The following is a 57,671-nucleotide window of genomic DNA, read 5'->3' as shown; positions in this document are numbered from 1 at the left end:
TCGGCTGGTCGCTGGTTGCCTGGGCGGTGATCTCGGTGCTCACGGGCCTCGTGACGAATCAGTATCAGCTGCTGGCGCTGCGCTTCTTACTCGGCGTGGCGGAAGGCGGGATGCTGCCCGTGGTGCTCACCATGATCAGCAACTGGTTCCCGGACGCCGAGCGCGGTCGCGCCAACGCCATTGTGATTATGTTCGTCCCCATCGCCGGGATCGTCACCGCCCCGCTGTCAGGCTGGATTATTACCGCGCTCGACTGGCGCTGGCTATTCATCATTGAAGGCTTGATGTCCGTCGTTGTGCTGGTGCTGTGGGCGTTCACCGTGTACGACCGCCCGCAGGAAGCGCGCTGGATATCAGACGCCGAGAAGAACTACCTGGTACAAACGCTGGCGGCGGAGCAGCAGGCGATTGCCGGTAAAGAGGTGAAAAACGCGTCGCTGACCGCCGTACTTTCTGACAAAACCATGTGGCAGCTGATTGCCCTGAACTTCTTCTACCAGACCGGGATTTACGGTTACACGCTCTGGCTGCCGACCATCCTGAAGGAGCTGACGCACACCAGCATCGGTCAGGTGGGGATGCTTGCCATCCTGCCCTACATCGGGGCCATTGCAGGGATGTTCCTGTTCTCCACGCTCTCTGACCGCACCGGCAAGCGCAAGCTGTTTGTCTCCCTGCCGCTGATTGGCTTTGCGCTCTGCATGTTCCTCTCCGTGGCGCTGAAGGAGAGTACCTGGCTGGCGTATGCCGCGCTGGTGGGCTGCGGGTTCTTCCTGCAATCCGCAGCGGGCGTGTTCTGGACCATTCCGGCGCGTCTGTTTAGCGCAGAGATGGCGGGCGGCGCGCGCGGCGTGATCAACGCCCTGGGCAACCTCGGCGGGTTCTGCGGCCCGTATGCGGTTGGGGTGCTGATCACCCTCTACAGCAAAGACGCGGGCGTTTACTGCCTGGCGGTGTCGCTGGCGCTGGCGTCGCTGCTGGCCCTGCTGCTGCCGGCGAAATGCGATGCCGGCGCAGAGCCTAATCCCACGGTAAATCCGCACAAGCGTGCGGCCTGATGCCCTCACCCCAGCCCTCTCCCACGGGGAGAGGGAGAAAACCGAACCGGGTCCACCCGGCGAATAAGTGAGAAGAAGATGAGTGAAAAAGAGCCCTTCTGGCTGGGTATCGATTGTGGCGGTACTTATCTGAAAGCCGGTTTATACAACAGCCAGGGCAAGGAAGTGTGTATCGAACGCCGCTCGGTTGCCACGCTCAGCCCGCGCGCAGGCTACGCCGAGCGGGATATGACCCAGCTCTGGCAGCACTGCCACGCTACCGTCGCCGCGCTGCTCCACCATTCAGGCGTAGACGGTAAACAGATCAAGGGCGTCGGCATTTCTGCTCAGGGCAAGGGGCTGTTTCTACTCGATAAACAGGACCAGCCGCTGGGCAACGCCATACTCTCCTCTGACCGCCGCGCGCTGGACATTGTGCAGCGCTGGCAGCAGGACGGCATTCCCGAAAAGCTCTATCCGCATACGCGCCAGACGCTGTGGACAGGGCATCCGGCCTCGCTCCTGCGCTGGGTGAAAGAGAACGAACCGCAGCGGTATCAACAGATCGGCTGCGTGATGATGGCGCACGACTATCTGCGCTGGTGTCTGACCGGCGTGAAGGGCTGCGAGGAGAGCAATATCTCCGAGTCCAATCTCTACAACATGAATACCGGGAAATACGACCCACAGCTTACGCGCTGGCTCGGTATCAGCGAAATTGACGGCGCCCTGCCGCCGATTGTCGGCTCAGCAGAAATTTGCGGGGAAATCACCGCTCAGGCAGCCGCACTGACCGGTCTCGCGGCGGGCACGCCCGTCGTTGGTGGACTGTTTGATGTGGTTTCCACCGCGATCTGCGCCGGGCTTCACGACGAACACACGCTGAACGCCGTGATGGGCACCTGGGCCGTCACCAGCGGGATCGCCAGTGCGCTTCGCGATAACGAGCCGTTCCCCTATGTGTATGGCCGTTACGTCCACCCGCAGCAGTACATCGTTCACGAAGCCAGCCCGACCTCATCCGGCAACCTGGAGTGGCTCACCGCACAGTGGGGCGATATGTCATTCGACGAGATCAACCATGCCGTCGCCAGCCTGCCGAAAGCGGAAAGCGAGGTGTTCTTTCTGCCGTTCCTCTACGGCAGCAACGCCGGGCTGGAGATGACCAGTGGTTTTTACGGCATGCAGGCGCTGCATACCCGCGCACATCTTCTGCAGGCCGTTTACGAGGGCGTGGTGTTCAGCCACATGACCCACCTCAACCGCATGCTTGAACGCTTTACCCAGGTGCAGGCGCTGCGCGTCACGGGTGGCCCGACCCATTCGGACGTGTGGATGCAAATGCTCGCCGACGTCAGCGGCCTGGCGATTGAGTTGCCGCAGGTAGAAGAGACCGGCTGCTCCGGCGCGGCGCTGGCGGCGCTGGTGGGCACCGGCGTTTACCCCGATTTCCACGCTGCGCAGCGCGCCCTTAAACACGACATCCGGGTGGTTGAACCCGACATGCGCGCCCATGCGGCTTACCAGCGCAAATATCACCGTTACCAGTTACTGATTTCAGCACTTCAGGACTATCACGCCCGTATTAAGGAGTACAACCTATGAGCCGACCATTACTGCAGCTGGCGCTCGACCATACCTCACTTCAGGCCGCCCAGCGCGACGTCGCGACGCTTTCAGATCACGTTGATATCGTCGAGGCCGGCACCATTTTGTGCCTGACCGAAGGGCTGAACGCCGTGCGCGTCCTGCGCGAGCAGTGTCCGGATAAAATCATCGTGGCGGACTGGAAGGTCGCCGACGCAGGAGAAACGCTGGCACAGCAGGCGTTTGGCGCGGGCGCGAACTGGATGACCATCATCTGCGCCGCCCCGCTGGCAACCGTTGAGCGAGGCCACGAGGTCGCACTGCGCTGCGGGGGAGAAATCCAGATGGAGCTGTTTGGCAACTGGACGCTGGACGACGCGCGCGCGTGGCATCGCGTCGGCGTGAAGCAGGCAATCTACCACCGCGGCCGCGACGCGCAGGCCAGCGGTCAGCAGTGGGGCGAAGCCGATCTCGCGAAAATGAAGGCGCTCTCCGATATCGGCCTGCAGCTCTCGATCACCGGCGGGATCACCCCTGCCGACCTGCCGCTGTTTAAGCAGATCAACGTCAAAGCCTTTATCGCCGGGCGCGCGCTGGCAGGCGCAGAAAATCCGCCGCAGGTGGCACAGGCGTTCCATTCGCAAATCCGCGACATTTGGGGAGCGTAACCATGCGTCAACATCCGTTAGGGATTTACGAAAAAGCGCTGTCGAAAGATCTCTCCTGGCCAGAGCGTCTGGTGCTGGCGAAAAGCTGCGGGTTCGATTTTGTTGAGATGTCCGTCGACGAGACAGACGAGCGTTTGTCACGCCTCGAGTGGAGCACCACGCAGCGCGCTTCGCTGGTTGAAGCGATGCTGGAAACCGGCGTGGCGATCCCGTCGATGTGTCTTTCCGCACATCGCCGCTTTCCGTTTGGCAGCCGGGATGAAACCGTGCGCCAACGCGCCCGCGAGATCATGACCAAAGCCATCAGGCTGGCGCGTGACTTAGGCATTCGCACCATTCAGCTTGCGGGTTATGACGTTTACTACGAAGAGCACGATGAGGGCACGCAGCAGCGCTTTGCCGAAGGGCTGGCGTGGGCCGTCGAGCAGGCCGCCGCCGCGCAGGTGATGCTGGCCGTGGAGATCATGGACACCGCGTTTATGAACTCCATCAGCAAATGGAAAAAGTGGGACGACATGCTCGCCTCGCCGTGGTTCAGCGTTTACCCGGACGTCGGCAACCTCAGCGCGTGGGGCAACGACGTCACCGCCGAGCTGACGCTGGGCATTGACCGCATCGCGGCTATACACCTGAAAGATACCCAACCCGTCACCGCGCAAAGTCCCGGGCAGTTCCGCGACGTGCCGTTTGGCGAAGGCTGCGTCGATTTCGTTGGCGTGTTTAACACGCTGAATAAGCTCAACTATCGCGGCGCGTTTCTGATTGAAATGTGGACCGAAAAGGCAAAAGAGCCGGTGCTGGAAATCATCCAGGCGCGCCGCTGGATTGAAGCCCGAATGCAGGAAGGAGGCATGACATGTTAGAACAACTCAAAGCCGAGGTGCTGGCAGCAAACCTGGCGCTGCCCGCCCACCAGCTGGTGACCTTTACCTGGGGTAACGTCAGCGCGATTGACCGCGAAAGCGGCATGATGGTGATTAAGCCGTCCGGCGTGGAGTATGACGTGATGACGGCAGAGGATATGGTGGTGGTGAATATCGCTACCGGTGAAGTGGTCGAGGGAAGTAAAAAGCCCTCCTCCGACACGCCGACCCACCTTGCGCTATATCGCCGCTACCCGGAGATTGGCGGCATCGTACATACCCATTCCCGCCACGCCACCATCTGGTCGCAGGCGGGCCGGGATCTCCCCGCATGGGGCACAACGCATGCAGACTATTTCTACGGTGCGATCCCCTGCACGCGTCTTATGACCGCGGCCGAGATCGCGGGCGAGTACGAATACCAGACGGGCGAAGTGATTATTAAAACCTTCGAGGAGCGCGACTTAAATCCGATGCAGATCCCGGCGGTGCTGGTGCACTCGCACGGCCCATTTGCCTGGGGCAAAGATGCCGCCGACGCGGTCCACAATGCCGTAGTGCTGGAAGAGTGCGCCTATATGGGCCTGTTCTCACGCCAGCTCGCGCCGCAGCTGCCGGATATGCAGCAGGAATTGCTGGACAAACATTATCTGCGCAAGCACGGCGCGAATGCCTACTACGGGCAGCAATCATCCTGAATTAATGTGCTCCTTACAGTACCGCCGTTTCCAGACGGCGGGCGTTAAGCCGGTGTACTTCGAAAAGATCTGACGAAAATAGCCCACGTCATTAAAACCGCAGCGGGTGGCCACTTCGGTTAATGACGCAGAATCGTTGAGCAGCAGCTTTTCCGCCGCCCTGACGCGCTGGCGATGGATCGCCTCCGTCAGGGTTAAATGAAACGTCCGGCGAAATACGCGCCCCAGATAATCCGCATTGCAGTGCAGCTCTTTTGCCAGCTGCGACGTGGAGAGCGGCAAATGAAACTGCGTGCGAATAAGCTGTTTAGCCTTCCACGCCATTGCCGCACCCGCTTCATCCGCTTTATCTTCGTAACCTGATGAAAGAGATATTTGCTGTAAAATCAGCAATAAGATCATTTCCAGCGCCACGCTGCGCTGCAATTTTTCCTGCTCGGTCAGGAATTGCCGAAACAGAGCGATCGTATATTGCGCATCCCTCACGCAGCAGTGTTGTTCTATTGCCAGGTTAGGTAACCGTGGCGGGTGATGCTCAACCTCAAAATGCAGCCAGTAAAATTTCAGATCCGCCGGAAAGTCTTCTGTCCCCACGTGCCGCCGATCGGGCCAAAGCAGCAAACTTTCCCCCGCTTTTACCTCAAAAACCGTGTTTTCCTCCTGGATCGTTAACGTCCCTTTTTCGACAAAAATAATCTCCCACGACGTTAATTTTCGCGCAGGATGGCGGCCCACGCCCCTGGAGATAAACAAACCGCCGTTTTGTACTTTAATCGGAAGCGCTATGGATAATTCAAGCATGGATATTCACCATTCCGCTTTTTATGTGACCATTATTGAGTTTATCCATTGATTATTAATAAATAATTAAATACCTGCTCGATCGGCATCACAAATTTACCATCAGGTCGGAATCGTCACCTTTTTATACTTTTCCCTTCCCTTGTTGGTCTTTCCGTGGAGTGCAGAATAAAAGGGGTACCTTGCACAAATACGATAATAAATTCGATTACCGAGGAGTTACCCGATGACTTCCACACCGATTACAGAGTCTGACGTTGCACACCGGGCGATAGATGACCGTTTGTCCGTTCGCGAGAAAATTGGCTACGGCCTGGGCGACGCGGGCGGCACGGTGATGACCTGCCTGATCATGAACTTTCTGACCTTTTTCTACACCGATGTATTTGGCCTGACCCCGGCGCTTGTGGGCACGCTGTTTATTGCCCTGCGCGTGTTTGACGCGATTTCCGATCCGGTGATGGGCATCCTTGCCGACCGCACGCAAAGCCGCTGGGGACGCTTCCGCCCCTGGCAGCTATGGGTGGCGCTGCCGATTGGCATTATCGGCGTGCTGACCTTCACCGTACCGGACGCCGGCATGGGGGTGAAAATCGCGTGGGCGTTCGGCACCTATCTGCTGCTGTCCGTAGGCTATACCGCCATCAACGTGCCCTACTGCGCGCTGATCAACACCATGACCACCCGCCACGGCGAGGTTATCTCCTGCCAGTCCTGGCGATTTGTCCTCTGCGGCGTGGCGGGCTTTTTGGTTTCCGTTGGCCTGCCGTGGCTGGTGGCGGAGCTGGGCCAGGGCGATACCGCGAAGGGGTACCAGCTCGGGGTCGGCGTGCTGTGCGCTATCGCCGTGGTGATGTTCCTGTGCTGCTTCTTTTGGGTGCGCGAGCGCGTACCGCTGGCGCTGATGGGCAAATTCACGCTGCGCGAACATCTCGCCGGGCTGCGCAACAACGACCAGCTGCTGCTGATGCTGATGATGTCGTTCCTGCTGATCAACGTCTTTAACATTCGCGGCGGCGGCTACATGTACTTCATCACCTACGTGCTTCAGGGCAGCACGGCGTACACCTCGCTGTTTTTCACTATGGTGACCTTTGCCGCCATTCTGGGCGCGGTGATCGTTAGCCCGCTCACTCGTCGTATCGATACCGTCAAGCTTTACTACTACACCAACCTGGTGCTGGCCGCGCTGGCGGTGGGCATGTGGTTCCTGCCGGGCGGCCCGGCGCACCAGACGCTATGGCTGATTATCATTCTGAGCAACGGCGTTATTCTGGGCTTTACCCTGCCGCTGCACTTCTCGCTGATGGCCTTTGCCGACGACTACGGCGAGTGGAAAACCGGCGTGCGCTCATCAGGCATGAACTTCGCCTTTAACCTGTTTTTCATCAAGCTCGCGTGGGCATCCAGCGCCGGGATCATCAGCCTGGTGTTTATCGCCGTCGCCTACCAGCCGGGCGCGGGCAATCAAACGCCTGCCTCGCTGCAGGGCATCACCGCCATGGAGACGCTGCTCCCCGCGCTTTTCCACCTGCTGCTGGCCGTGTCTATCCGCTGGTGCAGGCTTAACAATCCAATGATGTCGCGCATTGCCACCGACCTGCGCCAGCGTCACGTACAGTCCTGAGGAGAAAGATATGTCAATAATGGAAGCCGACCTGCATCAACTGAAAATTAACGATCCGTTTCTCGGCCAGTACCAACGGCTGGTGCGTGATGTGGTGATCCCCTACCAGTGGGAGGCGCTAAACGACCGGGTAACCGAAGCCGAACCGAGCCACGCCATCACCAACTTCCGCATTGCGGCGGGGCTGGAAAAGGGTGAGTTTTACGGCATGGTATTTCAGGATAGCGACGTGGCGAAATGGCTGGAGGCCGTGGCGTGGTCACTGTGCCAACAGCCTGACGCAGAACTGGAAAAAACCGCTGATGAGGTCATTGAACTGGTTGCAGCGGCGCAGTGTGAAGACGGCTATCTCAACACCTACTTCACGGTGAAGGCGCCCAATGCGCGCTGGACGAATCTGGCCGAGTGCCACGAGCTTTACTGCGCCGGGCATATGATTGAGGCAGGCGTGGCGTATTTCCAGGGGACCGGCAAACGCCGCCTGCTGGAGGTGGTGTGCAGGCTGGCAGACCATATCGACAGCGTGTTTGGCCCCGGCGATAACCAGCTGCACGGCTATCCGGGCCATCCGGAGATCGAACTGGCGCTGATGCGCCTTTACGACGTCACCCGGGAACCGCGTTATCAGAATCTGGTGAAATACTTTATCGAGGAGCGCGGCACCCAGCCTCACTTCTACGATATCGAATACGAGAAGCGCGGTAAAACCTCGCACTGGAACACCTACGGCCCGGCGTGGATGGTTAAGGACAAAGCCTACAGCCAGGCGCATCAGCCTCTTGCCGAACAGCAAACGGCCATCGGTCACGCCGTCCGTTTTGTCTACCTGATGGCAGGCATGGCGCATCTGGCGCGCCTGAGCAATGACGAAGGAAAACGCCAGGACTGCCTGCGGCTGTGGAAAAACATGGCGCAGCGCCAGCTTTACATCACCGGCGGGATCGGCTCCCAGAGCAGCGGCGAAGCCTTCAGCAGCGATTACGATCTGCCCAACGATACGGTTTACGCCGAAAGCTGCGCCTCAATCGGCCTGATGATGTTTGCCCGCCGAATGCTGGAGATGGAGGCGGACGGTCACTATGCCGACGTCATGGAGCGCGCGTTATACAACACGGTGCTGGGCGGAATGGCGCTGGACGGGAAGCATTTCTTCTACGTGAACCCGCTCGAAGTACACCCGAAAACGCTGGCCTTTAACCATATCTACGACCACGTCAAGCCGGTACGCCAGCGCTGGTTTGGCTGCGCCTGCTGTCCGCCAAACATTGCCCGCGTGCTGACCTCGCTGGGTCATTACGTCTATACCGTTCGTCCGGATGCGCTATTTATCAATCTGTACGTGGGCAACGACGTAGCGATCCCGGTTGGCAATCAGTCGCTGCAGCTGCGTATCAGCGGAAACTATCCGTGGCATGAGCAGGTGAAAATCGAGATCGCCTCTCCGGTCGCCGTTACACACACGCTGGCTCTGCGCCTGCCGGACTGGTGCGCGTCGCCTGATGTTTCATTAAATGGCGAAGCGGTAACGGGTGACGTATCCCGCGGATACCTCTACCTCACCCGCAGCTGGCAGGAGGGTGACGTCATTACGCTGACGTTGCCCATGCCGGTACGCCGCGTGTATGGCAACCCGCAGGTGCGCCAGCAGGCCGGAAAAGTTGCGCTGCAGCGCGGCCCGCTGGTCTACTGTCTGGAAGAGGCCGACAACGGTGCGGATCTGCATAACCTCTCCCTGCCCGCTGACGGCGAATTTCGGGTCTTTGAAGGGAAAGGGATTTTCGCGCATAAGATGCTGATCCAGACAGAGGGGATGGGGTGTCACGTGAAGGAGACGGATGCGCTGTGGCAGTACGACCGCTCGCCCGTTCAACGACAGCCCCGGACCCTGACCTTTATTCCGTGGTTTAGCTGGGCGAATCGGGGCGAAGGGGAAATGCGCATCTGGGTGGATGAGGCATAATTAACGGCGCTGCGCTTACCGGGCCTACGATGTGCCCTACGTAGGCCGGGTAAGGCGGAGCCGCCACCCGGCTTTGGGCAATCAGAAACGCCAGGTAATGCCTGTCATCAGCGCGAATCTGTCGTCGCGGTCAATCATCGGGCTGTTCTTCACGTCGTCAGGCAGCGCGGTATACACCGCGCTCGCATTCAGGAACAGGTTCTGCGTCAGCTGATATTTCGCGGCCAGGCCGACGTACGGCGTCCAGCTGTCGCCTGCGGCGTATTCATCAAGACCCGAACGACGCGACTCGCTGCCGGAGACGCCGTAGTAGTAGTCGTTGTAGCTTTCGTCGCTGTAGAAAACGCCCAAGGAAGGGATCAGCGTCAGGCGATCCATGCGGATGGGATGGAAGTAAGAGATCTCACCCACCACGCCGCCGCTTTCGTCCATTGCATCGCCGGAGACGGCAAATTTAAGGCTCCCCCAGCTTTCATGGCGGTAGTACGCGCCGCCGAGGAACGCCGAGGCCTTACGCTCATCAAGATGTTTCATCTGACGGTCGTCGTTGTCGTCGGGATCGAAACTCAGCGGCATCCAGGATGCGGTCAGGCTGATTTCATTCTTGCTGTCTTTCCACAGGATCCATCCCCCGGTGGTCTGACGGACGTAAAAACGATCGCCTTCGTAGCTCACTAAAGGTACGGCGGTGGTATTTTCGTTATACCCCTTATAAGGCGATTCATTAAATATCGCACCCGCCCCAAGTGATAAATCACCCGCCATTGCAGATGACGTTACGAATAACGCGGCAGCAATCAGTAAATTATTTTTAACAGTCATTCTTTGCAATCCATTTAAACGCCCAACTCGCGTGGCGCATAATAATGGTTACAAATTTACCCATGCAACGATACCGTTTATATAATACTATATAAGAAATCATATAGATGGGTGCGCATGATGGCTAACCTGCAATTAAAACCGCGTGAGCTAAAAATTATTTCCGTCATTGCGGCAACGCACAGCATTGGTGATGCCGCCGCACTGTTAGGAATGGCGCAGGCCAACGTGAGCAAGTATCTGTCTGATTTTGAAACGCGCGTTGGGCTCAAGGTTTTCGAACGAACCACCCGCCAGCTGGCGCTCACTCAGTTTGGGGAGGCCTTACTCCCCTTTATTGACGCCACGCTGGATAAAAACACCCAACTCATTAATTTCATTGCTGATTATAAGCATGAAAAGCGTGGGAAAGTGACAATTTATGCGCCGACCGGCATAGTCACATACCTCGCACGCCATGTTATCCATAAAATTAAAGAGATCGGCGATATTCGCCTCTCGCTCAAAACGTACAACCTCGATCGCAATGAATTCTCTGAAGGCGTCTCATTTCCTGAGGACTGCGATATTTTAATTACCTACGCCCAGCCAAAAGATGAAAATTTAGTGGCGAGCGTATTAACACAATATTCCGTCACGGCATTTGCAACCAAAGATTATTTAAATTTACATCCCATCAGTGGCCCTGACGATCTCATCAACCACTCGTGTATATTAATAGACTCGATGCTGGTGGACGATGCCAACATTTGGCGTTTTCGCGCTCACGGCAGCGAGGATATTTGCGATTACAAAGTGACGGGAAATTATATCTGCGACAACACGCAAACGGCGCTGGAGCTGGCAAGAAATAATCTTGGCATTGTATTCGCGCCGAAAGAGAGTCTGAAAAAAGAGTTAACCCACGGCGCACTGGTTCCCTGCTTCCCGCATCAGGAAGAGTGGTGGATCGATCTCACCGCCATATTCCGCAAGCGGGAATATCAACCCTGGCGCGTACAGTATGTGCTGGATGGCATATTAAACCACCTGCGGCATAAGATTGCTCAGGCCGTCCACGGACGACCTGAGCAGGACGATTAAAACAGCCCCAGCGGTTTATCGGAATAGCTTACCAGCAGGCATTTTGTCTGCTGGTAGTGCTCCAGCATCATCTTATGCGTTTCACGCCCAATGCCCGACTGTTTGTAGCCGCCGAACGCAGCATGTGCCGGATAGGCGTGGTAGCAGTTGGTCCATACGCGCCCGGCCTGAATGCCCCGGCCCATCTTATAAGCCAGATTACCGTTACGGCTCCAGACGCCCGCCCCCAGGCCGTACTGCGTGTCGTTGGCAATTTCCAGCGCCTCCTCCATCGTTTTGAAGGTCGTCACGGCCAGCACCGGTCCGAAAATCTCCTCCTGGAAAACGCGCATGTTGTTTTTACCGGACAGGATCGTCGGCTCAAGGTAATACCCTTCCTGCAGATCGCCGCCCAGCATCTTGCGTCTACCGCCGGTCAGGACATCGGCCCCCTCTTTTTTGCCAATATCAATGTAGTTGAGGATGGTTTCCAGCTGTCCATGCGACACCTGCGCGCCCATCTGCGTGACGTTATCGAGTGGGTTACCGCTGCGGATCGACTCCACGCGGCGGATCGCCCGCTCCATGAAGCGCTCATAAATGGACTCCTGCACCAGCGCGCGGCTTGGGCAGGTGCAGACTTCGCCCTGGTTGAACGCAAAAAGCGCAAACCCTTCCAGCGCTTTATCGAAGAAGGCGTCCTCTTCATCCATCACGTCAGCAAAGAAGATGTTCGGGGATTTGCCGCCCAGCTCCAGCGTCACCGGAATGATGTTCTGGGTCGCATACTGCATGATCTGCTGGCCCACTTCCGTCGATCCGGTAAACGCGACTTTGGCGATACGCTTTGAGGTCGCCAGATATTCCCCGATTTCGCCGCCCGCACCGTTGACCACGTTGATAACGCCCGGAGGCAGCAGATCGCCAATCACCTCCATTAACATCAGCACGGAAAGCGGCGTTAAGCGCGCAGGTTTGAGTACCACGCAGTTGCCTGCCGCCAGGGCGGGGGCCATTTTCCAGCTCGCCATCAGCAGCGGGAAGTTCCACGGAATAATTTGTCCCACCACGCCCAGCGGCTCGTGGAAGTGATACGCCACGGTATCTTTATCGACTTCACTGATCCCTCCCTCCTGAGCACGAATGCAGGAGGCAAAATAACGAAAGTGGTCAATCGCCAGCGGCACATCCGCCGCCATGGTTTCACGGATCGGTTTGCCGTTATCCCAGGTTTCCGCCGTTGCCAGCAGCTCGAGGTTCTGCTCCATCCGATCGGCAATTTTGAACAAGATGGCGGCTCTGTCCTGAACGGAGGTTTGCCCCCATTTATCTTTGGCGCTGTGCGCCGCGTCCAGGGCCAGATCGATATCGCGCCTGCCCGAACTGGCTATTTCACACAGCGGCTGGCCGGTGACGGGCGTTAGATTGGAATAGTATTCGCCGTCGACGGGAGCGACCCAGTCGCCGCCGATAAAGTTGTCATAACGGGGCTTCAGCTTGAGGGGAAAACCATACTCGCCGGGCTGAACGCGCGATGAGGGAGGATTGTTCGTCATGTCCGTCTCCTTGCTGTTGGTGTACAACAAGGGTAGCTGCGGCTGGCGATTTTCTCGCCAGCGGGTGACGGGTTTACGAGCCGTATCACGGATTACCGTACTTTACGTTTCGTTTCCGCCGCTGAGCCATACTTAACAGTTCAAGGGCTCACGAGGAACGACGCGATGCAGCTGTTTATCGGCTTTGACGTAGGTGGAACGCACATCAAACACGGCGTGATTGATGAGAACGGCAGGGAAATTGTGTCTGATGAATACGATACGCCCGAAGATGAAAACGCCTTCAAAAAGAAGTGGAAAGCGGTGGTTGCCGCCTATCAAAAGGAACATGACATCGCTGGCATCGGCGTGAGCTTTCCCGGCCACATCAATCACCATACCGGCGAAGCGGCAAAAGCGGGGGCGCTCGACTACCTTGACGGCGAAAACCTGTGCGAACTCTTTGCTGGCCTGACCGATCTCCCTGTCACCATTGAAAACGACGCCAACTGCGCGGCGCTGGGTGAACGCTGGCAGGGCGCGGGCAAGGACTACGCGCATTTCGTGTGCATCACGATAGGAACCGGCATCGGCGGGGGGATCGTGATGGAAGGCGATCTCTATCGCGGCTCACACTATCGGGCGGGAGAGTTTGGCGTGCTTCCGGTCGGCAATAACGGCGAGTGCATGCACGAGGTGGCGTCTGCCAGCGGCCTGATGAAGGCCTGCAGCCGCGCGCTGCGGCTTTCTGAAGATGAAATGCCCCACGGCGAGGAGCTGTTCAAGCGCATGGAGAGCGACGTCCATCTGCGCGAAGCCATTGAAGAGTGGGCGCATTTTTTGTCCCGCGGCGTTTACAGCGTGATCTCCATGTTTGACCCACAGGTGGTGCTGATTGGCGGCGGAATTAGCGAGCAGGAGAAAATTTACCTCCTGCTCGATAAGTATTTGCAGCGGTTCGAAGAGTGGGAAGCGCTCAAGGTGCCCATTCTGCCCTGCGAACTCGGTAACCAGGCGGGACGGCTGGGCGCGGTCTGGCTGGCGAAGCAGAACGCTTAGGGGAACAGCTGCGCGTCGCGAAGCACGTGGTCATTGCCGCGACGGCGCGTAAACCCAATGCGGTTGAAATACTCCAGGATCTGGATGGCCAGCTTGCGCCCCACGTTAAGCCGGTCGCGGAAGTCCGCCGCACAGGTCGATCCCCGCGCCCGGTCAAGCTCGCGGATCATGTTGGCAAACGCCACAATCCGATCGTTACGGTAATAACGATCTTTCACGATCGCCACTATTAGCCCCTGCTGCGCCGCGTGGCGTAACACCTGACGCATTATCTGCTCGTCGGTATTCGTTTCGCGGGCGAGATCGCGAACCCACCACGGCTCATCGCCGAACAGAGGAGCCGCTTTTAGCCAGGCTGCTTCCTGCTCTGCGGTAAAGCCCGCCTTATGATCCGGCAGATGCAGCCAGCCGTGATGGCTGGCGATCTCGCCGCTTTCGCGCATGTTTTCAATCAGCAGCAGTACCAGCGCATCGTCTTCCATCGGCAGCGCCATGCGCCGCAGACGTTCACGACCGGGGCCGGGTTCATCCTGATGCTGCTCATGATAGGTCGCAAGCGTGGTGAGGATTTTACGCTGCCAGCGCGCCGCAACGGGCGCATTCAGCAGGCTGTAACCGGACTGGATAAAGCCGGGCTCCTGGGTCAACAGGCGCAAACCCTCTCCGCTCAGCTGGCGGGCCCATGCAAAATCGGCAAGGTTGACTGCGCCCCGTTCGAGATGGACCAGCAATGCGGATTTATCATCGCTGGCCTGCGCCAGCGTCGCCAGCCACTGAAGATACTCTGGCTTACGCTTGCCGCGACGCGGCGGATTGAGCGTCACCACGCGCGCGCCTGCCAGCGTTTCCCGCGCCGAGATGTCGCGCAGCACCAGACGATCGTTGTCCGCCAGCCAGAGCGGGGAATCGAACACCAGTTCAGCGAGGTCGTTCTCCAGCAGCGATACGCGCCCGGTGATATGGCTGGCCGCATGGTGAATATGCAGCGGCTGCCACTGCGTGAGCGGAGTATGGGCCTGCAGGGCAACAATCACCCGTTCGGACGGTTCAGGTGGTGCATCAGCAAGCAGCCAGTCTCCCCGATTAAGCTGCTCTTTTTCTGCATCACCGGCAATATTCAGCGCAATACGCTGCCCGGCATACGCCCTCTCCGTTGGCTGATTCTGGGCATGCAGTCCGCGCACGCGCATGGGCTTGTTAACGCCCGTGAGCCACAGCGTGTCGCCTACCTTCAGTTCGCCGCTCAGGGCCGTTCCCGTCACCACCAGGCCTGCGCCCTTTACGGTAAACGCGCGGTCGATAGCCAGGCGGAAAAGATGGTGATCGGCGTGCTCGCGAGAGCTCAGCTGCTGCAAATGGTCGCGAAGTTCGTCAATACCGCGTCCTTCTGTCGCCACCGTGACAAACAGTGAAGCATCCGAAAAACCAAACTCGCGCAGCGTCGCCTGCACCCGATCGCGTACCTCCTCAATACGGGCGTCATCTACGCGGTCGGCTTTGGTCAGCGCAACGGTCAGCTGCGGGTTGCCCGTAAGCTGCAGGATCGCCAGATGCTCGCGCGTTTGGGTCATCACGCCGTCGTCGCAGGCCACCACCAGCAGGGCATGGTCAATACCTCCGACGCCCGCCAGCATGTTAGAAAGAAACTTTTCGTGGCCGGGCACGTCGATAAACCCCAGCACGCGGCCATCCGGCTGTGGCCAGTAGGCATAGCCCAGATCGATGGTCATACCGCGCTTTTTCTCTTCCGGCAGACGATCGGCGTTTACGCCGGTGATTGCCTGCAGCAAGGTGGTTTTTCCGTGGTCGACGTGACCGGCGGTGGCAATAATCATTTCAACAACATCTCCAGAAAACGCGCTTCATCTTCAAGACAGCGTAGATCCAGCCACATTCGGCCATCGTAAATTCGCCCGATAATCGCCGTCGGCAAGGCTCGCCAGCGCGCCGACAGCGCCTCAAGCCGGCTGCCGCGCCCGTCGCGCGGCGTGAACGTCAGCGCTTCGCTCGGCAGCCTGTCGACCGGCAGCGACCCGCTGCCGATTTGCGACTGGCAGGATTCGAGGCGCACATCAAAATCAGCATAGTGCGGCGCGATCTCGGGCAACAATAATTCCCCCTGCGCGCGAATCGAAGCCGCGTCGCGGGACAACATACGCAGCGTTGGCAGGCGCTCGGCCAGCTTCTCCGGGTGGAGATAAAGCCGCAGCGTGGCGTCCAGCGCGGCCAGCGTCATTTTATCGGCACGCAGGGCGCGCTTCAGCGGGTGCTGCTGCAGTTGCGCTATCAGCTCGCGCTTGCCGACGATGATCCCCGCCTGCGGCCCGCCCAGCAGCTTGTCGCCGGAGAAGCTGACCAGGCTTACGCCCGCCGCAATCATCTCCTGCACCATAGGCTCTTTTGGCAGCCCGTACTGGCTCAAGTCCACCAGCGAACCGCTGCCGAGATCGGCAATCACCGGAATATTCAGCTCGTGACCTATTGCGGCCAGCTCCGCCTCGTCGACCGTTTTGGTAAAACCTTCAATATGATAATTACTGGTATGCACCTTCATCAGCAGCGCGGTATTTTCATTTACCGCCGCGCGATAATCTTTCGCATGCGTGCGGTTTGTGGTGCCGACCTCATGCAGCGCACAGCCGGCCTGGCGCATGACGTCAGGAATGCGAAACGCCCCGCCTATCTCCACCAGCTCGCCGCGCGACACCACCACCTCTTTGCCGCTCGCCGTGGCGGCCAGCATCAATAGCACCGCCGCCGCGTTGTTATTCACGATACAAGCATCTTCCGCCCCGGTGATCCTGCAGAGGATATCCGCCAGCGCGCGGTCGCGGTGGCCGCGCCCTGCTCCGTCCAGATCGTACTCCAGCGTGACCGGGGAGCGCATGGCCTGCGTGACCGCCGCCACCGCCTCGTCGGCCTGTTGCGCACGCCCGAGGTTGGTGTGCAGAACGGTTCCCGTCAGGTTAATCACCGGGCGCAGCGCGCTTTGCGCATTCTCAGCCAGCCTCAGCTCAACTTCCCGCTCCCACGCTTCGCACCAGGCGGGCAACGCATTCTCCGCCTGAATATGGCGCCGGGCTTCGTCCTGAAGCTGGCGTAGCATCTCGACCGTCGCGGTATGGCCGAACAGCGCCAGGGCAGCGTGAACGCGAGGCTCACGAAGCAAACGATCGGTCGCGGGAATTTGGGTATAGAGGGAGTGATGAGTTGTCATGAAAGCGCCTGGCGAGTGAATATCTTCCCCCCTCCCGACGGGAGAGGGAGTTAACATGTGGTGGGATTGTACCGCCTCCCGCCGCGAAGTGTTATATCCCGCATCAAGCCTTTGGCGGTTCGGTCTGGGCAAAGCTTTCGCGCTGGAAGAGGGTTTCCGCCAGCTTCACCAGCTGCGGGCGCTCCACGCACCAGCCGGGGGACACGCGGCGGAAATTGAGATAGCCAATCGCGCAGGCGATGGCAATCGTCGACAGGTTTACCTCCTCATTCTTAATTTTACCGTCCCGAATGAGCTGCTCGCACATGTCCAGGCTGCGGCTGATTTTTTCACGCTGGCGCAGCAGCTCGGTTTCTGACTGCTGCGCGGCAGGTCTTGCCTGCTCGCGTACGGAGGCCAGCCCCGCATCCATAATGCCATCGGCCAGCGCTTCAATTTGCTTTATCGCCAGCGCAGCCTTAGGGTCGGCGGGCAGCATCCGCGGCGCTACGCCGAGCAGCTCGATGTAGCCGGCAATAATGGGGGAATCAAACCAGCATTCGCCTTCGTCCGTCACCAGCGCAGGGACTTTCCCCAGCGGGTTGTACTGCGCCACGCCGTTTTCGGCGTTGTAGGGCTGTTCATTTATGAATTCAAACTCAATCCCTTTCTCCAGCAGGAGAATCGAAATTTTACGCACGAAGGGACTGGTGTAGCTGCCGATGAGTTTCATTGCCTGATCCTGAATATCCATAAAGAAATCAGTATGGATCAAGGCGAAAAAAAAGGCAGGTATGCGTATCGCATTCCTGCCTCCGTCGGGGAGATTAATGATCCAGGTAGAGGTAGTGCATCCAGCTGGTCATGCGTAACAGGACCTTACGCATCACCGAAACGTGGGCGAAGTGGTCAGAATAGACCGCCACCTGGGCATAAATGCCGTCCGGCAGGGCATCGACATCCGCGTTTGGCTCCAGCTCGATGAGCGCCTGCACGCCGTCGGTACCCGGCACAACGGTCAGCGCCTGCAATGCGCCCTGCGCCTGATAAGATCCTCCGGGCACCACCGGCAGGACGCTGGTGAGTTTGCCGGAGAAGACCTGGCCCGGCAGCGCGTTAAACACCACTTCCGCCTCATCGCCCGGCTTCAGGCGCAGCAGCGAGTTCTGCCGGAACTGCGCCACGATCTGACGTTTCTGTTCAGGAATAAACACCATCACCGGGCGCAGCGGCAGCGCGGCGGCGTAGGTTCCCGGACGGATTAGCACCTGGGTGATATAGCCGTTGCTTGGGGCACGCACCACGGTCTGATCGAGGTTATAAGTTGCTTCGGCTAGCTGGGCGCGCAGGGACGCAATCTGCGACTGCTCGCCATTGACCATGCTGTCCAACTGGCTTTGTATCTGCGTCTGTTCTGCAACGGAGCCTTTCACCATCGCATCCTGCGCGAGATAGTTCTGACGGGCGTTATCGATATCGCTCTCAGAGAACGGGTTAACCTTCGCCTGGCTGCCTTTCAGGTAGCGCTGATAGTCTTTAAACAGACGGTCGCGTTCGGCGGACACGCGGGTGGTGTTGGCGACCGCTTCCGAAAGCTGCGCTTTCAGGTTATCGATATTGTGCGTGGCGGTTACCAGGTCAGCCTTCAGCCTGTCGACGCGCGCCTGGTAGCGGCCCGGATCGAGTTTAAATAACACGTCGCCTTTTTTAATGAGCTGATTATTTTTATCGGTCACTTCCGTGACGATCCCCGTTACCTGCGGCGTAATCGGAATAGAAATAACCGCCTTTTGCGCCGTAAAGGTATACGGATGGTTATAGTTCATTAACAGAATGAGGCCCGCAACAATAAAGACGCCGCCCAACGTTGCGGTGGCGAGCGTCCATTGATTGACCGGAATACGGAATATTTTAAAGATAGCCCACGCGAAGGCCACATAGGTCAGAATAATTAACAGATCCACGATCAGTGCTCCAGCGTTTTTTTATCAGCAGCGGGCTGTGCCGCGGCGAGCTTTTGCTCTAACTCTGCCACGCGTTCGGTCAGGGCATCCATGCCGGGAACCTCATCAGGCGTGGCGATATGATTCTGCATACCCCAACCGCGGTCTTCCCGGTACAGCGTGGCCCAAATCCACAGGAACGGCCAAATAGCATGGAGCGTGAACAGGCTGATCCAGCCCGCCGTATGAATCGCATCGGCATGCGGATGGTTACGCTTTTTGGCCATATTATAGGGAATGTCATGAATAGCGATGATTCCGTAAAACAGAACCAGGAATACAAAAATTAATACGCCCAGCGCGAAATAGTTGAGAAACATATTCTCCTCACTTTAACAACGTCAACTCATTAAATTAATAAAATGATAAGCAATCTAATTAATTTATTTTTAAATACAGAGCCTGCATTTATTATTTCAGAGCCGGGGAGTATGGTTTTTTATAATATCTCCACGCAAGTTTATAAACGTGTCAAAATATATCCTGAATAATAATCTACTTAACCTTACATTATGAGCGTAATCCAGCTTTAACTTTTTCGCCAAATGCACCCAGACAAATCCGCATAAAAATATTTTGTGAATTCAGTCACATTCCAGAAACAAACTCACGACAACCTAGTGTGACAACAGTCACAAAACAGAGGTGATTTTGCTGCTTTTCTGGCCGTTGCATTTATTTTGTACCGTGTTTTTGTGATGCAGATCACTTCAATAATCTCCCTACCCCCTACATTTACGTGACTGCGATCACATAAATTTTCGCCGTCTGGACAGTTGAACGATTCAGTGCCAGATTTCACAGCATCAGAACAGGGCCCGGCTACCTCTGCCGCCGCACATTAACGATAAACCTCGGGCCGCAAGCCTAAGCGTAAACATAAGAAGGGGTGTTTTATGTCATCCGATTTCAAGATCAAAGTTCAAAGCTTTGGTCGTTTTCTCAGCAACATGGTGATGCCAAATATCGGCGCGTTTATCGCGTGGGGTATCATCACCGCATTGTTCATTCCGACAGGGTGGTTGCCTAACGAAACGCTGGCGAAACTTGTTGGCCCAATGATTACCTATCTGCTGCCGCTGCTCATCGGTTACACCGGTGGCCGTCTGGTTGGCGGTGACCGCGGCGGCGTGGTGGGTGCTATCACCACCATGGGCGTGATCGTCGGTGCGGATATGCCGATGTTCCTCGGCGCCATGATTGCCGGTCCTCTGGGCGGCTGGGCGATTAAGAAATTCGACGTCTGGGTTGATGGCAAGATCAAGTCCGGCTTCGAAATGCTGGTGAACAACTTCTCCGCGGGCATCATCGGGATGATCCTCGCGATTCTGGCGTTCCTCGGCATTGGCCCTGCGGTTGAAGTCCTGTCCAAAATTCTGGCGGCGGGCGTTAACTTCATGGTGGCGCACGACATGCTGCCGCTGGCGTCTATCTTTGTTGAACCGGCGAAAATCCTGTTCCTCAACAACGCCATCAACCACGGTATCTTCTCACCGCTGGGTATTCAGCAGTCTCACGATCTCGGCAAGTCCATCTTCTTCCTGATTGAAGCGAACCCGGGTCCGGGTATGGGCGTACTGCTGGCGTACATGTTCTTTGGTCGCGGCAGCGCGAAGCAGTCTGCTGGCGGCGCGGCTATCATCCACTTCCTGGGCGGTATCCACGAAATTTACTTCCCGTACGTGCTGATGAACCCACGTCTGATCCTGGCCGTAATCCTCGGCGGTATGACCGGCGTGTTCACCCTGAGCGTGCTGGGCGGTGGTCTGGTTTCTCCGGCTTCCCCGGGTTCCATCCTGGCGGTACTGGCGATGACCCCGAAGGGCGCTTACTTCGCTAACATCGCGGCAATTTGCGCGGCAATGGCGGTCTCCTTCGTTGTCTCTGCCATCCTGCTGAAAACCAGCAAAGTGAAAGAAGAAGACGATATCGAAGCGGCGACCCGCCGTATGCACGACATGAAAGCGGAATCCAAAGGCGCAACCCCGCTGGCGGCTGGCGATGTCTCTAACGACCTGAGCCACGTGCGTAAAATCATCGTTGCCTGCGACGCCGGTATGGGCTCCAGCGCAATGGGTGCAGGCGTACTGCGTAAGAAAGTGCAGGATGCGGGCCTGACCAACATCTCTGTGACCAACAGCGCGATTAACAGCCTGCCGCCGGACGTTGACCTGGTGATCACGCACCGCGATCTGACCGAACGCGCCATGCGTCAGGTACCGCAGGCGCAGCACATTTCCCTGACCAACTTCCTCGACAGCGGCCTGTACACCAGCCTGACCGAGCGTCTGGTCGCGGCGCAGCGTCACGAAGACAACGAAGTGAAAGTGCGCAGCAGCCTGCAGGACAGCTTTGACGAGAGCAACGCTCACCTGTTCAGGCTGGGCGCGGAGAACATCTTCCTCGGCCGTACCGCGAGCACCAAAGAAGAGGCGATTCGCTTTGCCGGCGAGCAGCTGGTGAAAGGCGGCTACGTTCAGCCAGAGTACGTTGATGCGATGCTGGAACGTGAGAAGCTGACCCCGACCTATCTGGGTGAATCCATCGCGGTTCCGCACGGTACGGTTGAAGCGAAAGACCGCGTGCTGAAAACCGGTGTGGTGTTCTGTCAGTATCCGCAGGGCGTGCGCTTCGGCGAAGAAGAAGACGATATTGCCCGTCTGGTGATCGGTATCGCCGCTCGCAACAACGAGCACATTCAGGTGATTACCAGCCTGACCAACGCCCTGGATGACGACACCGTCATTGAGCGTCTGGCCAACACCACCAGCGTAGAAGAAGTTCTGGCACTGCTGAACAAGTAAGTTCCGGTCTATCCCCTCTCCCCTTTGGGGAGAGGGCTAGGGTGAGGGGAAAGTTATGCGGTTCCTCACCCCAGCCCTCTCGGGTAAAAACATTAGGAAGGTTAATACTATGAAAGCATTACATTTTGGCGCAGGTAATATCGGTCGTGGCTTTATCGGCAAACTGCTGGCAGACGCGGGCATTACGCTGACATTCGCCGATGTGAATCAGGTCGTCCTGGATGCCCTGAATGCCCGTCATAGCTATCAGGTCCACGTGGTGGGCGAAAACGAGCAGGTTGAAACGGTATCGGGCGTGAATGCGGTGAGCAGCATCGGCGACGATGTTATCGATCTGATCGCCAGCGTTGACCTGGTCACCACGGCGGTAGGCCCGGTGGTGCTTGAGCGCATCGCCCCTGCGGTCGCTAAAGGCCTGGCAAAACGTAAAGCACAGGGTAACGACGCCCCGCTGAACATCATCGCCTGTGAAAACATGGTGCGCGGCACCACGCAGCTGAAAGGGCACGTTCTCGCCGCCGTTGCGGATGAAGACAAGACCTGGGTTGAAGCCCACGTTGGCTTTGTTGATTCCGCCGTTGACCGTATCGTTCCGCCATCAGAATCCGCCACCAACGATCCGCTGGAAGTCACCGTGGAAACGTTCAGCGAGTGGATCGTTGATAAAACCCAGTTTAAAGGCGCGCTGCCGACCATCCCGGGCATGGAGTTAACCGATAACCTGATGGCATTTGTCGAACGTAAACTCTTCACGCTGAACACCGGGCATGCTATAACCGCGTACCTCGGAAAATTGGCCGGTCATCAGACCATCCGTGACGCGATTCTCGATGAGAACATTCGCGCTGTGGTAAAAGGTGCAATGGAAGAGAGCGGCGCGGTGCTGATCAAACGCTACGGTTTTGATGCTGAAAAACACGCAGCATATATCCAGAAAATCCTCGGTCGTTTTGAAAATCCGTATCTCAAAGATGACGTTGAGCGCGTGGGCCGTCAGCCGCTGCGCAAACTGAGTGCAGGCGATCGCCTGATTAAGCCGCTGCTCGGCACGCTGGAATACGTCCTGCCGCACGCCAACCTGGTGAAAGGGATTGCCGCCGCGATGCACTACCGCAGCGAGCAGGACCCGCAGGCGATTGAGCTGGCTCAGCTGATTGATGACAAAGGCGCGCAGGCTGCGCTGGCGCAGATTTCCGGTCTGGACGCCAACAGCGACGTGGTTGTGGAGGCGGTTGACGCGTATAACGCAACCAAATGATGCAGAATGCGGCGCAGGTAAGCCTGCGCCCAAACAACAGATTGTCAGATATGCAGGCAATAATGGAACAAACCCAGGCCTTTGAAAATCGTGTGCTTGAGCGTCTGAATGCTGGCAAAACCGTACGAAGCTTCCTGATTGCCGCCGTCGAACTACTGACCGAGGCGGTGAACATTCTGGTGCTTCAGGTGTTCCGCAAAGACGACTACGCGGTAAAATATGCTGTAGAACCGTTACTGGACGGAGACGGACCGCTGGGCGATTTGTCGGTACGCCTGAAGCTGATTTACGGTCTTGGCGTGCTGAGCAGGCCGGAATATGAAGACGCTGAACTGCTGATGGCGCTGCGCGAAGAGTTAAATCATGACGGTAACGAATACAGCTTTACCGATGATGAGATTCTGGGGCCCTTCGGCGAGCTGCACTGCGTGACCGCACTGCCCCCTGCCCCCCATTTTGATAACAGCGATCCAGAGCTGTACGCGATGCAAAAGCTGCGTTATCAACAGGTTGTCCGTTCCACAATGGTCCTTTCCCTGACTGAGCTGATTTCCCGAATCAGCTTAAAAAAAGCGTTTCAGAAGTAAGCCCGCGCACATTGGTGTATCCTTCCCTGTAAATCCCCCGTTTTTAGAGTCATTTGTCATGAAAGAAGTCGAAAAGAACGAAATTAAACGCCTGAGCGACCGTCTGGATCTGATCCGCCACCAGATGGCTGGCCTCTCCCTGGTCGATTCCGCCGAGAAGTACGCCGAGCTGGAGAAGGAAGCCGCCACGCTGGAAGCGGAGATCGAGCGCCTGCGCGAAGTGAAAGGCCAGAAGCTGAGCAAAGAAGCGCAGAAGCTGATGAACATGCCGCACCGTCGTGCGATCACCAAAAAAGAGCAGGCCGACATGGGCAAGCTGAAGAAAAGCGTCCGTGGTCTGGTGGTGGTACACCCGATGACCGAACTTGGCCGCGAAATGGGCCTGAAAGAGATGACCGGCTTCGCCAGAACTGAATTCTAAGATTTGCTGTTTACCGTATCTCAGGCAGTTATCTGTTCAATCAGATAACTGCTTTAATTTAATCCCCCCTCTTACTCGCTGAAATACTATCCCGCACGCCTTTACACCCGCTCAAACATTCTTACCATGAATGATTCACTCAAAATAAATAATACTAAACACAGAAATTAGGAATACTAAATTATATTTAAAGATTTCAAATGATAATCTTCGACACGTTTTGCAATTTTTTATTACAAGAAAAGGATAACTTCTTGTTAAGACATAACGTTAAGGAAGAACTATGTTTGCCGTTAAATCTCTTTACTATTCATTAATCATATCATTGCCTTTTATTCTATCCGGCTGCGACAGAAAACTCGACACATTTGACGCCGCAGAATTCAGCGCGCAGCAGCTAGTCCAGTTAAAAAGAATTGAGCAACTTGAGAAACAGCAACAGATTCTTGTGAATAATGAAAAAGTTATTGCTAAAGCGGTCGGCCATATTGATGCCAGAGAGAAGGCTTCAACCTATACAGAACTCGATCCAACCCAAACCCGCTTTTTTGTTTTGAATAACGGTTCGATTGGGCTGGCAGGCCGCATTATTTCAATCGCCCCGACCACCGATGGAAGCATCATTCATATTTCGCTAGTTAATCTTTTAAGCGTACCTGTTGCTAACATTGCCTTCCAAATGGCATGGGGAAACGAAAGGCCCAAAAACAAAGAGGCGCTTACTCGCTGGCAGCAGCTTTTATTTAGCACAAAAATGGATTCAAGCATCGAGTTACTGCCTGGGCAATGGAAAGATATTGACCTTACATTGAAAGGCGTATCACCGAACAACCTTAAATATCTGAAAATGAGTATTAATATGGACAATCTCATTTTCGGCACAAATAAAACGTCAAAATCTGACGTTAAAAAAAGTAAAAAATAAAGCGTCAACATTTTAAAGACTAATGAAAAGGACCTATCACTTTGAACAAAATTTTTAAAGTTATCTGGGATGCATCCACTGGCACATATAAAGTAGCAAGTGAGACTGCAAAAAGTCGTGGAAAAAAAACCGGCGCTAGAAAATTAGTCTTGTCCGCATTAATCGGCATGAGCAGCCTGGCGTCAGCAGGTAATGTGTTTGCCAATACCGGGAACGATACGGGCACAGGCGTAACCGAAGAGGGTAATCCAGCAGGAAACGGCTGGATTGCAATCGGTACGGGCGTAACGGCAAATACCTATACCAGCGGTGATGGTGCCAGTGCAGCACTGGGCTATTACTCTTCCGCAATGGGTCTCTGGAGTACCGCAATTGGCTCCTACAGTAAATCCGACGGCGACGCATCGCTGGCGCTGGGTGTTAAAGCTAGCTCATCTGGCGACCGCAGCATTTCTGTGGGTGCATCTTCTAAGGCTAGCGGTAGCTATTCAATGGCATTGGGCGTAGTAGCCAATGCAACTGGCACCGATTCCGTCGCCTTAGGTAACGGCGCTAAAGCTACCGGCAATGACACTGTCGCACTGGGACACAAAGCGGATGCTAACGCCGTCGATTCTATTGCTATCGGTAATGGTGCAACCGCCAGCGGCGATCAAAGTATCGCACTTGGTAAAAATGCAGAAGTTACGGCCCTCAATTCCGTTGCACTCGGTGATGGTTCTAGTGCAGCCGAGGATAATACCGTTTCAGTAGGGAATGCGAATACACAACGCAGAATCACTTATGTCGATAAAGGCGTAATTACCGCCAGCAGCACCGATGCAGTTAACGGGTCGCAGCTCTATAACTTGAGCTCATCCGTGGCCACCCGCCTGGGCGGCGGTGCATCCGTAAACGTAAACGGCACGGTAAATGCCCCTAAGTACGTATTAAGCCACGGCACGTATAACAACGTTGGTGACGCTTTAGTCTCCATAGATACCTATGTGGCCGACATTTCTGAAGATGCTCTGCTGTGGAACGACGCTGCCAGTGCATTCAGTGCCGCGCACGGCACCACTACCACTAACAAGATCACCAACGTCGCGGCAGGCGCTCTGGCCGCAGACAGCACTGATGCCGTTAATGGCTCACAGCTGTTTGCTACCAATCAGGACGTGGCCCAAAACACCACTGATATCACCACCCTCAATAACAACGTCACTGACATCACTACCTCTATTACGGGCCTGACCGAGAATGCGCTGCTGTGGGATGAAACCGCCGGTGCATTCAGCGCCGCTCACGGCTCCTCTGGCACCAGCAAGATCACCAATGTTGCCGCAGGCAACCTGGCGGCGGACAGTTCCGATGTGGTTAACGGTGCGCAGCTGTATGCAACCAACTTGCTGGTTGAGGAAAACAGCGAGGCCATTAGCCAGATTGCCGGGGATACCAGCACGACATACATCACGAATAACGGCTCTGGGGTGAAGTATGTGCGCACTAACGATACTGGCTTAACCGAAGACGATGCGCATGCGTCGGGTATCGGTGCGACAGCTATCGGATATAACGCCGTTGCGTCTGGGGCGAGCAGCCTGGCTCTTGGTCAAAACAGCACGAGCAGCATCGATACCGGTATTGCGTTAGGCTCAGGCTCGATCGCCGATCGAACCGTCGTCGCCTCAAGTAAAGCGACGCAAACTAACAGCGATGGCACTATCACAGTGGGCCATGACACCACCGATCGCACTCTGCTGGGCGCGCTGTCATTGGGTAAAGACGGTGAAAGCTATCGCCAGATCACCAACGTTGCCGATGGTACTGAATCGCAGGATGCTGTAACCGTACGTCAGCTGCAAAATGCAGTCGGCGCCGTTGCCACGACAGCAAGTAAATATTTCCATGCAAACTCCACGCTCGAAGATGCCCTGGCTGTTGGCACTGACGCTATTGCAGTGGGTGCAAAAACGGTTGTGAACGGCGATGCGGGTGTAGGTATGGGTACGGGTTCTATCGTTGACCAAACAGCGACAAATGGTATCGCCATCGGGACCAACGCGCATGCAAGCTACGCTGACAGCATCGCGATGGGCAGCAACTCGATGACTACCGTGGGCGCTCAGAGTGGATACACGGCTTACAACCTGAGCGACGCGCAAACTTCTGTAGGTGAATTCTCGGTTGGCAGCTCAACCGGTCAGCGCCAGATCACTAACGTTGCCGCTGGCTCTGCGGACACTGATGCAGTTAACGTCGCTCAGCTTAAAGTCACCGACAGCAAAGTGGCAGAAAACACCACGAATATCTCCAACCTTGTAAATCAGTACAGCAGCCTGGATAACCGCGTAACCACGCTGGAAACGTCCCTGGGTGATATTACTGTATCCGGCGGTTCCGATTATCTGGCGGTGAATTCAACTGGCGATGTTGCTATCGCAACAGGTGATGAAAGCGTGGCGATTGGCGCATCGTCCACGGCGTCAGCCCACAACAGCGTGGCGTTAGGGTCGGGTTCCATCGCGAATGAGGAAAACACGGTATCTGTCGGTTCTTCAAGCCAACAGCGTCGTATTACCAACGTCTCGGCGGGGGTAAATTCCACTGATGCTGTTAACGTGGCTCAGCTGAAAGCTTCCGAAGCAGGTACCGTGCGTTACAACACCAACACTGATGGCTCTGTGGACTACAGCGTAATCAACCTGGGTGACGGAAACGGCAGCACCACGCGGATTAGCAACGTATCGGCAGCGGTAAACGATACCGACGCCGTTAACTATGCGCAGCTAAAACAAAGCGTTGAATCGGCGAACACCTATACCGACCAGAAAATGGGTGAAATGAACAGCAAGATCCGCAACGTGGAAGACAAAATGAGCGGGGGTATTGCCTCTGCAATGGCCATGGCAGGCCTGCCTCAGGCTTACGCGCCAGGCGCCAGCATGACCTCTCTCGCGGGAAGTACCTATAACGGTGAAACCGCCGTTGCGCTGGGCGTTTCAATGGTCAGTGAGAGCGGTAGCTGGGTCTACAAGCTGCAGGGGACCAGCAACAGCCAGGGCGATTACTCCGCGGCCATCGGTGCGGGTATTCAGTGGTAATACGGTAACAACAATAGCGTTAATCCTGACAATGGCGATATCCCTGAGGTATCGCCATTTTTTTCTGACGAATAAAATTGGCCCAACCAATCACTCAGCCAACCCTTTCCTGGTTCACACTTCCATTATTTTCGCTCACAAAATCATTGCTCACCCATAACATTTGGTTAACCATTCATTGTCATTAACCCTACATCACAATATTGGCAGGACCACTTTTACACAGACTGTGACGCAGAGATGAGCGCAGACTCACCCGCTATTCAGACCGTGTGGTCCCCAGGAGACCTGCATGAGCCTCTGGCAACAAAACTACGATCCGGCCGGAAATATCTGGCTATCAAGCCTGATCGCATCGCTTCCGATCCTGTTCTTCTTCTTTGCGCTGATTAAGCTCAAGCTGAAGGGCTACCTTGCCGCGACGTATACCGTTGCCATTGCGCTGATGGTGGCGCTGTTCTTTTACAAAATGCCGGTCGATCGCGCGCTGGCCTCCGTCGTGTATGGCTTCTTCTACGGCCTGTGGCCGATTGCGTGGATCATCATCGCCGCCGTCTTTGTCTATAAAATCTCGGTGAAAACCGGGCAGTTCGACATTATTCGCTCGTCGATTCTCTCCATCACGCCGGACCAGCGCCTGCAGATGCTGATCGTCGGCTTCTCCTTCGGGGCGTTCCTGGAAGGAGCGGCAGGTTTCGGCGCACCGGTGGCGATCACCGCCGCGCTGCTGGTCGGGCTGGGCTTTAACCCGCTGTATGCCGCCGGCCTGTGCCTGATTGTGAATACCGCGCCGGTCGCCTTCGGCGCGATGGGGATCCCGATTCTGGTGGCCGGACAGGTGACCGGGCTGGACAGCTTTGAGATCGGCCAGATGGTGGGCCGCCAGCTGCCGTTCCTGACCATCATCGTGCTGTTCTGGATCATGGCGATTATGGACGGCTGGCGCGGCGTGAAGGAGACGTGGCCTGCGGTGATGGTGGCGGGCGGTTCGTTCGCCATTGCCCAGTACCTGAGTTCAAACTTCCTCGGCCCGGAACTGCCGGACATTATTTCATCCCTGGTATCACTGGTCTGCCTGACGCTTTTCCTGAAACGCTGGCAGCCGGTGCGCATCTTCCGCTTTGCCGATATGGGCGCGTCGCACGTGGATCAGACCCTCGCCCGCACCGGCTATACCGCCGGGCAAATCGTCCGCGCCTGGTCACCGTTCCTGTTCCTGACCGCCACCGTGACGCTGTGGAGCATTCCGCCGTTTAAAGCGCTGTTCGCTCCGGGCGGCGCGCTTTACGACATGGTGGTTAACATTTCCGTGCCGTTCCTCGACAAGATGGTTGCCCGTATGCCGCCGGTCGTACACGACGCCACGCCGTATGCGGCGGTGTTCAAGTTCGACTGGTTCTCCGCCACCGGCACGGCGATTCTGTTTGCCGCTATCCTTTCCGTGGTGTGGCTGCGCATGAAGCCTGCCGCCGCGGTGCAGACCTTTGCGGCGACGATTAAAGAGCTGTTGCTGCCGATCTACTCCATCGGCATGGTGCTGGCGTTCGCGTTTATCTCGAACTACTCCGGCCTGTCGTCGACGCTGGCGTTAGCGCTGGCGCACACCGGGCACGCGTTTACCTTCTTCTCGCCGTTCCTCGGCTGGCTGGGGGTATTCCTGACCGGTTCTGATACCTCATCGAACGCCCTGTTTGCCGCCCTGCAGGCGACGGCGGCGCAGCAGATTGGCGTGTCGGACGTGCTGCTGGTCGCGGCGAACACCACCGGCGGCGTGACCGGGAAGATGATCTCTCCGCAGTCCATCGCCATTGCCTGTGCGGCGGTAGGGCTGGTGGGGAAAGAGTCTGACCTGTTCCGCTTTACCGTTAAACACAGCCTGATATTCACCTGCATGGTGGGGGTGATCACTACCCTGCAGGCCTATGTCTTAACCTGGATGATTCCATGATAGTGATGCCCAGACGCCTGTCCGACGAGATTGCCACTCGCGTGCGGGCGCTGATTGAAGAACAACAGCTGGAGGCGGGCATGAAATTGCCCGCCGAACGCCAGCTTGCCGCCCTGCTTGGCGTGTCGCGTAATTCACTGCGCGAAGCGCTGGCGACGCTGGTCAGCGAAGGAGTGCTGCTGAGCCGTCGCGGCGGCGGTACTTTCGTGCGCTGGCAGCATGACGACTGGTCCGAGCAAAATATCGTCCAGCCGCTGAAAACGCTGATGGAAAACGACCCGGACTACAGCTTCGACATTCTTGAAGCGCGCCACGCCATCGAAACCAGCACCGCCTGGCACGCGGCGATGCGGGCAACCGAGGCCGACAAAGAGAAGCTCAAAGCGTGTTTTGAAGCCACGCAGAGCAGCGACCCGGACATCGCCTCTCAGGCGGACGTGCGTTTCCATCTGGCGATTGCCGAAGCGTCGCACAACGTGGTGCTCCTTCAAACCATGCGCGGGTTCTTCGACCTGCTGCAATCCTCCGTGAAGCAGAGCCGACAGCGCATGTATCTGGTTCCGCCGGTTTTCGCCCAGCTAACCGAACAGCACGAGGCGGTGCTCAACGCCATTCTTGCCGGAGATGCCGAAGCCGCGCGCAAGGCGATGATGGCGCATCTCGGCTTCGTGCACACCACCATTAAACGATTCGATGAAGATCAGGCCCGACAGGCGCGCATTACCCGCTTGCCCGGCGAGAGTGATATTTCCAGGGAGAACAAAGCATGATTATTTCAGCAGCCAGTGACTATCGCGCCGCGGCGCAGCGCATTTTGCCGCCGTTCCTGTTCCACTATATTGACGGCGGGGCCTATGCCGAACATACCCTGCGCCGCAACGTGGAAGATTTGTCGGATGTCGCCCTGCGCCAGCGCGTGCTGAAGAATATGTCTGACCTGAGCCTTGAAACAAAGCTGTTCAATGAGACACTCTCCATGCCGGTGGCGCTTGCACCCGTCGGCCTATGCGGCATGTATGCCCGCCGTGGTGAAGTCCAGGCGGCGGCGGCGGCGGACGCCAAAGGCATTCCGTTTACGCTTTCTACCGTGTCCGTCTGCCCAATCGAGGAGGTCGCCCCGACCATCAAGCGCCCGATGTGGTTCCAGCTATACGTCCTGCGCGATCGCGGCTTTATGCGTAACGCCCTTGAGCGCGCCAAAGCGGCGGGCTGCTCGACGCTGGTCTTTACCGTGGATATGCCAACGCCGGGCGCGCGCTACCGTGATGCGCACTCCGGCATGAGCGGCCCGAATGCCGCCCTGCGCCGCTACTGGCAGGCGGTTACTCACCCGCAGTGGGCATGGGACGTCGGCGTAAACGGTCGTCCGCACGATCTGGGCAACATTTCTGCCTATCTCGGCAAACCGACCGGGCTTGAAGATTACATCGGCTGGCTGGCGAACAACTTCGATCCGTCCATCTCGTGGAAAGACCTGGAGTGGATCCGCGAATTCTGGGATGGGCCGATGGTGATCAAGGGGATCCTCGATCCGGAAGATGCCCGCGATGCAGTGCGCTTCGGCGCGGACGGGATCGTCGTCTCTAACCACGGCGGACGTCAGCTTGACGGCGTGCTCTCTTCTGCGCGCGCGCTGCCTGCCATCGCAGATGCAGTGAAAGGGGACATCGCGATTCTGGCCGACAGCGGCATCCGCAACGGGCTGGACGTAGTGCGTATGATCGCCCTGGGCGCAGACAGCGTGCTGCTGGGACGTGCGTACCTGTACGCGCTGGCAACCCACGGACAGGCCGGGGTCGCTAATCTGCTGAACCTGATCGAGAAAGAGATGAAGGTGGCGATGACCCTGACCGGCGCGAAGTCGATTAGCGAAATCAGCCAGGATTCACTGGTGCAGGAGCTGCGCAAGCTGCCTGCCGCGCTGGCACCGCTGTCGCAGGGCGACGCGGCTTAAGGAGCTTCCCATCACCCTAGCCCTCTCCCCAAAGGGGAGAGGGGATGCTATTCTGCCCCCGAAATTAAGGGGGCAGCATGCTTAACATCGTTTTATTCGAACCAGAGATCCCACCGAATACCGGCAATATTATCCGCCTGTGTGCCAACACCGGCTTTCGTCTGCATATCATTGAGCCGATGGGCTTTGCGTGGGACGACAAACGCCTGCGCCGCGCGGGGCTGGATTATCATGAATTTACCGCCGTGGTTCGCCATCACGATTACGCTGCGTTTCTCGATGCCGAAAAGCCGCAGCGCATGTTCGCCCTGACCACCAAAGGCACGCCAGCGCATAGCGCCGTGAGCTATCAGGCAGGTGACTATCTGATGTTTGGCCCTGAAACGCGCGGCCTGCCAGCCTCGATTCTGGATGCCCTGCCTGCTGAACAGAAAATTCGTATTCCGATGATGCCGGACAGCCGCAGCATGAACCTGTCGAACGCGGTGTCGGTAGTGGTGTATGAAGCCTGGCGCCAGTTGGGTTATCCCGGTGCGCTTTTAAGGTAGGCCCGGTAAGCGCAGCGCCACCGGGCGTTTTCTCAGATACCGTCACCGTACTCAAACGTATGGTGGATGCCGTTGAAGTGCTGATCCATATCCATAGACGGTTTATCGCTGTCTGGCTTGCCGACAATGCGTGCCGGTACGCCAGCGGCGGTGGTATGTGGCGGAACAGGCTGTAAGACCACCGAACCCGCACCAATCTTCGCCCCACGCCCTACCTCGATGTTACCGAGGATCTTGGCACCCGCTCCAATCATCACCCCTTCACGAATTTTCGGATGGCGATCGCCGCTGGTTTTACCGGTACCGCCCAGGGTGACAGACTGCAGGATCGAGACGTCATCTTCAATCACCGCGGTTTCACCGACCACAATGCCGGTGGCGTGGTCGAGCATGATCCCACGGCCAATTTTCGCCGCCGGGTGAATATCGACCTGGAAGGTAACGGACACCTGATTTTGCAGGAAGATCGCCAGCGCGCGGCGGCCCTCATTCCATAACCAGTGGCCGATGCGGTAAGCCTGGAGCGCGTGGAAGCCTTTCAGATACAGCAGCGGCGTCGAATATTTATCGACCGCCGGGTCACGCGTACGCACGGCCTGGATATCACAGGCGGCAGAGGCGATCATTTCCGGGTCAGCGGCATAGGCCTCTTCCACCACTTCACGAATGGCAATGGCGGGCATGATCGAGGAGGCCAGCTTGTTAGCGAGCATGTAGCTCAGGGCGCTGCCGAGGTCTTCGTGCTTGAGTAGCGTCGCGTGATAGAAACTGGCCAGCATAGGCTCGCAGTCGGCCAAAGCCCGAGCTTCGGCTTTTATATTGTTCCAGACGATATCCAGTTCTTCACACGGCATTGCTTGCTCCAGACGATAGTATAATGACCAGCCAGTTCTGCGCTGGCTGGGTCATTCAGGTGACGATAGTTCCCGGCTAGTTGCTGCTGCGCTCGTCCTTGCGCGCACGACCTAATAAGGTCAATGCTGCCTCGCGCGCATTTTTTCCGCAATACAATACCTGATAAATTTCCTCGGTTATTGGCATTTCGACACCAAAACGGTGCGCCAACTCGCGAACTTCTTTGGTATTGCGGTAGCCTTCAACCACCTGGCCAATCTTCTCCTGCGCGCCTTGCACATCGCTGCCCTGTCCGAGCATCATGCCAAAACGGCGGTTACGCGACTGGTTGTCGGTACAGGTCAGCACCAGATCGCCCAGCCCCGCCATGCCCATAAAGGTGGCAGGATCGGCGCCCAGCGCTTCGCCCAGGCGCGACATTTCGGTCAGGCCACGCGTGATCAGCGCAGTACGCGCGTTCGCACCAAAACCGATGCCGTCAGACATCCCGGCACCGATGGCAATCACGTTCTTCACCGCCCCGCCCAGCTGCACGCCGATGAAATCGGGGTTGCTGTAGACGCGGAAGCTTTTGCCGCAGTGCAGCAGCTGCTGAAGATCGTCGGAGAAGGCCTGATCGGTGGAGGCCAGCGAAATCGCCGTCGGCAGGCCAGCGGCCAGCTCTTTGGCAAAGGTCGGGCCGGAGATGACCGCCAGCGGGATCTCATCCCCCAGCGCTTCGCGGGCAACGTCCTGCAGCAGCCGTCCAGTTTCCGCTTCAAGGCCTTTCGTTGCCCAGACAATGCGTGCATCAGAACGCATCAGCGGCTTTATCTGACGCAGGACTTCGCCAAAGACATGGCTTGGCACCACAATCAGAATGTTGCGGCTGGCCGCCAGGGCGGTTGCGAGGTCGCTTTCCAGATGCAGAGAGTCCGGGAACGGAACGTCCGGGAGGAACGCCACGTTGCAGCGGTCGTGTTGCAACGTCGCGATATGTTTGGGATCGTGGCCCCACAGGACCACGTCGTGACCATTTCTTGCCAGCGTGATAGCAAGAGCGGTGCCGTAAGAGCCGGCACCGATCACAGTCATTGACGCATTAACAGTGCTCATCAGGCATCCTGATGTTGTTCGGCACCTTCGCCAGCCTGCTGCTGCAGATAGTTCATGAACAGCGCATCGAAGTTAACTGGCGCAAGGTTCAGCTGCGGGAATGTACCGCGAGATACCAGGCTGGTGATGCACTCACGCGCATACGGGAACAGAATGTTCGGGCAATATGCGCCCAGGCAATGCGCCATCTGGTTGCCTTCGATACCGCCAACGGAGAAGATACCGCCCTGCTGTACTTCGCACAGGAATGCAGTTTCTTCGCCCAGAGACGCGGTAACGGTCACACGCAGTACGACTTCATACACGTCATCCGCCAGCTGGGTGGATGCGGTATCAAGATCAAGTTTAACCTCTGGCTGCCAATCTTTCTGGAAAACGTGTGGCGCATTTGGCGCTTCGAAAGAGACATCCTTGGTGTAGATGCGCTGGATCTGGAAAGTCATTTCGGTGTTGTTTTGTTCTGACATGGAAAAACCCTTTTTAATTGTCCTAAAGTCTCTTAGCTCAGCAGCGGATCGAGTCCGCCACGGGCGTCGAGCGCATACAAGTCATCACAGCCGCCAATGTGCTGCGCATCAATAAAAATCTGCGGAACCGTTGTGCGACCACTACGTTGGATCATCTCTTCGCGTTTAATCGCATCACCATCGATCGGCAGTTCCTGGAAGGTGACGCCTTTACTGTTCAGCAGCGCTTTCGCACGGTGGCAGAACGGACAGGTTGCTTTGGTGTAGATCTCAATATTGGCCATCACTCAACTCCTTATTTACCGCGAACCAAAGGAAGATTTTCCCCGCTCCAGCCGGAAATGCCTTCTTTCAGTACCGTTACGTTTTCGAAGCCTGCTTTATGCAGTGCGTTGGCAGATTCCTGCGCCTGCATACCGGTGCCGTCAACAACGATGATCGGCTGGGCTTTATGTTTTTCCAGTTCACCAATGTTGTTCGCTTTGATTTCAGCAGGCAGCAGGTTAATAGAACCTGCAATGTGGCCTTTGCGGAAATCGTCGCGCTGGCGCAGATCGACAACAACGGCGTCTTCTTTGTTGATCAAACGCGTCGCTTCACCACGGGTGATCACCTTAATTTTAGACGTCAATCCCTTAAAGGTGGTGAACAGCACAGCGGCCAGCAGGCCAATCCACGCGATGCTCAGAACCGGGTGGCGGCTAACAAATTGCATAATTTCTTGCATGGGGGGTAACAACTCCCGACTAAGTGATTAAAAAAACCAGGACAGGAGTATACCTGTGCGTTGTGGCAAATACAGCCAGCGACAATAAGCTAATCCATTTTCTGCGGCATGCCACGAAAAAAAAGCCTGAAAATAGTCGGTGAAGAGCGTTGCCCCTACGTATTCTTTGATCTTCTGCGGCTATTTGATCGATTCAGCTGTAGTAAAATTACGCAAATTTTTTGTCTCTTGAGCATGAGGTTGTCGCAATGTCGGTTTCTAAAAAACCTATGGTACTGGTGATTCTGGATGGCTATGGCTACCGCGAAGATCAACAGGATAACGCCATTTTCAACGCCAAAACCCCGGTCATGGATGCGCTGTGGGCAAAACGTCCCCATACCCTGATTGACGCGTCTGGCCTGGAAGTGGGGCTGCCGGACCGCCAGATGGGCAACTCCGAAGTCGGTCACGTTAACCTGGGCGCGGGCCGTATCGTGTATCAGGATCTGACCCGTCTGGACGTTGAAATTAAAGAACGTACGTTCTTCTCCAACCCGGTGCTGTCTGGCGCAGTGGATAAAGCCGTTGTCGCAGGTAAAGCGGTACACATCATGGGCCTGCTCTCTGCTGGCGGCGTTCATAGCCATGAAGATCACATCATGGCGATGGTTGAGCTGGCAGCGGAACGTGGCGCAGAGAAAATCTATCTGCACGCGTTCCTGGACGGTCGCGATACGCCACCGCGCAGCGCAGAAGGCTCGCTGAAAGCGTTCGAAGATAAATTTGCCGCACTGGGCAAGGGCCGCGTGGCCTCAATCATTGGTCGTTACTACGCGATGGATCGCGACAACCGCTGGGATCGCGTAGAACAGGCCTATGACCTGATGACCCTTGCCAAAGGTGAGTTCCAGTTCGCGACCGCCGTTGAAGCGCTGGAAGCCGCTTATGCACGTGATGAAAACGACGAATTTGTTAAGGCGTCCGTTATTCGCGCTGAAGGCCAGGCCGATGCCGCGATGGAAGATGGCGACGCGCTGATCTTCATGAACTTCCGTGCTGACCGCGCGCGTGAAATCACCCGCGCCTTCGTGAACAGCGATTTCGACGGTTTCGCCCGTAAGAAAGTGGTGAGCCTCGACTTTATCCAGCTGACCGAATACGCCGCAGACATTAAAGCGCCTTGCGCCTACCCACCAGCCTCGCTGGCAAACACCTTCGGCGAGTGGATGGCGAAGAACGACAAAACGCAGCTGCGTATCTCTGAAACCGAGAAGTACGCGCACGTCACCTTCTTCTTTAACGGCGGCGTTGAAGAGCCGTTCAAAGGTGAAGACCGCATCCTGATTAACTCCCCGAAAGTCGCCACCTACGATCTGCAGCCAGAAATGAGCTCTGCAGAATTGACTGAAAAGCTGGTTGCAGCCATCGAAAGCGGCAAGTACGACACCATCATCTGTAACTACCCGAACGGCGATATGGTTGGCCATACCGGCGTGATGGAAGCGGCGGTTAAAGCGGTTGAAGCGCTGGATCACTGCGTTGAGCAGGTTGCCAAAGCCGTTGAATCCGTTGGCGGCCAGCTGCTGATCACCGCTGACCACGGTAACGCAGAGCAAATGCGCGACCCGGCGACCGGTCAGGCGCACACCGCGCACACTAACCTGCCCGTTCCGCTGATTTATGTGGGTGATAAGTCACTGAAAGCAGTGGAAGGCGGCAAGCTTTCCGACATCGCGCCAACCATGCTGACGCTGATGGGTATGCCGATCCCTGAAGAGATGACTGGTAAGCCGCTGTTCATCGTGGAATAATCGCTCCCCATGAGGGGAAAGGCGATTTTTTCAATCACATGGGTCGTGAAGCCGCTTAGGTTATCAGTCAGACCTCTGTTTTACGCCAGCGCGCTCAGCGCTGGCGTATTGCTGTGCGCCACATCCGCCCACGCGGACGATCGCGACCAGCTCAAATCCATTCAGGCCGATATCGCCGCCAAAGAGCGCGCGGTACGCCAGCAGCAGCAGCAGCGCTCCTCACTCCTCGCTCAGCTCAAGCAGCAGGAAGAAGCCATTTCCGCCGCCGCGCGCAAGCTCCGTGAAACGCAAGACACCCTCGCCCAGTTGAATAAACAGATCGACGAAATGAACGCGTCGATTGCCAAACTGGAACGCCAGCGTGATGCGCAGGAGCGCACCCTTGCCGCGCAGCTTGATGCCGCGTTTCGTCAGGGTGAACATACCGGACTTCAGCTGATCCTCAGCGGTGAAGAGAGCCAGCGCGGCCAGCGTCTGCAGGCCTACTTCGGCTATCTGAACCAGGCGCGCCAGGAGACGATCGCGCAGCTGAAGCAGACGCGCGAGGAAGTCACCACCCAAAAAGCCGAGCTGGAAGAGAAGCAGAGCCAGCAGCAGACGCTGCTTTACGATCGGCAGGCCCAGCAGGCGAAGCTGGAGCAGGCACGCAACGAGCGTAAGAAAACCCTCGCCGGACTGGAGTCCTCTATTCAGGCAGGACAAAGCCAGCTGAGCGAAATGCGGGCAAACGAATCAAAACTGCGTAACAGCATCGCCCGCGCCGAAGCGGCGGCGAAAGCGCGTGCCGAAAAAGAGGCGCGTGAGGCGCAGGCGGTTCGCAACAAGCAGCAGGAAGCCTCCCGTAAAGGCACCACCTACAAACCCAGCGAAAGCGAGCGCTCGTTAATGTCGCGTACCGGCGGCCTGGGCTCACCTCGCGGTCAGGCCTACTGGCCGGTTCGCGGTTCAATTCTGCATCGCTATGGCGAACAGCTGCAGGGTGAGCTACGTTGGAAAGGGATCGTTATCGGTGCGTCTGAAGGTAGCGAAGTGAAAGCCATCGCTGATGGCCGCGTGATCCTGGCCGACTGGCTGCAGGGTTACGGGCTTGTGGTGGTGGTTGAACACGGTAAAGGCGACATGAGCCTTTACGGCTACAACCAGAGCGCGCTGGTCAGCGTCGGCACGCAGGTGCGCGCGGGCCAACCCATCGCCCTTGTGGGCAGCAGTGGCGGTCAGGGCCGCCCTTCACTCTATTTCGAAATTCGTCGCCAGGGTCAGGCGGTCAATCCACAGCCGTGGTTGGGAAGATAAGTTTTGCTTCAATTTCGTCGAATTGTTCTCTCCGTCGCCAGCGTACTGGCGCTGGCTGCGCCGGTATACGCAGGCAAACTCGCCATCGTGATTGATGACTTCGGTTATCGTCCACACTACGAAAATCAGGTGCTGGCGATGCCGTCAGCCATCTCAGTCGCTGTTCTTCCCAATGCGCCACACGCGCGTGAGATGGCGACCAAAGCCCATAACAGCGGCCATCAGGTGCTGATCCACCTGCCCATGGCGCCCATCAGCAAGCAGCCGCTGGAAAAAGATACCCTTCGCCCGGAGATGAGCAGCGATGAGATCGATCGCATCATCCGCGAGGCCTACAACAAAGTGCCCTATGCCGTGGGTCTGAATAACCATATGGGCAGCGCGATGACGTCCAGCCTGTATGGCATGCTCAAAGTGATGCAGTCGCTTGAGCGCTACAACCTCTATTTTCTCGACAGCGTGACCATCGGCAACAGCCAGGCCATGCGCGCCGCGCAGGGAACGGGCGTGAAGGTGATTAAGCGCAAGGTGTTCCTGGATGATACGCAGAATGAAGCGGATATCCGGTTCCAGTTCAACCGCGCGGTACAGCTGGCCCGGCGCAACGGTTCAGCAATTGCTATCGGCCACCCGCATCCTTCAACGGTGCGCGTGCTTCAGCAGATGCTGCCGACCTTGCCTTCCGATATCACGCTGGTGCGCCCGAGCGATCTGCTGAACGAACCGCAGGTGGATACCTCAACGCCAAACTCGGGGCAGCCCACACCTTCAACACCGCGCAATCCGTTCCGCGGCGTGAAGCGCTGCTTGCCGAAGCAGCCGCTTGAGCCGGTCTACGCGACCCGCTTCTTCTCGGTTATTGGGGAGAGCATCGGTGAAAGCACGCTGGTGAAGTACGTCCAGAATCAGTGGCAGGGATGGGGTAAAAAAGCCTGACGCTAAAAAGCCACCTTAAGGGTGGCTTTTTTATGACTTAAGAGAGAAGGAACCGTCCAGGATTTTGCTGTAAACCGTTGGCTGGCCGCTGTCTGAGGTGCGGTATTGTTCTTTATGCGACAGCTTATAAATTCCCACCGGATCTTGATTTAGCGCCGTCATGGCCGTTACGTCCGGCTTCGAGGAGATAAACTGTCGAATCAAAAAGCGGTTGTTTCCGGTAACCGGCTGCATATCCATGATCTGCCGGAACTGAGGATATCTCTCGCGCGCATACAAAAAGCTGTAATCAATCAGGAAATACTCAATCAGCGCGTCATGGTGCTGCCAGTAGCGATACAGGATATCCCGCACCAGCTTCACCAGGGCATTTCCCTTTTGAGCCGCAAGAAAATAGGCTGTCCAGTAACCCTGGCTCAGCGCATTTTCGGCTACATCAAAACGCAATGATGAGAAGGTACGCTGGTAGAACGATTCCGGTACCGGCCTGGTCAGAAATACGGTGGCATCCATCCAAATCCCGCCGTACTGATACAACAGCGAGCAGCGTACAATGTCGGAATACTGTGCCTTGCTAATCAGCCCTGCCTGATACTTGGTTTTAATATGCTCAGGCAACGCAAGATAGTCGGGAATATTCTCATCCGTCAGGATAATGACTTGCGCATCAGGCGCGTTGTTCTGTACCGACGCAATGCAACGCTTCACCAGCTCAGGCGCGCTCTCCAGCCCCTGGAACCAGCAGATCCAGATAATACGCGACTGTGCGGGTTCCGCAGAGCCTGCTTCTTCAGGCTGAAGCTGCAGGCCATCAATAACGCTAAAAATAGTCTCTTTTTTCTTCTGCTCAAAATGCGCGGCTGCGCGCTGAAAAAGAGCAAAACCCGTTTTTTTGTGCCAGCGACGGGTTTTCTTGATGAGCTTATTCGTTACATTGAGATTCATTATTTCACCTTCTCACACTCAGAACAGCTCTTTTAACGTACGGCGAAACAGCTTCATTTTTAACTTGGCATCTTTTTTGTGGCCGCGCAGCAGGCAATTCATCCGCGTCGATTTAAAACCCCGAAACGACATGAGCTGGAACAGATTATTACTGCGCGTAACGTCAGTCATATGCTGGCGATATTTAAAATAAAGCTTTCGATACGCGTTATATTTTTTAACCTGTGACGTAATGCGGTTGCTGCCGTGTTCAGCATCTACCATGGCGGTGCTGAAGCTGTATTTAATACCGGGACCATATTTCAGGATTAGCTTAATCCAGACATCGCGATCCTGCTGCTGTTTGATTTCAGGCGAAAATCCCCCCACGCCCAACAGCTTCTCTTTGGTTGTCAGCACCTGATTACCCACCACGTTTTCACACAACACGTCCTGCAGCTCGATGATTCTTTTATCATCCGTGTCGGGATAGGTGCGGTGGGTTTTATCCAGCCTGGCGGGCGTATCCGTGACGAAAGCGAATTTGTCATCGTAGCGTTCCGCGAGCTTTGTCAGGCGTTCGGGCAGGAAATAGTCGTCATCGTCCAGACCTGTCACAAACTTCCCGTGCGAGAGCGCATAGCCCCGGTTGCGGCTGAAGTTAGACCCGCTGTTCTTTTCATTGCGCTCGTAGGTAAAATGCACAAATCGCGCTTCACACTCCGCCCGCATACGCTCAATCAGCTGTGACGTTTTTTCGTTAGAACAATCATCAACAATCACCAATTCTACCGCAGGATAGGTCTGGGCAATAACTGAACGCACTGCACGTTCCAGCAGGTCCTCTCTGTTATAGGTGGTGATGATTACTGAGATTAGGTCGTTCATGGCGTGCTCGTCTGGTGAAGGGTATTTCTCCACCGGGAGAATACCGTTTTCCCGGTGGAGAATCAAAACGATTACTTAATGACCGCGCGGTGTCTGTTCTGCTCCAGGAAAACAACCGACATTATCAGCGTCAGCATCCAGGCGACCGGCGTTGTTTTTGAATAGAACATTACGCCGCTGAGTCCAAACATAATTAATGAGACAAGGAATGCAAAAAGAATAACGCTTTTTCGTTTTTTTAACGCATACCAGGCAAGCGAGATAATAAACAGGATATACAGTACTAATCCTGACGGACCTTTTAAGGAGAGCGTTTCAACCACTTCGTTATGCAGGTGGCCGCGAATATGCGCGAGTGCACCGGCAAGGCTTGGCTCTTTTTTTACCACTTCCCTGATTTTTGCGTTTCGCTCATCCGTTGACTGCCACAGGTAATTATCTTTTGCTGCTGCCAGGCCCGTCTCCCACATCGCAAAACGAGCGCCTACTGACGTCGAACTGTTATCTTTATCGTAGGCAACAATATCGCGATTCAGGTCGTTATACCGTTGAATCAAGCTGTCTTTCATCATGAATACGCCGACGATCAGCGCCACGATGAATACAGCAACGCCTTTCCAGGGAATATGTTTCTCTTTGTAGAGCTTAACGACCAGCAGACCAAAGAAAATGATCGGATAGGTCAGAATCGCTGCCCGCGTTTCTGTGGTGACAAGCACCAGGAAAGTGGTGAAAAAATGGCCCAGAATTAAAAACTCTTTCCACCTGGTGGAGCTGTGCTGCAGAACCAAAATCGTATAGAACGAGATAAAGGCGACCGTATAGGCGGCCCCCGTCGCGTCAGTGCCGCCGGTAAGGGCGAGCGTTACTCTTCTGCTTTCAAGGAAGAAATGCTGATAGCCTGCATAGATAAGAATCATGACCTGCAGGACAGCCGCCAGCAGCAGGTGGATCTTATTATTGCCTATTTTTAGCTCATTTCTGTTCACAAAGACGAAGAGGGAGAAGGCGCCAAACAGGCAGATTTTCCCTACCTCCAGGTATGCACGATAAGAATTTATCGCCGCAGTCTCAGCCTTATACATTCTGTACCAGACCAGATCGCAGATACCTATCACCAACAGAACCAGGCACAGCCAGAACACATCATTTTTTCTGAAATTTTTAATATCCAGCAGGAAAACCACTAATGCAGTCACACCTGCTGCGCCCATAATTTTTGCGGATAAGTTAGGTGAGACAATAACGCATCCAAAAGCCAGTGCGCACAGTCCAAAGAGTAATTGCAACAACGCAAATTTAAGCTTATTTCGTTCTACACTAATCATCATCATTCCATTTACTGAAAGGCAAAGCAGGCTAGCACACTGCTAAAAGCAAGTTTATCGCACCTGTGTTAACGAATATTACGCCAGTCATAGGACTTTCCTGTAGTGTCCAGCACGGACACGTCCTTATTGTAACCGGCAAGCCAGGAATGAACCGATTGCACGGGTTCGCCCTGACGGTGGATCCCAAGCCACAGCTCGGCGAGCGTGTTTACATCATCCGCAGACCAGACGGTATTATAGTCCCCGGTGGTTTTCTTACCCGCATCAACCTGATTTCCGTACCAGATAAACATGGGGATATGCAGGGCTTCTCGCGGAGGATTAACATTTCCGTGGGAGTAAACCACAGCACGCTGCGGGTCGCGGACCAGGCCGTGGTCGGAGAAATACATGACCGACGAGCGTGAACTCTCCAGCATGCCAAACATCTTGCCCATCAGCGCGTCGGTGTAGCGAACGGAGTTGTCATAGCAGTCATCGGCTTCGTTATCACCGTGCAAAACCGCCCGATCGGCAGGGAAACGCCGGCAGGAGGGCTCGTGGCTGCCGTACAGGTGCAGGACGATCAATTTTTTGCCCGGCGCTTTAAGCGCATTCTGGAGCAAAGGCAGCAGGTCTTCATCATAGCCGCCGTCCAGCCACTCGTGCTCTTTGGTGTTCAAGGCTATGCCGGTAATGACGTTATTATGCGCCCCGCCTTTACCCTGGCGGCTAAACCAGTAGGTTTCGAATCCCGCTTTATTGGCGATGTTAATGACGTTATCGCTATATTTACGCGGATCGCGTGCACCCACGGTATCGGCGGTCAGGGCTAAAGGAACGGCCATAATGGTGACCGGAGCCGGAGTGACGGCGTTACGGAACAGCAGAAGCTGCGATTTTTGTTTCTCCAGCTCTGGCGTCGTATCGCGATGATAGCCGTAGATACCCATATTTGCCGTGCGCTCGGACTCGCCGACGATCAGCACATAGTTCTCAATCCCGGTATCCGTCAGGGTGAGTTTGTAATCAGGAATATTGTTGCCGATGTTGGCGACGACGGCATTATCTTCGATGGCCTGCATAAAGACCTTTGCCGTGCTGACGGGTGTGGCCTGAACCACGCGCTGCGCCAGGCTTTCAACGCTGCTTTTCCTGAGCTGATGCTGCAAAGCCTGGCCATAAAAAGCCAGCAGCGTCACCGCAAGCGCGATGGCTGGCCAGCGACGAAAACGCGGCGCAATCGGCCAACTGCCCGTATTCGCGGTATAGATGAAAAACGCGGAGAGAGCGATGAACGTCAGGCAATCGCGCCAGTACAGCCCAAGCATCGAACTCGCTTCACCTGGAGTGGTATTTAGTACACTTAGCGCAAATCCATAGCTAAACGACGAATTAAAATTATTCCAGGCATATAACTGCAGAGTAATATCTGCCGCGACGGGAATTAATAAAACAGCCGCCAGAGTATTTCTGATTAATTTATTATTAATGCATTTTAACGTCATTACGATCAGGAAAAACACCAGCGTACGGTTAATGACCGCATTATATTTGGCATTTATAATATTAACGCCAATGACTATTAGCAGGGAAATTACCACCGTTAAAAAGGCGATAATACGTGACGGGGTACTCACCAACTTTTGCGACAGCAGTGTGGACATAATGACCTGATTAGTCTGGCAAACATCTTTCCTGACGTAATCATTAAGACAACATAAATGAACGTATGGAGAAGACAGTGTGGGGGAAATTTCGCCAAAAGTTAACAAGTAACCCCGGGAAAGTCAAACCGCTAAAAATGTAAGGGCACCCCTAAAAACGGGTGCCCTGAAGCAGATTAGTCCCAGCTCAGGATGACTTTTCCAGACTGCCCCGAACGCATCGCGTCAAAGCCCTGCTGGAACTCATCGATAGAGAAGCGATGAGTGATAATTGGCGACAGATCCAGACCGGACTGGATCAGCGCCGCCATCTTGTACCAGGTCTCGAACATCTCGCGTCCATAAATGCCCTTGATGAACAGCCCTTTGAAGATGACTTTGTTCCAGTCGATAGACATATCCGACGGCGGAATACCCAGCATTGCGATACGGCCACCGTGGTTCATAGTGTCGAGCATGGTGCGGAACGCCGGCGGCGCGCCGGACATCTCCAGACCCACGTCGAAGCCTTCGGTCATGCCCAGCTCTTCCATCACGTCGGTCAGGCTCTCTTTGGAGACATCCACCGCGCGGGTCACGCCCATTTTGCGCGCCAGCGACAGGCGGTACTCGTTTACGTCGGTGATCACCACGTTGCGCGCACCCACGTGCTTCGCCACGGCAGCCGCCATAATGCCGATCGGGCCCGCGCCGGAGACCAGTACGTCTTCACCGACCAGGTCAAAGGAGAGCGCGGTGTGTACCGCGTTGCCGAACGGGTCAAAGATGGAGGCCAGATCGTCCGAGATATTGTCCGGGATTTTGAACGCGTTGAACGCCGGGATCACCAGATACTCTGCGAAGCAGCCCGGACGGTTCACGCCCACGCCGACGGTGTTGCGGCACAGATGAGTACGTCCGCCGCGGCAGTTACGGCAGTGACCGCAGGTAATGTGGCCTTCACCGGAGACGCGGTCGCCGATTTTGAAGCCTTTCACTTCCTGGCCAATACCCACCACTTCGCCGACATATTCGTGACCGACAACCATCGGTACCGGAATGGTTTTCTGCGACCACTGGTCCCAGTTGTAGATGTGAACGTCAGTACCGCAGATAGCCGTTTTACGAATTTTGATCAGCAGATCGTTATGACCGACTTCCGGCTCCGGCACGTCGGTCATCCAAATCCCTTCTTCCGCTTTCAGTTTGGATAACGCTTTCATCACACGTCCTCAGGCAATTACGCCCAGCTGTTTGCCGATGCGGGTAAAGGCTTCCACCGCACGCTCAATTTGTTCAGGCGAATGTGCCGCAGACATCTGGGTGCGGATACGCGCCTGACCTTTTGGCACCACCGGGAAGAAGAACCCGGTGACGTAAATCCCTTCTTTCTGCAGCTCGCGGGCAAATTTCTGCGCGACAACCGCATCGCCCAGCATCACCGGAATGATCGCATGGTCAGCACCCGCCAGGGTGAAGCCTGCAGCGCTCATTTTTTCGCGGAACAGACGGGCGTTGGACCACAGGCGGTCGCGCAGCTCGGCACCGGACTCCACCATCTCCAGCACCTTAATGGAGGCGGCAACGATCGCCGGCGCCAGGGAGTTGGAGAACAGATACGGACGGGAGCGCTGGCGCAGCCACTCAACTACCTCTTTACGCGCGGCGGTGTAGCCACCGGACGCGCCGCCGAGCGCTTTGCCCAGCGTGCCGGTAATGATGTCCACGCGGCCCATCACGTCGCAGTATTCGTGGGAACCGCGTCCGTTTTCGCCGACAAAGCCGACCGCGTGAGAGTCATCGACCATCACCAGCGCGTCGTATTTGTCTGCCAGGTCGCACACGCCCTTCAGGTTGGCGATGACGCCGTCCATCGAGAACACGCCGTCGGTGGCGATCAGCACGTGGCGAGCACCCGCTTCACGAGCCTCTTTCAGGCGCGCTTCCAGCTCAACCATGTCGTTGTTGGCGTAGCGGAAACGCTTCGCTTTACACAGGCGCACGCCGTCGATGATGGAGGCGTGGTTCAGGGCGTCGGAGATAATCGCATCTTCTGCGCCGAGCAGGGTCTCAAACAGACCGCCGTTGGCGTCGAAGCAGGAGGAGTACAGAATCGCGTCTTCCATCCCAAGGAAGCTCGCCAGCTTTTGCTCAAGCTGCTTGTGGCTGTCCTGCGTACCGCAGATAAAGCGTACGGAGGCCATGCCGAAACCGTGGGTATCCATGCCGTTTTTTGCAGCGGCAATCAGCTCAGGGTGATTCGCAAGACCTAAGTAGTTGTTCGCACAAAAGTTGATCACATGGCTGCCGTCGGCAACGGTGATGTCCGCCTGCTGAGCAGACGTGATAATACGCTCTTCTTTGAACAACCCTTCCGCACGTGCGGTATCGAGGTCGCTGTTTAACTGTTTGTAAAAATCACCACGCATTGCAATTCTCCAGACTCGGCAAATTTTGGCACATATTACCCAAACCTATACTTCCTGACGAGATGACACATTATCTCTTCTCGTTTTTGCAGCATAAATCACGTGTACCCTTGCGCTATGTCGGTGAATGGCTGAAGGGCAGCCATACTAATGATATGATAGAAACATTAGCGTCCGGGATTGTCCCCGGACTCCACACTTCAAAGGTTACAGTTATGATCATCGTTACCGGCGGCGCGGGCTTTATCGGCAGCAACATTATCAAGGCCCTCAATGACAAAGGCATCACCGACATCCTGGTGGTGGACAACCTGAAAGACGGCACCAAGTTTGTAAACCTGGTGGATCTGAACATCGCTGACTACATGGATAAAGAAGACTTCCTTATCCAGATTATGGCAGGTGAAGAGTTCGGCGAGATCGAAGCCATCTTCCACGAAGGTGCGTGTTCTTCCACCACCGAGTGGGACGGCAAGTACATGATGGACAACAACTATCAGTACTCTAAAGAGATCCTGCACTACTGCCTGGAGCGTGAAATTCCGTTCCTGTACGCCTCCTCCGCGGCAACCTACGGCGGCCGCACCTCGGACTTTATCGAGTCCCGCGAGTACGAGCAGCCGCTGAACGTCTACGGCTACTCCAAGTTCCTGTTCGACGAGTACGTGCGTCAGGTGCTGCCAGAAGCGAACTCCCAGATCGTCGGCTTCCGCTACTTCAACGTCTACGGACCGCGTGAAGGCCACAAAGGCAGCATGGCGAGCGTAGCGTTCCACCTGAACACCCAGCTGAACAACGGCGAAAGCCCGAAACTGTTCGAAGGTAGCGACGGCTTCAAGCGTGACTTCGTCTACGTGGGCGACGTTGCGGCCGTAAACCTCTGGTTCTGGGAAAACGGCGTGTCCGGCATCTTCAACCTGGGTACGGGCCGCGCGGAATCCTTCCAGGCGGTGGCTGACGCAGCGCTGGCGTATCACAAGAAAGGCAGCCTTGAGTACATTCCGTTCCCGGAAAAACTGAAAGGCCGCTATCAGGCATTCACCCAGGCTGACCTGACCAACCTGCGTGCGGCGGGCTACGACAAGCCGTTCAAAACCGTTGCCGAAGGCGTAACGGAGTATATGGCCTGGCTGAACCGCGACGCGTAAGTATGAAAATTCTGGTGATCGGCCCGTCATGGGTGGGCGACATGATGATGTCGCAAAGTCTCTATCGCACGCTCAAGGCGCGCTATCCCCAGGCGATAATCGACGTGATGGCACCCGCGTGGTGCCGTCCGCTGTTGTCGCGTATGCCGGAAGTGAACGAGGCGATCCCGATGCCGCTCGGCCACGGGGCGCTGGAAATCGGCGAACGCTGCAAGCTCGGCCACAGCCTTCGCGAGAAGCGCTATGACCGCGCTTACGTATTACCAAACTCCTTCAAATCCGCTCTCGTACCCTTCTTTGCGGGCGTTCCGCACCGCACCGGCTGGCGCGGAGAAATGCGCTACGGCCTGCTGAACGACGCGCGCGTGCTGGATAAAGAGGCCTGGCCGCTGATGGTGGAGCGCTACGTGGCGCTGGCCTACGATAAAGGCGTGATGCGCAGTGCGAAAGACCTGCCGCAGCCGCTCCTGTGGCCGCAGCTGCAGGTTAATGACGGGGAAAAATCCCACACCTGTAACGCGTTTAGCATCTCGTCAGAACGCCCAATGATCGGCTTCTGCCCCGGCGCGGAGTTCGGCCCGGCAAAACGCTGGCCGCACTACCACTACGCCGAGCTGGCGAAGCAGCTGATCGACGAAGGCTATCAGATTGTCCTGTTCGGCTCGGCGAAAGACCACGACGCGGGCAACGAAATCCTCGCGACGCTCAGCACCGAACAGCAGGCCTGGTGCCGCAATCTGGCTGGGGAAACGCAGCTGGAGCAGGCGGTTATCCTCATTGCCGCCTGTAAGGCCGTGGTTACCAACGACTCCGGCCTGATGCACGTGGCCGCCGCTCTGGATCGCCCTCTGGTAGCGCTGTATGGCCCAAGCAGCCCGGATTTCACCCCGCCGCTGTCGCATAAGGCGCGCGTTATCCGCCTGATCTCCGGCTACCACAAGGTGCGCAAGGGCGATGCCGCAGAAGGCTATCACCAGAGCCTGATCGACATTACGCCAGAGCGCGTGCTCGAAGAACTCAACGAACTGCTGTTGAGTGAAGAAGGATAACGAATGCGGGTATTGATCGTTAAAACCTCGTCGATGGGCGATGTCCTGCATACGCTGCCGTCCCTGACGGACGCCATGCAGGCCATTCCCGGCATTCGTTTCGACTGGGTGGTGGAAGAAGGCTTCGCGCAGATCCCCACCTGGCATGAGGCAGTAGACCGTGTAATCCCGGTGGCGATCCGCCGCTGGCGTAAAGCCTGGTTCTCCGCGCCGATTAAGGCCGAGCGCAGCGCGTTCCGCGATGCGGTGCAGGCCCAGCGTTATGATGCCATCATCGACGCGCAGGGGCTGGTCAAAAGCGCCGCGCTGGTAACGCGTCTTGCACACGGCGTAAAGCACGGCATGGACTGGCAAACCGCCCGCGAGCCGCTGGCGAGCCTGTTCTATAACCGCCGTCACCATATCGCAAAACAGCAGCACGCCGTCGAACGTACCCGCGAGCTGTTCGCCAAAAGCCTGGGCTATGCGAAGCCTGAATCGCAGGGCGATTACGCTATTTCGCAGCATTTCATGCCCGGTTCGCCGCACGACGGTTCGCCATATCTCATTTTCCTTCACGCCACGACCCGCGATGATAAACACTGGCCGGAAGCGCACTGGCGTGAACTGATCGCTCTGCTCGCCCATTCAGGGCTGCGCATCAAGCTCCCGTGGGGCGCGCCGCATGAAGAAGCGCGCGCGAAACGCCTGGCGGAAGGGTTTGATTACGTTGACGTTCTGCCACGCATGAAGCTCGATGGCGTGGCGCAGGCGCTGGCAGGCGCAGCGGCCGTCGTGTCCGTCGATACCGGCCTCAGCCACCTGACGGCGGCGCTGGATCGACCTAATATTACGCTTTACGGCCCAACGGACCCGGGCCTTATTGGCGGCTATGGAAAAAATCAATATATCTGCCGCCCGGAACATTCATCGCAGCTAAGCGACCTCGGTGCCGCTGCGGTATTTGCGCAATTAGAGCCTTTGCTGGCAGCAGAGAGAGCCCATGTCTGATTTTTTCTCCGCGGAGCGCCCGCCCAAGCGCGTGCTAATCATTAAGCTGCGTCACCACGGTGACGTTCTCCTGACCTCGCCGGTGTTTACCGTGCTGAAAAAGAACTGGCCGAACGTGGAAGTCGACGCGCTGGTTTATGACGACACGCAGGCGATGCTGACCAGCCATCCGCACATTGACCAGGTCCATACCATTGGCCGCAACTGGCGTAAAAAAGGCTGGTTTGAGCAGTTCCGCCTCTACCGAGCGCTGGTAAATACGCTGAAAGGCCGCCAGTACGACGTGCTGATTAACCTGACCGAGCACTGGCACGGCGCGCGTCTGGCGCGTCGCCTGAAGCCGCGCGTCTCCGTGGGCTTTAAGCCGGACAAACGCAGCGGCTTTGCGCGTCGTCGCTGGGTGAAATCCTTCACCACGCTCTACCCGGCCATTCAGGACAACAGCCGCCACATGGTGGAGGTGAACCTGGACGCCCTGCGCCGGATCGGCATTCATCCGCAGTCCAGCGAAGATAAACACACCCTGTTCGTGCCGGGCGATGCGGCGGAAGCGTCCATTGCGGAAAAGCTGGCCGGATTCGGGCTGCAGAGTAAATCGTATATCCTGGTACACCCGACGTCGCGCTGGATGTTTAAGGCCTGGGATATCAACAAGCTGGCCGCCACCATCGATAGCCTGGCCGCACGCGGCCTGCCGATTATCCTCTCCGCCGCGCCTTCAAAAGAAGAGAAGGCGTACATGGACGCGCTGCGCGCCGCGCTCACCCAGCCGGTGTTTGATTTAAGCGGTCAGTTGAACCTGAAAGAGCTGGGCGCGCTCATGAAGCACGCCCGGGTCTATTTCGGCGTGGATTCCATGCCGATGCACCTCGCCAGCGCCGTCGGTACGCCGACCGTCGCCATCTTCGGCCCAACCGGGGCGATCAAGTGGGCGCCGTGGGGGGTGAACTATCGCGTTATCGTTGCCGGGTTCACCTGCCAGCCGTGCGGTAAAGCGGGCTGCGGCGACGGCGGCGTTTCTGACTGCATTACGGCCATCACCCCGCAGCAGGTGCTGAGCGCTATCGACACCATGCTTCTGGAAAATCCGGCATGAAGCTGGCGATAGTCCGACAGACCTATAACCCGAACGGCGGCGCGGAGCGTTTCGTTTCCCGCGCGCTGAACGTGCTGGCGCAGGATACCTCGCTGGACGTGACGCTGATTGCCCGCCAGTGGGAAGATGCCGCAGGCTGGAAAACGCTGACGGTGAACCCGCCGTTCCGTAACCGAATCGCCCGTGAATCCGGCTTTGCCGCGGAGGCCGCCTCGCATTTTGCGCAGTTCGATATTGTGCAGAGTCACGAGCGCATTCCGGGTGCCACCATCTTTCGCGCGGGCGACGGCGTACATGCCACCTGGCTTGAGCAGTATGGTCGCATCCTGTCGCCGCTGGCGCGCTGGGCGCAGTCACTCAGCCGGTATCACCGCTACATTCTGCAGGCCGAAGCGCAGATGTTTACCCATCCGCAGCTGCGCAAGGTGATCTGCAATTCGAAGATGGTGCGGGATGATATCGCCCGTCGTTTCGGGCTGCCGGACGACAGGCTAACGGTGATCTACAACGGCGTCGACACTGAACAGTTTAGCCCTGAAGTACGCGCACTCTCGCAGCGTAACGCGCTCGGCATTCCCGAGCGTGCGCCCGTGCTGGCGTACGTGGGTTCCGGCTTCAGCCGTAAAGGCGTGGCGACCGCGCTGCGCGCCATCGTGCCGCATCCTGAGGTCTGGCTGCTGGTTGCCGGGCGCGATAAACACGCGCGCAGGTTCGAAAAGCTCGCCGGTACGCTGGGCGTCTCTTCCCGCGTGAAGTTCCTGGGCCCGGTAGCTAACGTGCGCGAAGTGTACGGAACGGCCGATGCGCTTATCCTGCCGACGCTCTACGATCCCTTCCCGAACGTCTGCGTGGAAGCCCTGGCCTGCGGTCTGCCGCTGCTTACCAGCCACGGCTGCGGTGCGGCGGAGTGGATCGTCGAAGGGCAAAACGGCTGGGTGCGCGATGCGCTCGACAGCGAAGGCTACCAGCAGGCCGTTGCCCAATGGTTAAAAGGCCGCGAAGTGGGGGTCGACTATTCCGCCGCCGCACGCGCGACGGCAGAACCTTATACGCTGGACAGAATGGCGAAAGAGCTGCAGGCGCTTTACCGCGACTTGCTGCGCTGAGCCGCGTCAGAGAAGACCTTCTCCATCGCATCCAGCATACATTCGCGGGTAAAGTGGGCGCTCAGGTAGTCATACCCTTGCTGCGCCAGCGTCTCGCGAAGTGCAGCATCCTCGTAGAGCGTCACAATCGCATCGTGCAGCGCTTTTTCATCGCGCTGCGCGATCAACATCCCCGTCTGGCCGTTAATGACCGCATCTCCCGTTCCGCCTGCATCGGTGGCGATAGTGGCAATGCGGGAAGCTAACGATTGCAGCACGCCCTGCGGCACGCCTTCCATATCGTGAGACGGGCTAAGCGCGATATCAAACGCCGGGAACCAGCGCTCCGGGTCACTGCGGTGCCCCGCCATCACCACGCGCTGCTGCAGCCCAAGCCCAGCGATTTCCTGTTCCAGCGCCGTTTTGTGCGGCCCTTCCCCGACAATCGCCAGTTTGATATGCGGATTGTCGATCTTTGCCAGGGCGCGCAGCAGCACGCTGTGGCCTTTGTTAGGGCGCAGGTGAGACACCACGCCGAGCCAGAAATCATCCTGCGTTAATCCGCAGTGCGCGCGGGCTTCGTGCTTATCACCGGGGCGGAAGCGCTGCGTATCCACGCCGCTTGGCACCGAGGTACTTTGGGACATCGGCACGCCAATGTTTGCGACCTGGTGGCGCAGCGCCTCGCCCGTGGTCACGATATGCGCGCAGGCCGTGCGGAACAGCCAGCGGGTCGTCCAGTTGTTGCGCGGAACGCCAGACGCATGGCGGGTACGCACCAGGGGAACAGGCTGAGAGAGCGTCAAATTTGCCAGCGCCACCAGCCAGGTGTCGGCGGAGTTGTGGCTGTTAATGACGTCAATCGAGTGTCGGTTATCCTTCAGCCAGCGGCGCAGCTGCTGCAGGTTTTTAAGGTTTTTGCGCCGTAACGGCATGGTGACCACCGTTAACCCGGCATCGCGCGCCAGCCCATGTAAAGGCGCGGTTTCCGGGCAAAGTATCGTCACCTGATGGCCACGCTGAATCATCCCGAGCGATTCGTTGATAATGCGCAGAGGCTGTCCGCCTTTGCCGCCGTCTGCTTCAGTGTGAACAATATGCATACATTTCCTGTTAAGAATCTCGCCAGCGTGACGCTAATTTGCCGCCTGACGGGATCTTTGTCCCTCCAGGCATATGTTTTTAGTATCCACCAGATATAATACAGCACGAATGGTATCACCATACTGGGTGGCCTGCCCTGAACACAACGGAGAAAGCATGTCCGACACACCTTTATTGAGCCTTGTAGTCGCCGTCTACAACGGTGAAAAATTCCTGAGTGCATTTTTCGACAGCATCAAAGCTCAACGTCTGGACAGTCTGGAACTGGTCGTTGTGAACGACGGCTCGAGCGACAGTTCATCGGCCATCATCGCGCAGTACGCCAGCGAATTCCCGTTTTACAAGGTGATTGACCAGGCCAACCAGGGCGTCTCGGCGGCCCGTAATACCGGACTGGCGCAGGCAACCGGCGAGTATGTTGCGTTTCCGGATATCGACGACGTGATTTATCCGGGCATGTACCCGCGCCTGCTTGAGATGGCTAAAAAGAACGATCTTGACGTGGCGACCTGTAACGGGACCTATATCTACGACGATGGTCGACCGTCGAAGAAAATCTTCCCCTCCGATAAACTGCACTCCACGGACGTACTCGACGGCCCAACGTGGCTGCAGCGCGCCCTGGCGTCGCGTAAATTCCTGCACGTTACCTGGCTGAATATTTACCGCCACGCGTTTATTCAGGAGCAGGGCTTCACCTTTGAGCATGGCCTGCGTCACCAGGACATTCCGTGGACCACCGAAGTGCTGCTGACCGCCAAACGCGTGCAGTACACCGACGAAACCTTCTACGACTACCTCATCCACTCCGCGTCGGTATCGCATACGCCGGGAACGGATGACACGCGCATGCGCAACGCGCGTCATTACATGAAAATCCTCGAGATGCTGGATGCTATTAATCAGCGCCATCCGGATGCCGTGCGCCGCGTTCCGGCCTGCCAGTGGCAGATCGCAAAAGAAGGCCTGGGTATTCTTCACGCCATTAACAACATCGGCGATCTCAGTAAAAAGCGCGAAATCATCCGCGAACTGTTCGATCGCGGGATCTGGACGCTTATCTGGAAAAATGCTCGCGGGCTGCGCCAGCACTGGCGGCTGGGCCGTCGCTATTTCCGTTTAAAACGGTATCTGGCATAAGAGATAGCTTTACCTGGCTTAAATGCTTAGAATTTGCCCGCCGAAACTAAAAAAACGGATAATCGCTTGGAATTGTTGTATACCGCCCTGCTCTACCTCATTCAGCCACTGGTGTGGCTGCGACTGTTGCTTCGTAGCCGAAAAGCGCCTGCGTATCGAAAACGCTGGGCTGAACGCTATGGTTTCTGCCGCAATAAGGTTGCCCCGGACGGTATTTTGCTCCATTCCGTGTCTGTCGGTGAAACGCTGGCGGCTATCCCGCTGGTGCGCGCCCTGCGTCACCGCTACCCTTCGCTGCCGATCACCGTCACCACCATGACGCCGACCGGCTCGGAGCGCGCGTTATCCGCGTTCGGTAAAGACGTGCATCACGTCTATCTCCCTTACGATCTTCCCTGCGCCATGAACCGCTTCCTGAACACCGTGCGCCCGAAGCTGGTGATCGTGATGGAAACCGAGCTGTGGCCAAACATGATTTCCGCCCTGCACGCCCGTAAAATCCCGCTGGTGATTGCCAACGCCCGCCTTTCAGAGCGCTCGGCGAAGGGATACGGCAAGCTGGGTAAATTTATGCGTCGCCTGCTCAGCAGAATTACGCTGATCGCCGCACAGAACGAAGAAGACGCGGCACGCTTTGTCGCGCTGGGCCTGAAGCGTAACCAGCTTGCGGTAACGGGAAGCCTGAAGTTCGATATTTCCGTTACGCCTGAGCTCGCAGCTCGCGCGGTAACGCTGCGCCGCCAGTGGGCACCGCGCCGCCAGGTCTGGATTGCGACCAGCACCCACGACGGCGAAGAAGAGATTATCCTGCAGGCGCACCGCAAGCTGCTGGAAAAATTCCCAGACCTGCTGCTGATCCTGGTTCCCCGCCATCCGGAGCGTTTTAAGGATGCCCGCGAAATGGTGCAAAAGGGCGGCTTCAGCTACACCCTGCGCAGCAGCGGTGAGATCCCTTCCGGCAGCACTCAGGTGGTGATTGGCGATACGATGGGCGAGCTGATGCTGCTGTACGGCATTGCCGACCTCGCGTTCGTTGGCGGTAGCCTGGTGGAGCGCGGCGGCCATAACCCGCTAGAGCCGGCTGCCCACGCCATTCCGGTGCTGATGGGGCCACACACCTTTAACTTCAAAGATATCTGCGCTAAATTGCAGCAGGCTGACGGCTTAATCACCGTAACCGACGCGGATTCGGTGGTCAAAGAGGTCTCAACCCTGCTGACCGACGAAGACTACCGCCTGTGGTACGGTCGCCATGCCGTCGAAGTGCTGCATCAGAATCAGGGCGCACTGACCCGTCTGCTGCAACTTCTGCAACCTTATCTGCCTCAGCGGAGCCACTAATGCCAACGCGTCTGTCGGTGGTGATGATCGCCAAAAACGCTGCCGACCTGCTTCCCGACTGCCTGGCCTCCGTTGCCTGGGCTGACGAGATTGTTCTCCTCGACTCAGGTAGCGAAGACAACACGGTGGACGTTGCCCGTGCGGCGGGCGCGAAGGTGTATATCAACACCGACTGGCAGGGTTACGGCATCCAGCGCCAGCGCGCGCAGGATTACGCTACCGGCGATTACGTGCTGATGATCGATACCGATGAGCGCGTTACGCCGGAACTTCAGCAGGCCATCAAGGGCGCGCTCGCCGCGCCTCAACCGGGGGCGGTATACAGCATTGCGCGCCGAAACTACTTTCTTGGCCGCTTCATGCGCCACAGCGGCTGGTATCCCGACCGCGTGATGCGCCTGTATGAGCGCGACCGCTATTATTATAACGATAACCTTGTCCATGAATCCCTTGCCTGCGATAACGCTCAGGTGCTTCCCCTGACGGGCGACCTGCTGCACCTGACCTGCCGGGATTTCGCCAGCTTCCAGCGTAAGCAGCTCAGCTACGCCACGGCATGGGCGCAGGAACGTCACCAGCGCGGCAAGAAGGCCTCGCTGACGGGGATCTTCACCCACACGCTGGGGGCGTTTCTGAAAACGCTGCTGCTGCGCGGTGGCGTACTGGACGGTAAGCAGGGTTGGTTACTGGCTGTGGTTAATGCCCAGTATACTTTCAACAAATACACCGAGCTGTGGGCGCTCTGCCGCGGCTACTCAGAGAAAGCGTGAGCCATGAGCACAAAAGCGATTTATCCGGGTACCTTCGATCCGATCACAAACGGTCATCTTGACATCATCACCCGTGCGGCGAGCATGTTCGACAAGGTGATTCTGGCGATTGCCGCCAGCCCCAGCAAAAAGCCGATGTTCGATCTGCCCGAGCGCGTGGCGCTTGCCACCGATGCGATTTCGCACCTGCCGAACGTTGAGGTAGTTGGTTTTAGCGACCTGATGGCCAACTTTGCCCGCGCCCAGCAGGCCAATATCCTGATCCGTGGCCTGCGCGCGGTGGCAGACTTCGAGTATGAAATGCAGCTGGCGCACATGAACCGCCATCTTATGCCAGAGCTGGAAAGCGTGTTCCTGATGCCCTCCAAAGAGTGGTCGTTTATCTCTTCATCGCTGGTGAAAGAGGTCGCGCGCCATCACGGCGACGTGACCCACTTCCTGCCGGTCAACGTCCACCGGGCATTAATGGAAAAGCTGAAGTAGCCCTACTTCTGACACTGACGACAGTAGAACGTGGCGCGCTGGGCGTGTTTCGTCGCAATAATGGGCGTGCCACACACTCTGCACGGCTCGCCTTTGCGGCCATACACCTGTAGCTCCTGCGCAAAATAGCCCGGCTTACCGTCACTTTGCAGGAAGTCCTTCAGCGTGGTTCCCCCCTGCTCAATTGAGCGCAGCAGCACCGCTTTAATCACCCGAACCAGCAGCTCACACTCCTGTGCCGACAGCGAAGAGGCCAGCCGATCGGGATGGATCCCGGCGGCAAACAGCGATTCGCTGGCGTAAATATTTCCCACGCCGACCACCAGCTTGTTATCCATTAGCCAGGGCTTAATCGGCGTCTTTTTCTTTGCGCACTTCTCTTTCAGGTATTCCGCATTAAAGGCCTCTGAGAGCGGCTCCGGTCCCAGATGCGCCAGCACGCTGTGCCCTTCAAGCTCTTTGGTCCATAGCCACGCGCCAAAGCGCCGTGGGTCGGTATAGCGCAGCACCTTGCCGTTGCTCATCACCAGATCGACATGGTCATGCTTTTCGGCAGGCAGCTCTTCGGTGAGGATACGCAGGCTTCCGGACATGCCGAGGTGGATGATAATCCAGCCGTCGGGCAGCTCCAGCAGCAGGTACTTAGCGCGGCGCTG

General features: G+C 56.8%; 51 protein-coding genes and 2 pseudogenes (2 of these 53 only partly in view). 32 read left to right on the top strand and 21 right to left on the bottom strand.

The annotated features are described in order from the left end of the window. The 5 genes from VPX56_RS01135 to araD all read left to right on the top strand — a co-directional run. On the top strand, window positions 1–1,058 hold the 3' portion of the coding sequence (locus tag VPX56_RS01135) for an MFS transporter (RefSeq protein WP_131634705.1). 262 nt of this gene lie to the left of the window's left edge; the window shows 1,058 of its 1,320 coding nt (coding positions 263–1,320); its start codon lies beyond the left edge, outside the window; its stop codon occupies window positions 1,056–1,058. Window positions 1,059–1,136: 78 nt separating this feature from the next. Then, the gene (locus tag VPX56_RS01130; protein WP_131634704.1) at window positions 1,137–2,642 is read left to right on the top strand and encodes an FGGY-family carbohydrate kinase; all 1,506 of its coding nucleotides are present in this window, start codon (window positions 1,137–1,139) and stop codon (window positions 2,640–2,642) included. Then, window positions 2,639–3,292: a 3-keto-L-gulonate-6-phosphate decarboxylase UlaD gene (gene ulaD, locus VPX56_RS01125; protein ID WP_326469373.1), complete on the top strand. Its 654-nt coding sequence runs from the start codon at window positions 2,639–2,641 to the stop codon at window positions 3,290–3,292. Before VPX56_RS01130 ends, ulaD begins: the two co-directional genes overlap by 4 nt. Before the next feature lie 2 nt (window positions 3,293–3,294). Then, window positions 3,295–4,155: an L-ribulose-5-phosphate 3-epimerase gene (locus VPX56_RS01120; protein WP_010436719.1), complete on the top strand. Its 861-nt coding sequence runs from the start codon at window positions 3,295–3,297 to the stop codon at window positions 4,153–4,155. After that, on the top strand, window positions 4,149–4,853 hold the full coding sequence (gene araD, locus VPX56_RS01115; RefSeq protein WP_263611056.1) for an L-ribulose-5-phosphate 4-epimerase: 705 nt from the start codon (window positions 4,149–4,151) through the stop codon (window positions 4,851–4,853). The genes VPX56_RS01120 and araD overlap by 7 nt, the downstream gene beginning before the upstream one ends. On the opposite strand, the gene VPX56_RS01110 is transcribed toward araD, so the two are convergent. Next, the gene (locus VPX56_RS01110; RefSeq protein ID WP_326469370.1) at window positions 4,845–5,654 is read right to left on the bottom strand and encodes a helix-turn-helix domain-containing protein; all 810 of its coding nucleotides are present in this window, start codon (window positions 5,652–5,654) and stop codon (window positions 4,845–4,847) included. The genes araD and VPX56_RS01110 overlap by 9 nt on opposite strands. 226 nt (window positions 5,655–5,880) lie before the next feature. On the opposite strand from VPX56_RS01110, the gene VPX56_RS01105 reads away from it, so the two are divergent. Beyond that, entirely contained in the window at window positions 5,881–7,281 is a 1,401-nt protein-coding gene (locus tag VPX56_RS01105; RefSeq protein WP_326469369.1) for an MFS transporter, read from the top strand. Window positions 7,282–7,291: 10 nt separating this feature from the next. Then, entirely contained in the window at window positions 7,292–9,241 is a 1,950-nt protein-coding gene (locus VPX56_RS01100) for a glycoside hydrolase family 127 protein (RefSeq protein WP_326469368.1), read from the top strand. A gap of 81 nt (window positions 9,242–9,322) precedes the next feature. On the opposite strand, the gene VPX56_RS01095 is transcribed toward VPX56_RS01100, so the two are convergent. Then, window positions 9,323–10,063, bottom strand: coding sequence for a MipA/OmpV family protein (locus VPX56_RS01095; RefSeq protein WP_326469366.1), 741 nt, complete (start codon window positions 10,061–10,063; stop codon window positions 9,323–9,325). A gap of 117 nt (window positions 10,064–10,180) precedes the next feature. On the opposite strand from VPX56_RS01095, the gene VPX56_RS01090 reads away from it, so the two are divergent. Then, window positions 10,181–11,146, top strand: a complete 966-nt coding sequence (locus tag VPX56_RS01090) for a LysR family transcriptional regulator (protein WP_326469365.1) — start codon at window positions 10,181–10,183, stop codon at window positions 11,144–11,146. On the opposite strand, the gene exaC is transcribed toward VPX56_RS01090, so the two are convergent. After that, on the bottom strand, window positions 11,143–12,681 hold the full coding sequence (gene exaC, locus VPX56_RS01085) for an acetaldehyde dehydrogenase ExaC (RefSeq protein ID WP_326469363.1): 1,539 nt from the start codon (window positions 12,679–12,681) through the stop codon (window positions 11,143–11,145). The genes VPX56_RS01090 and exaC overlap by 4 nt on opposite strands. A 165-nt stretch (window positions 12,682–12,846) precedes the next feature. Between exaC and VPX56_RS01080 the strand changes: the two genes are divergently transcribed. Beyond that, window positions 12,847–13,719 carry an ROK family protein gene (locus VPX56_RS01080; protein WP_326469362.1) on the top strand — a complete coding sequence of 291 codons (873 nt, stop codon included), beginning with the start codon at window positions 12,847–12,849 and terminating at the stop codon, window positions 13,717–13,719. On the opposite strand, the gene selB is transcribed toward VPX56_RS01080, so the two are convergent. From selB to VPX56_RS01055, 5 genes are all read right to left on the bottom strand, one after another. After that, the gene (gene selB, locus VPX56_RS01075; RefSeq protein ID WP_326469360.1) at window positions 13,716–15,554 is read right to left on the bottom strand and encodes a selenocysteine-specific translation elongation factor; all 1,839 of its coding nucleotides are present in this window, start codon (window positions 15,552–15,554) and stop codon (window positions 13,716–13,718) included. The two genes, VPX56_RS01080 and selB, sit on opposite strands and share 4 nt — an antisense overlap. Beyond that, window positions 15,551–16,936, bottom strand: coding sequence for an L-seryl-tRNA(Sec) selenium transferase (gene selA / locus VPX56_RS01070; protein WP_326469358.1), 1,386 nt, complete (start codon window positions 16,934–16,936; stop codon window positions 15,551–15,553). Before selA ends, selB begins: the two co-directional genes overlap by 4 nt. A gap of 103 nt (window positions 16,937–17,039) precedes the next feature. Next, window positions 17,040–17,648, bottom strand: coding sequence for a glutathione S-transferase (locus tag VPX56_RS01065; RefSeq protein WP_326469357.1), 609 nt, complete (start codon window positions 17,646–17,648; stop codon window positions 17,040–17,042). A 94-nt stretch (window positions 17,649–17,742) separates the two neighbouring features. After that, on the bottom strand, window positions 17,743–18,879 hold the full coding sequence (locus VPX56_RS01060; RefSeq protein ID WP_326469355.1) for an HlyD family secretion protein: 1,137 nt from the start codon (window positions 18,877–18,879) through the stop codon (window positions 17,743–17,745). Between the two features lie 2 nt (window positions 18,880–18,881). Further along, entirely contained in the window at window positions 18,882–19,238 is a 357-nt protein-coding gene (locus tag VPX56_RS01055; protein WP_326469354.1) for a DUF3302 domain-containing protein, read from the bottom strand. Window positions 19,239–19,814: 576 nt separating this feature from the next. Between VPX56_RS01055 and VPX56_RS01050 the strand changes: the two genes are divergently transcribed. The 11 genes and pseudogenes from VPX56_RS01050 to trmL all read left to right on the top strand — a co-directional run bounded on the left by VPX56_RS01050 (window position 19,815) and on the right by trmL (window position 32,446). Next, complete coding sequence (locus tag VPX56_RS01050) at window positions 19,815–21,722, top strand: PTS mannitol transporter subunit IICBA (protein WP_131634689.1); 1,908 nt, start codon at window positions 19,815–19,817, stop codon at window positions 21,720–21,722. Window positions 21,723–21,831: 109 nt separating this feature from the next. Continuing rightward, complete coding sequence (mtlD, locus tag VPX56_RS01045) at window positions 21,832–22,980, top strand: mannitol-1-phosphate 5-dehydrogenase (RefSeq protein WP_326469352.1); 1,149 nt, start codon at window positions 21,832–21,834, stop codon at window positions 22,978–22,980. Next, window positions 22,977–23,567 (top strand): mannitol operon repressor MtlR, encoded by a 591-nt coding sequence (mtlR, locus tag VPX56_RS01040; RefSeq protein WP_263611044.1) that lies wholly within the window; start codon window positions 22,977–22,979, stop codon window positions 23,565–23,567. Before mtlD ends, mtlR begins: the two co-directional genes overlap by 4 nt. A 58-nt stretch (window positions 23,568–23,625) precedes the next feature. Next, window positions 23,626–23,988, top strand: coding sequence for a YibL family ribosome-associated protein (locus VPX56_RS01035; protein ID WP_131634686.1), 363 nt, complete (start codon window positions 23,626–23,628; stop codon window positions 23,986–23,988). Between the two features lie 283 nt (window positions 23,989–24,271). Continuing rightward, window positions 24,272–24,913, top strand: coding sequence for a SadB/YajI family lipoprotein (locus tag VPX56_RS01030; protein WP_326469349.1), 642 nt, complete (start codon window positions 24,272–24,274; stop codon window positions 24,911–24,913). Between the two features lie 41 nt (window positions 24,914–24,954). Further along, a pseudogene (locus VPX56_RS22990) lies at window positions 24,955–25,038 on the top strand (ESPR domain-containing protein); the annotation flags it as partial. Between the two features lie 231 nt (window positions 25,039–25,269). Next, a pseudogene (locus VPX56_RS01025) lies at window positions 25,270–27,996 on the top strand (YadA family autotransporter adhesin); the annotation flags it as partial. Window positions 27,997–28,288: 292 nt separating this feature from the next. Next, entirely contained in the window at window positions 28,289–29,944 is a 1,656-nt protein-coding gene (gene lldP / locus VPX56_RS01020) for an L-lactate permease (RefSeq protein WP_131634683.1), read from the top strand. Next, window positions 29,941–30,714 carry a transcriptional regulator LldR gene (lldR, locus tag VPX56_RS01015; RefSeq protein ID WP_131634682.1) on the top strand — a complete coding sequence of 258 codons (774 nt, stop codon included), beginning with the start codon at window positions 29,941–29,943 and terminating at the stop codon, window positions 30,712–30,714. Before lldP ends, lldR begins: the two co-directional genes overlap by 4 nt. Beyond that, the gene (gene lldD, locus VPX56_RS01010) at window positions 30,711–31,898 is read left to right on the top strand and encodes an FMN-dependent L-lactate dehydrogenase LldD (protein WP_131634681.1); all 1,188 of its coding nucleotides are present in this window, start codon (window positions 30,711–30,713) and stop codon (window positions 31,896–31,898) included. The genes lldR and lldD overlap by 4 nt, the downstream gene beginning before the upstream one ends. Before the next feature lie 77 nt (window positions 31,899–31,975). Continuing rightward, the gene (gene trmL / locus VPX56_RS01005) at window positions 31,976–32,446 is read left to right on the top strand and encodes a tRNA (uridine(34)/cytosine(34)/5-carboxymethylaminomethyluridine(34)-2'-O)-methyltransferase TrmL (protein WP_131634680.1); all 471 of its coding nucleotides are present in this window, start codon (window positions 31,976–31,978) and stop codon (window positions 32,444–32,446) included. A 32-nt stretch (window positions 32,447–32,478) separates the two neighbouring features. On the opposite strand, the gene cysE is transcribed toward trmL, so the two are convergent. The 5 genes from cysE to VPX56_RS00980 form a co-directional block, all read right to left on the bottom strand. Next, a complete protein-coding gene (cysE, locus tag VPX56_RS01000; protein WP_010426365.1) occupies window positions 32,479–33,300 on the bottom strand; it encodes a serine O-acetyltransferase in 822 nt (273 codons plus the stop codon). Window positions 33,301–33,376: 76 nt separating this feature from the next. Further along, window positions 33,377–34,396 (bottom strand): NAD(P)H-dependent glycerol-3-phosphate dehydrogenase, encoded by a 1,020-nt coding sequence (gene gpsA, locus VPX56_RS00995; RefSeq protein WP_263611041.1) that lies wholly within the window; start codon window positions 34,394–34,396, stop codon window positions 33,377–33,379. Next, a complete protein-coding gene (gene secB / locus VPX56_RS00990) occupies window positions 34,396–34,863 on the bottom strand; it encodes a protein-export chaperone SecB (protein ID WP_014068374.1) in 468 nt (155 codons plus the stop codon). The genes gpsA and secB overlap by 1 nt, the downstream gene beginning before the upstream one ends. Window positions 34,864–34,895: 32 nt before the next feature. After that, complete coding sequence (gene grxC / locus VPX56_RS00985; RefSeq protein ID WP_010426371.1) at window positions 34,896–35,147, bottom strand: glutaredoxin 3; 252 nt, start codon at window positions 35,145–35,147, stop codon at window positions 34,896–34,898. Between the two features lie 11 nt (window positions 35,148–35,158). Next, window positions 35,159–35,590: a rhodanese-like domain-containing protein gene (locus tag VPX56_RS00980; protein ID WP_089598266.1), complete on the bottom strand. Its 432-nt coding sequence runs from the start codon at window positions 35,588–35,590 to the stop codon at window positions 35,159–35,161. 248 nt (window positions 35,591–35,838) lie between these two features. Here VPX56_RS00980 and gpmM point away from each other — a divergent pair, with 248 nt between their 5' ends. The 3 genes from gpmM to VPX56_RS00965 are packed head-to-tail and all read left to right on the top strand — an operon-like array spanning window position 35,839 to window position 39,612. Then, entirely contained in the window at window positions 35,839–37,383 is a 1,545-nt protein-coding gene (gpmM, locus tag VPX56_RS00975; protein ID WP_263611040.1) for a 2,3-bisphosphoglycerate-independent phosphoglycerate mutase, read from the top strand. A 33-nt stretch (window positions 37,384–37,416) separates the two neighbouring features. Beyond that, complete coding sequence (gene envC / locus VPX56_RS00970; protein WP_326472190.1) at window positions 37,417–38,676, top strand: murein hydrolase activator EnvC; 1,260 nt, start codon at window positions 37,417–37,419, stop codon at window positions 38,674–38,676. A gap of 3 nt (window positions 38,677–38,679) precedes the next feature. Next, window positions 38,680–39,612 carry a divergent polysaccharide deacetylase family protein gene (locus tag VPX56_RS00965; RefSeq protein ID WP_326469344.1) on the top strand — a complete coding sequence of 311 codons (933 nt, stop codon included), beginning with the start codon at window positions 38,680–38,682 and terminating at the stop codon, window positions 39,610–39,612. Between the two features lie 30 nt (window positions 39,613–39,642). On the opposite strand, the gene VPX56_RS00960 is transcribed toward VPX56_RS00965, so the two are convergent. From VPX56_RS00960 to kbl, 6 genes are all read right to left on the bottom strand, one after another. Further along, window positions 39,643–40,557 carry a capsular polysaccharide synthesis protein gene (locus VPX56_RS00960; RefSeq protein WP_326469342.1) on the bottom strand — a complete coding sequence of 305 codons (915 nt, stop codon included), beginning with the start codon at window positions 40,555–40,557 and terminating at the stop codon, window positions 39,643–39,645. 18 nt (window positions 40,558–40,575) lie between these two features. Further along, window positions 40,576–41,424, bottom strand: coding sequence for a glycosyltransferase (locus VPX56_RS00955; protein ID WP_263611038.1), 849 nt, complete (start codon window positions 41,422–41,424; stop codon window positions 40,576–40,578). 71 nt (window positions 41,425–41,495) lie between these two features. Continuing rightward, entirely contained in the window at window positions 41,496–42,758 is a 1,263-nt protein-coding gene (locus VPX56_RS00950) for an O-antigen ligase family protein (RefSeq protein WP_326469341.1), read from the bottom strand. A 62-nt stretch (window positions 42,759–42,820) separates the two neighbouring features. Beyond that, on the bottom strand, window positions 42,821–44,065 hold the full coding sequence (locus VPX56_RS00945) for a phosphoethanolamine transferase (RefSeq protein WP_326469339.1): 1,245 nt from the start codon (window positions 44,063–44,065) through the stop codon (window positions 42,821–42,823). 512 nt (window positions 44,066–44,577) lie between these two features. Continuing rightward, window positions 44,578–45,603 (bottom strand): L-threonine 3-dehydrogenase, encoded by a 1,026-nt coding sequence (gene tdh / locus VPX56_RS00940; RefSeq protein WP_108417303.1) that lies wholly within the window; start codon window positions 45,601–45,603, stop codon window positions 44,578–44,580. Window positions 45,604–45,612: 9 nt separating this feature from the next. Next, complete coding sequence (gene kbl / locus VPX56_RS00935; protein ID WP_047343728.1) at window positions 45,613–46,809, bottom strand: glycine C-acetyltransferase; 1,197 nt, start codon at window positions 46,807–46,809, stop codon at window positions 45,613–45,615. 215 nt (window positions 46,810–47,024) lie between these two features. On the opposite strand from kbl, the gene rfaD reads away from it, so the two are divergent. From rfaD to VPX56_RS00910, 5 genes are read left to right on the top strand one after another with little or no spacing between them, the layout of a single operon-like run. Continuing rightward, the gene (rfaD, locus tag VPX56_RS00930; protein ID WP_131634669.1) at window positions 47,025–47,957 is read left to right on the top strand and encodes an ADP-glyceromanno-heptose 6-epimerase; all 933 of its coding nucleotides are present in this window, start codon (window positions 47,025–47,027) and stop codon (window positions 47,955–47,957) included. Window positions 47,958–47,959: 2 nt separating this feature from the next. Further along, entirely contained in the window at window positions 47,960–49,006 is a 1,047-nt protein-coding gene (gene rfaF, locus VPX56_RS00925) for an ADP-heptose--LPS heptosyltransferase RfaF (RefSeq protein WP_326469336.1), read from the top strand. 3 nt (window positions 49,007–49,009) lie between these two features. Beyond that, the gene (rfaC, locus tag VPX56_RS00920) at window positions 49,010–49,996 is read left to right on the top strand and encodes a lipopolysaccharide heptosyltransferase RfaC (protein WP_326469334.1); all 987 of its coding nucleotides are present in this window, start codon (window positions 49,010–49,012) and stop codon (window positions 49,994–49,996) included. Further along, window positions 49,989–51,092, top strand: coding sequence for a putative lipopolysaccharide heptosyltransferase III (rfaQ, locus tag VPX56_RS00915; RefSeq protein WP_326469332.1), 1,104 nt, complete (start codon window positions 49,989–49,991; stop codon window positions 51,090–51,092). Before rfaC ends, rfaQ begins: the two co-directional genes overlap by 8 nt. Beyond that, the gene (locus VPX56_RS00910; protein WP_326469330.1) at window positions 51,089–52,198 is read left to right on the top strand and encodes a glycosyltransferase family 4 protein; all 1,110 of its coding nucleotides are present in this window, start codon (window positions 51,089–51,091) and stop codon (window positions 52,196–52,198) included. Before rfaQ ends, VPX56_RS00910 begins: the two co-directional genes overlap by 4 nt. On the opposite strand, the gene VPX56_RS00905 is transcribed toward VPX56_RS00910, so the two are convergent. Next, window positions 52,177–53,280 (bottom strand): glycosyltransferase family 4 protein, encoded by a 1,104-nt coding sequence (locus tag VPX56_RS00905; protein ID WP_326469328.1) that lies wholly within the window; start codon window positions 53,278–53,280, stop codon window positions 52,177–52,179. The two genes, VPX56_RS00910 and VPX56_RS00905, sit on opposite strands and share 22 nt — an antisense overlap. Before the next feature lie 157 nt (window positions 53,281–53,437). On the opposite strand from VPX56_RS00905, the gene VPX56_RS00900 reads away from it, so the two are divergent. The 4 genes from VPX56_RS00900 to coaD all read left to right on the top strand — a co-directional run bounded on the left by VPX56_RS00900 (window position 53,438) and on the right by coaD (window position 57,015). Then, the gene (locus tag VPX56_RS00900) at window positions 53,438–54,421 is read left to right on the top strand and encodes a glycosyltransferase (RefSeq protein ID WP_131634663.1); all 984 of its coding nucleotides are present in this window, start codon (window positions 53,438–53,440) and stop codon (window positions 54,419–54,421) included. A 66-nt stretch (window positions 54,422–54,487) separates the two neighbouring features. Further along, the gene (gene waaA / locus VPX56_RS00895) at window positions 54,488–55,762 is read left to right on the top strand and encodes a lipid IV(A) 3-deoxy-D-manno-octulosonic acid transferase (RefSeq protein ID WP_131634662.1); all 1,275 of its coding nucleotides are present in this window, start codon (window positions 54,488–54,490) and stop codon (window positions 55,760–55,762) included. Further along, window positions 55,762–56,532 carry a glycosyltransferase family 2 protein gene (locus tag VPX56_RS00890; protein ID WP_326469325.1) on the top strand — a complete coding sequence of 257 codons (771 nt, stop codon included), beginning with the start codon at window positions 55,762–55,764 and terminating at the stop codon, window positions 56,530–56,532. Before waaA ends, VPX56_RS00890 begins: the two co-directional genes overlap by 1 nt. A 3-nt stretch (window positions 56,533–56,535) precedes the next feature. Further along, entirely contained in the window at window positions 56,536–57,015 is a 480-nt protein-coding gene (coaD, locus tag VPX56_RS00885) for a pantetheine-phosphate adenylyltransferase (RefSeq protein WP_263611030.1), read from the top strand. 2 nt (window positions 57,016–57,017) lie between these two features. On the opposite strand, the gene mutM is transcribed toward coaD, so the two are convergent. Then, window positions 57,018–57,671 carry the 3' portion of a bifunctional DNA-formamidopyrimidine glycosylase/DNA-(apurinic or apyrimidinic site) lyase gene (mutM, locus tag VPX56_RS00880; RefSeq protein WP_119936365.1) on the bottom strand. Its footprint extends 156 nt past the window's final position, so 654 of the gene's 810 nt are visible here — the last part of the coding sequence; the start codon falls outside the window, past its right edge — the gene reads right to left on this strand; it ends in the stop codon at window positions 57,018–57,020.

The sequence above is a fragment of the Enterobacter wuhouensis genome (assembly GCF_035835995.1).
Classification (GTDB): Bacteria; Pseudomonadota; Gammaproteobacteria; order Enterobacterales; family Enterobacteriaceae; genus Enterobacter; species Enterobacter wuhouensis.
The sequence above is the reverse complement of the archived record's forward strand: the minus strand, read 5'-3'. Positions and strand labels throughout refer to the sequence as shown.

What these genes read in the sequence shown, in the direction of transcription:
- VPX56_RS01130 (WP_131634704.1), top strand. Translation starts at nt 1,137, where the DNA reads ATGAGTGAAAAAGAGCCCTTCTGGCTGGGTATCGATTGTGGCGGTACT.
- ulaD (WP_326469373.1), top strand. Translation starts at nt 2,639, where the DNA reads ATGAGCCGACCATTACTGCAGCTGGCGCTCGACCATACCTCACTTCAG.
- VPX56_RS01120 (WP_010436719.1), top strand. Translation starts at nt 3,295, where the DNA reads ATGCGTCAACATCCGTTAGGGATTTACGAAAAAGCGCTGTCGAAAGAT.
- araD (WP_263611056.1), top strand. Translation starts at nt 4,149, where the DNA reads ATGTTAGAACAACTCAAAGCCGAGGTGCTGGCAGCAAACCTGGCGCTG.
- VPX56_RS01110 (WP_326469370.1), bottom strand. Translation starts at nt 5,654, where the DNA reads ATGCTTGAATTATCCATAGCGCTTCCGATTAAAGTACAAAACGGCGGT.
- VPX56_RS01105 (WP_326469369.1), top strand. Translation starts at nt 5,881, where the DNA reads ATGACTTCCACACCGATTACAGAGTCTGACGTTGCACACCGGGCGATA.
- VPX56_RS01100 (WP_326469368.1), top strand. Translation starts at nt 7,292, where the DNA reads ATGTCAATAATGGAAGCCGACCTGCATCAACTGAAAATTAACGATCCG.
- VPX56_RS01095 (WP_326469366.1), bottom strand. Translation starts at nt 10,063, where the DNA reads ATGACTGTTAAAAATAATTTACTGATTGCTGCCGCGTTATTCGTAACG.
- VPX56_RS01090 (WP_326469365.1), top strand. Translation starts at nt 10,181, where the DNA reads ATGATGGCTAACCTGCAATTAAAACCGCGTGAGCTAAAAATTATTTCC.
- exaC (WP_326469363.1), bottom strand. Translation starts at nt 12,681, where the DNA reads ATGACGAACAATCCTCCCTCATCGCGCGTTCAGCCCGGCGAGTATGGT.
- VPX56_RS01080 (WP_326469362.1), top strand. Translation starts at nt 12,847, where the DNA reads ATGCAGCTGTTTATCGGCTTTGACGTAGGTGGAACGCACATCAAACAC.
- selB (WP_326469360.1), bottom strand. Translation starts at nt 15,554, where the DNA reads ATGATTATTGCCACCGCCGGTCACGTCGACCACGGAAAAACCACCTTG.
- selA (WP_326469358.1), bottom strand. Translation starts at nt 16,936, where the DNA reads ATGACAACTCATCACTCCCTCTATACCCAAATTCCCGCGACCGATCGT.
- VPX56_RS01065 (WP_326469357.1), bottom strand. Translation starts at nt 17,648, where the DNA reads ATGAAACTCATCGGCAGCTACACCAGTCCCTTCGTGCGTAAAATTTCG.
- VPX56_RS01055 (WP_326469354.1), bottom strand. Translation starts at nt 19,238, where the DNA reads ATGTTTCTCAACTATTTCGCGCTGGGCGTATTAATTTTTGTATTCCTG.
- VPX56_RS01050 (WP_131634689.1), top strand. Translation starts at nt 19,815, where the DNA reads ATGTCATCCGATTTCAAGATCAAAGTTCAAAGCTTTGGTCGTTTTCTC.
- mtlD (WP_326469352.1), top strand. Translation starts at nt 21,832, where the DNA reads ATGAAAGCATTACATTTTGGCGCAGGTAATATCGGTCGTGGCTTTATC.
- mtlR (WP_263611044.1), top strand. Translation starts at nt 22,977, where the DNA reads ATGATGCAGAATGCGGCGCAGGTAAGCCTGCGCCCAAACAACAGATTG.
- VPX56_RS01035 (WP_131634686.1), top strand. Translation starts at nt 23,626, where the DNA reads ATGAAAGAAGTCGAAAAGAACGAAATTAAACGCCTGAGCGACCGTCTG.
- VPX56_RS01030 (WP_326469349.1), top strand. Translation starts at nt 24,272, where the DNA reads ATGTTTGCCGTTAAATCTCTTTACTATTCATTAATCATATCATTGCCT.
- lldP (WP_131634683.1), top strand. Translation starts at nt 28,289, where the DNA reads ATGAGCCTCTGGCAACAAAACTACGATCCGGCCGGAAATATCTGGCTA.
- lldR (WP_131634682.1), top strand. Translation starts at nt 29,941, where the DNA reads ATGATAGTGATGCCCAGACGCCTGTCCGACGAGATTGCCACTCGCGTG.
- lldD (WP_131634681.1), top strand. Translation starts at nt 30,711, where the DNA reads ATGATTATTTCAGCAGCCAGTGACTATCGCGCCGCGGCGCAGCGCATT.
- trmL (WP_131634680.1), top strand. Translation starts at nt 31,976, where the DNA reads ATGCTTAACATCGTTTTATTCGAACCAGAGATCCCACCGAATACCGGC.
- cysE (WP_010426365.1), bottom strand. Translation starts at nt 33,300, where the DNA reads ATGCCGTGTGAAGAACTGGATATCGTCTGGAACAATATAAAAGCCGAA.
- gpsA (WP_263611041.1), bottom strand. Translation starts at nt 34,396, where the DNA reads ATGAGCACTGTTAATGCGTCAATGACTGTGATCGGTGCCGGCTCTTAC.
- secB (WP_014068374.1), bottom strand. Translation starts at nt 34,863, where the DNA reads ATGTCAGAACAAAACAACACCGAAATGACTTTCCAGATCCAGCGCATC.
- grxC (WP_010426371.1), bottom strand. Translation starts at nt 35,147, where the DNA reads ATGGCCAATATTGAGATCTACACCAAAGCAACCTGTCCGTTCTGCCAC.
- VPX56_RS00980 (WP_089598266.1), bottom strand. Translation starts at nt 35,590, where the DNA reads ATGCAAGAAATTATGCAATTTGTTAGCCGCCACCCGGTTCTGAGCATC.
- gpmM (WP_263611040.1), top strand. Translation starts at nt 35,839, where the DNA reads ATGTCGGTTTCTAAAAAACCTATGGTACTGGTGATTCTGGATGGCTAT.
- VPX56_RS00960 (WP_326469342.1), bottom strand. Translation starts at nt 40,557, where the DNA reads ATGAATCTCAATGTAACGAATAAGCTCATCAAGAAAACCCGTCGCTGG.
- VPX56_RS00955 (WP_263611038.1), bottom strand. Translation starts at nt 41,424, where the DNA reads ATGAACGACCTAATCTCAGTAATCATCACCACCTATAACAGAGAGGAC.
- VPX56_RS00950 (WP_326469341.1), bottom strand. Translation starts at nt 42,758, where the DNA reads ATGATGATGATTAGTGTAGAACGAAATAAGCTTAAATTTGCGTTGTTG.
- VPX56_RS00945 (WP_326469339.1), bottom strand. Translation starts at nt 44,065, where the DNA reads ATGCTTGGGCTGTACTGGCGCGATTGCCTGACGTTCATCGCTCTCTCC.
- tdh (WP_108417303.1), bottom strand. Translation starts at nt 45,603, where the DNA reads ATGAAAGCGTTATCCAAACTGAAAGCGGAAGAAGGGATTTGGATGACC.
- kbl (WP_047343728.1), bottom strand. Translation starts at nt 46,809, where the DNA reads ATGCGTGGTGATTTTTACAAACAGTTAAACAGCGACCTCGATACCGCA.
- rfaD (WP_131634669.1), top strand. Translation starts at nt 47,025, where the DNA reads ATGATCATCGTTACCGGCGGCGCGGGCTTTATCGGCAGCAACATTATC.
- rfaF (WP_326469336.1), top strand. Translation starts at nt 47,960, where the DNA reads ATGAAAATTCTGGTGATCGGCCCGTCATGGGTGGGCGACATGATGATG.
- rfaC (WP_326469334.1), top strand. Translation starts at nt 49,010, where the DNA reads ATGCGGGTATTGATCGTTAAAACCTCGTCGATGGGCGATGTCCTGCAT.
- rfaQ (WP_326469332.1), top strand. Translation starts at nt 49,989, where the DNA reads ATGTCTGATTTTTTCTCCGCGGAGCGCCCGCCCAAGCGCGTGCTAATC.
- VPX56_RS00910 (WP_326469330.1), top strand. Translation starts at nt 51,089, where the DNA reads ATGAAGCTGGCGATAGTCCGACAGACCTATAACCCGAACGGCGGCGCG.
- VPX56_RS00905 (WP_326469328.1), bottom strand. Translation starts at nt 53,280, where the DNA reads ATGCATATTGTTCACACTGAAGCAGACGGCGGCAAAGGCGGACAGCCT.
- VPX56_RS00900 (WP_131634663.1), top strand. Translation starts at nt 53,438, where the DNA reads ATGTCCGACACACCTTTATTGAGCCTTGTAGTCGCCGTCTACAACGGT.
- VPX56_RS00890 (WP_326469325.1), top strand. Translation starts at nt 55,762, where the DNA reads ATGCCAACGCGTCTGTCGGTGGTGATGATCGCCAAAAACGCTGCCGAC.
- coaD (WP_263611030.1), top strand. Translation starts at nt 56,536, where the DNA reads ATGAGCACAAAAGCGATTTATCCGGGTACCTTCGATCCGATCACAAAC.